The organism is Streptomyces sp. NPDC002734 (genome assembly GCF_040295685.1).
Classification (GTDB): domain Bacteria; phylum Actinomycetota; class Actinomycetes; order Streptomycetales; family Streptomycetaceae; genus Streptomyces.
The window spans coordinates 56,143-113,813 of the sequence record NZ_JBEOVU010000014.1; the positions used below are offsets into that span (position 1 = coordinate 56,143).

General features: G+C 73.3%; 46 protein-coding genes (2 of these 46 only partly in view). 34 read left to right on the forward strand and 12 right to left on the reverse strand.

Features of this window, described 5'->3' with window-relative positions:
- Nucleotides 1-1,215, reverse strand: the 5' portion of a protein-coding gene (locus ABT026_RS14860) for an aminotransferase-like domain-containing protein (protein ID WP_351114743.1). 261 nt of this gene lie to the left of the window's left edge; 1,215 of the gene's 1,476 nt are visible here — the first part of the coding sequence; its start codon is at nucleotides 1,213-1,215; its stop codon lies beyond the left edge, outside the window.
- Between the two features lie 73 nt (nucleotides 1,216-1,288).
- On the opposite strand from ABT026_RS14860, the gene ABT026_RS14865 reads away from it, so the two are divergent.
- Nucleotides 1,289-2,110, forward strand: coding sequence for a DMT family transporter (locus ABT026_RS14865; protein ID WP_502967985.1), 822 nt, complete (start codon nucleotides 1,289-1,291; stop codon nucleotides 2,108-2,110).
- 119 nt (nucleotides 2,111-2,229) lie between these two features.
- Nucleotides 2,230-3,522, forward strand: a complete 1,293-nt coding sequence (locus ABT026_RS14870; RefSeq protein WP_351114745.1) for a M48 family metallopeptidase — start codon at nucleotides 2,230-2,232, stop codon at nucleotides 3,520-3,522.
- A gap of 33 nt (nucleotides 3,523-3,555) precedes the next feature.
- Here the strand turns inward: ABT026_RS14870 and ABT026_RS14875 are convergent, their stop codons facing one another.
- Entirely contained in the window at nucleotides 3,556-4,341 is a 786-nt protein-coding gene (locus ABT026_RS14875) for a restriction endonuclease (protein ID WP_351114747.1), read from the reverse strand.
- 183 nt (nucleotides 4,342-4,524) lie between these two features.
- Between ABT026_RS14875 and ABT026_RS14880 the strand changes: the two genes are divergently transcribed.
- The 3 genes from ABT026_RS14880 (at nucleotide 4,525) to ABT026_RS14890 (ending at nucleotide 8,029) form a co-directional block, all read left to right on the forward strand.
- A complete protein-coding gene (locus ABT026_RS14880; RefSeq protein WP_351114749.1) occupies nucleotides 4,525-4,920 on the forward strand; it encodes a DUF6281 family protein in 396 nt (131 codons plus the stop codon).
- A gap of 170 nt (nucleotides 4,921-5,090) precedes the next feature.
- Nucleotides 5,091-7,175: an MMPL family transporter gene (locus ABT026_RS14885; protein ID WP_351114750.1), complete on the forward strand. Its 2,085-nt coding sequence runs from the start codon at nucleotides 5,091-5,093 to the stop codon at nucleotides 7,173-7,175.
- 44 nt (nucleotides 7,176-7,219) lie between these two features.
- Entirely contained in the window at nucleotides 7,220-8,029 is an 810-nt protein-coding gene (locus tag ABT026_RS14890; RefSeq protein ID WP_351114752.1) for a GNAT family N-acetyltransferase, read from the forward strand.
- A gap of 15 nt (nucleotides 8,030-8,044) precedes the next feature.
- On the opposite strand, the gene ABT026_RS14895 is transcribed toward ABT026_RS14890, so the two are convergent.
- Together ABT026_RS14895 and ABT026_RS14900 are read right to left on the reverse strand one after the other, a co-directional pair.
- Complete coding sequence (locus ABT026_RS14895; protein ID WP_351114753.1) at nucleotides 8,045-9,586, reverse strand: vWA domain-containing protein; 1,542 nt, start codon at nucleotides 9,584-9,586, stop codon at nucleotides 8,045-8,047.
- A gap of 269 nt (nucleotides 9,587-9,855) precedes the next feature.
- Nucleotides 9,856-11,202 (reverse strand): glycoside hydrolase family 18 protein, encoded by a 1,347-nt coding sequence (locus ABT026_RS14900; RefSeq protein WP_351114754.1) that lies wholly within the window; start codon nucleotides 11,200-11,202, stop codon nucleotides 9,856-9,858.
- 543 nt (nucleotides 11,203-11,745) lie between these two features.
- On the opposite strand from ABT026_RS14900, the gene ABT026_RS14905 reads away from it, so the two are divergent.
- From ABT026_RS14905 to ABT026_RS14935, 7 genes are all read left to right on the forward strand, one after another.
- The gene (locus ABT026_RS14905; RefSeq protein ID WP_351114755.1) at nucleotides 11,746-13,311 is read left to right on the forward strand and encodes a S8 family peptidase; all 1,566 of its coding nucleotides are present in this window, start codon (nucleotides 11,746-11,748) and stop codon (nucleotides 13,309-13,311) included.
- A gap of 201 nt (nucleotides 13,312-13,512) precedes the next feature.
- Nucleotides 13,513-15,009: a DUF4190 domain-containing protein gene (locus ABT026_RS14910; RefSeq protein WP_351114756.1), complete on the forward strand. Its 1,497-nt coding sequence runs from the start codon at nucleotides 13,513-13,515 to the stop codon at nucleotides 15,007-15,009.
- A gap of 323 nt (nucleotides 15,010-15,332) precedes the next feature.
- Nucleotides 15,333-16,085, forward strand: coding sequence for a GntR family transcriptional regulator (locus ABT026_RS14915; protein ID WP_351114758.1), 753 nt, complete (start codon nucleotides 15,333-15,335; stop codon nucleotides 16,083-16,085).
- 251 nt (nucleotides 16,086-16,336) lie between these two features.
- A complete protein-coding gene (locus ABT026_RS14920) occupies nucleotides 16,337-16,549 on the forward strand; it encodes an SPOR domain-containing protein (RefSeq protein ID WP_351114760.1) in 213 nt (70 codons plus the stop codon).
- 24 nt (nucleotides 16,550-16,573) lie between these two features.
- Complete coding sequence (locus ABT026_RS14925) at nucleotides 16,574-16,981, forward strand: (deoxy)nucleoside triphosphate pyrophosphohydrolase (protein WP_351114761.1); 408 nt, start codon at nucleotides 16,574-16,576, stop codon at nucleotides 16,979-16,981.
- 62 nt (nucleotides 16,982-17,043) lie between these two features.
- Nucleotides 17,044-17,514 (forward strand): ATP-binding protein, encoded by a 471-nt coding sequence (locus ABT026_RS14930; protein ID WP_351114762.1) that lies wholly within the window; start codon nucleotides 17,044-17,046, stop codon nucleotides 17,512-17,514.
- Nucleotides 17,515-17,702: 188 nt separating this feature from the next.
- Nucleotides 17,703-20,288, forward strand: coding sequence for a SpoIIE family protein phosphatase (locus ABT026_RS14935; protein ID WP_351114763.1), 2,586 nt, complete (start codon nucleotides 17,703-17,705; stop codon nucleotides 20,286-20,288).
- A gap of 45 nt (nucleotides 20,289-20,333) precedes the next feature.
- On the opposite strand, the gene ABT026_RS14940 is transcribed toward ABT026_RS14935, so the two are convergent.
- On the reverse strand, nucleotides 20,334-22,115 hold the full coding sequence (locus ABT026_RS14940; RefSeq protein ID WP_351114765.1) for a hypothetical protein: 1,782 nt from the start codon (nucleotides 22,113-22,115) through the stop codon (nucleotides 20,334-20,336).
- Nucleotides 22,116-22,471: 356 nt separating this feature from the next.
- On the opposite strand from ABT026_RS14940, the gene ABT026_RS14945 reads away from it, so the two are divergent.
- From ABT026_RS14945 to ABT026_RS15000, 12 genes are all read left to right on the forward strand, one after another.
- Nucleotides 22,472-24,757, forward strand: a complete 2,286-nt coding sequence (locus tag ABT026_RS14945) for an ABC transporter family substrate-binding protein (protein ID WP_351114872.1) — start codon at nucleotides 22,472-22,474, stop codon at nucleotides 24,755-24,757.
- Between the two features lie 338 nt (nucleotides 24,758-25,095).
- The gene (gene typA / locus ABT026_RS14950; RefSeq protein ID WP_351114766.1) at nucleotides 25,096-27,003 is read left to right on the forward strand and encodes a translational GTPase TypA; all 1,908 of its coding nucleotides are present in this window, start codon (nucleotides 25,096-25,098) and stop codon (nucleotides 27,001-27,003) included.
- Nucleotides 27,004-27,704: 701 nt separating this feature from the next.
- On the forward strand, nucleotides 27,705-28,739 hold the full coding sequence (locus ABT026_RS14955; RefSeq protein WP_351114769.1) for an ABC transporter permease: 1,035 nt from the start codon (nucleotides 27,705-27,707) through the stop codon (nucleotides 28,737-28,739).
- Between the two features lie 98 nt (nucleotides 28,740-28,837).
- Nucleotides 28,838-30,628 (forward strand): ABC transporter substrate-binding protein, encoded by a 1,791-nt coding sequence (locus ABT026_RS14960; protein ID WP_351114770.1) that lies wholly within the window; start codon nucleotides 28,838-28,840, stop codon nucleotides 30,626-30,628.
- A gap of 102 nt (nucleotides 30,629-30,730) precedes the next feature.
- The gene (locus tag ABT026_RS14965; protein ID WP_351114772.1) at nucleotides 30,731-31,708 is read left to right on the forward strand and encodes an ABC transporter permease; all 978 of its coding nucleotides are present in this window, start codon (nucleotides 30,731-30,733) and stop codon (nucleotides 31,706-31,708) included.
- A 13-nt stretch (nucleotides 31,709-31,721) separates the two neighbouring features.
- Entirely contained in the window at nucleotides 31,722-32,786 is a 1,065-nt protein-coding gene (locus ABT026_RS14970) for an ABC transporter ATP-binding protein (RefSeq protein WP_351114773.1), read from the forward strand.
- Between the two features lie 13 nt (nucleotides 32,787-32,799).
- Nucleotides 32,800-33,966, forward strand: a complete 1,167-nt coding sequence (locus ABT026_RS14975; protein ID WP_351114774.1) for an ABC transporter ATP-binding protein — start codon at nucleotides 32,800-32,802, stop codon at nucleotides 33,964-33,966.
- Between the two features lie 286 nt (nucleotides 33,967-34,252).
- The gene (locus ABT026_RS14980) at nucleotides 34,253-35,959 is read left to right on the forward strand and encodes a peptide ABC transporter substrate-binding protein (RefSeq protein ID WP_351114775.1); all 1,707 of its coding nucleotides are present in this window, start codon (nucleotides 34,253-34,255) and stop codon (nucleotides 35,957-35,959) included.
- A gap of 49 nt (nucleotides 35,960-36,008) precedes the next feature.
- The gene (locus tag ABT026_RS14985) at nucleotides 36,009-36,932 is read left to right on the forward strand and encodes an ABC transporter permease (protein WP_351114776.1); all 924 of its coding nucleotides are present in this window, start codon (nucleotides 36,009-36,011) and stop codon (nucleotides 36,930-36,932) included.
- Nucleotides 36,925-37,953: an ABC transporter permease gene (locus ABT026_RS14990; protein ID WP_502967977.1), complete on the forward strand. Its 1,029-nt coding sequence runs from the start codon at nucleotides 36,925-36,927 to the stop codon at nucleotides 37,951-37,953. Before ABT026_RS14985 ends, ABT026_RS14990 begins: the two co-directional genes overlap by 8 nt.
- Before the next feature lie 8 nt (nucleotides 37,954-37,961).
- A complete protein-coding gene (locus tag ABT026_RS14995; protein WP_351114778.1) occupies nucleotides 37,962-38,978 on the forward strand; it encodes an ABC transporter ATP-binding protein in 1,017 nt (338 codons plus the stop codon).
- A 135-nt stretch (nucleotides 38,979-39,113) separates the two neighbouring features.
- The gene (locus ABT026_RS15000; RefSeq protein ID WP_351114779.1) at nucleotides 39,114-40,184 is read left to right on the forward strand and encodes an ABC transporter ATP-binding protein; all 1,071 of its coding nucleotides are present in this window, start codon (nucleotides 39,114-39,116) and stop codon (nucleotides 40,182-40,184) included.
- A 448-nt stretch (nucleotides 40,185-40,632) separates the two neighbouring features.
- Here the strand turns inward: ABT026_RS15000 and ABT026_RS15005 are convergent, their stop codons facing one another.
- Complete coding sequence (locus ABT026_RS15005) at nucleotides 40,633-42,783, reverse strand: prolyl oligopeptidase family serine peptidase (protein WP_351114780.1); 2,151 nt, start codon at nucleotides 42,781-42,783, stop codon at nucleotides 40,633-40,635.
- Between the two features lie 177 nt (nucleotides 42,784-42,960).
- On the opposite strand from ABT026_RS15005, the gene ABT026_RS15010 reads away from it, so the two are divergent.
- The 4 genes from ABT026_RS15010 to ABT026_RS15025 all read left to right on the forward strand — a co-directional run bounded on the left by ABT026_RS15010 (nucleotide 42,961) and on the right by ABT026_RS15025 (nucleotide 46,983).
- Complete coding sequence (locus ABT026_RS15010) at nucleotides 42,961-43,155, forward strand: hypothetical protein (protein WP_166021337.1); 195 nt, start codon at nucleotides 42,961-42,963, stop codon at nucleotides 43,153-43,155.
- 104 nt (nucleotides 43,156-43,259) lie between these two features.
- Complete coding sequence (gene mshB, locus ABT026_RS15015) at nucleotides 43,260-44,177, forward strand: N-acetyl-1-D-myo-inositol-2-amino-2-deoxy-alpha-D-glucopyranoside deacetylase (RefSeq protein ID WP_351114782.1); 918 nt, start codon at nucleotides 43,260-43,262, stop codon at nucleotides 44,175-44,177.
- Entirely contained in the window at nucleotides 44,174-44,584 is a 411-nt protein-coding gene (locus tag ABT026_RS15020) for a DUF6113 family protein (protein WP_351114783.1), read from the forward strand. The genes mshB and ABT026_RS15020 overlap by 4 nt, the downstream gene beginning before the upstream one ends.
- Nucleotides 44,585-44,763: 179 nt before the next feature.
- Entirely contained in the window at nucleotides 44,764-46,983 is a 2,220-nt protein-coding gene (locus ABT026_RS15025) for a hypothetical protein (RefSeq protein WP_351114784.1), read from the forward strand.
- Between the two features lie 90 nt (nucleotides 46,984-47,073).
- On the opposite strand, the gene ABT026_RS15030 is transcribed toward ABT026_RS15025, so the two are convergent.
- Both ABT026_RS15030 and ABT026_RS15035 read right to left on the reverse strand, forming a co-directional pair.
- Nucleotides 47,074-47,952: a transglutaminase-like domain-containing protein gene (locus ABT026_RS15030; protein WP_351114785.1), complete on the reverse strand. Its 879-nt coding sequence runs from the start codon at nucleotides 47,950-47,952 to the stop codon at nucleotides 47,074-47,076.
- Between the two features lie 17 nt (nucleotides 47,953-47,969).
- Nucleotides 47,970-48,989, reverse strand: coding sequence for a GNAT family N-acetyltransferase (locus ABT026_RS15035; RefSeq protein WP_351114787.1), 1,020 nt, complete (start codon nucleotides 48,987-48,989; stop codon nucleotides 47,970-47,972).
- A 140-nt stretch (nucleotides 48,990-49,129) separates the two neighbouring features.
- On the opposite strand from ABT026_RS15035, the gene fdxA reads away from it, so the two are divergent.
- Nucleotides 49,130-49,450 carry a ferredoxin gene (fdxA, locus tag ABT026_RS15040; RefSeq protein ID WP_077966227.1) on the forward strand — a complete coding sequence of 107 codons (321 nt, stop codon included), beginning with the start codon at nucleotides 49,130-49,132 and terminating at the stop codon, nucleotides 49,448-49,450.
- A gap of 136 nt (nucleotides 49,451-49,586) precedes the next feature.
- Nucleotides 49,587-50,684 (forward strand): succinyldiaminopimelate transaminase, encoded by a 1,098-nt coding sequence (gene dapC / locus ABT026_RS15045; RefSeq protein WP_351114788.1) that lies wholly within the window; start codon nucleotides 49,587-49,589, stop codon nucleotides 50,682-50,684.
- A 297-nt stretch (nucleotides 50,685-50,981) separates the two neighbouring features.
- On the opposite strand, the gene ABT026_RS15050 is transcribed toward dapC, so the two are convergent.
- Both ABT026_RS15050 and ABT026_RS15055 read right to left on the reverse strand, forming a co-directional pair.
- Nucleotides 50,982-51,383: an ATP-binding protein gene (locus tag ABT026_RS15050; RefSeq protein ID WP_351114790.1), complete on the reverse strand. Its 402-nt coding sequence runs from the start codon at nucleotides 51,381-51,383 to the stop codon at nucleotides 50,982-50,984.
- A gap of 338 nt (nucleotides 51,384-51,721) precedes the next feature.
- On the reverse strand, nucleotides 51,722-52,768 hold the full coding sequence (locus ABT026_RS15055) for a VldE C-terminal domain-containing protein (RefSeq protein WP_351114791.1): 1,047 nt from the start codon (nucleotides 52,766-52,768) through the stop codon (nucleotides 51,722-51,724).
- A gap of 86 nt (nucleotides 52,769-52,854) precedes the next feature.
- Between ABT026_RS15055 and dapE the strand changes: the two genes are divergently transcribed.
- On the forward strand, nucleotides 52,855-53,934 hold the full coding sequence (gene dapE / locus ABT026_RS15060) for a succinyl-diaminopimelate desuccinylase (RefSeq protein WP_351114793.1): 1,080 nt from the start codon (nucleotides 52,855-52,857) through the stop codon (nucleotides 53,932-53,934).
- A gap of 144 nt (nucleotides 53,935-54,078) precedes the next feature.
- Nucleotides 54,079-54,885 (forward strand): LOG family protein, encoded by an 807-nt coding sequence (locus tag ABT026_RS15065; RefSeq protein WP_351114794.1) that lies wholly within the window; start codon nucleotides 54,079-54,081, stop codon nucleotides 54,883-54,885.
- A gap of 62 nt (nucleotides 54,886-54,947) precedes the next feature.
- Here the strand turns inward: ABT026_RS15065 and folP are convergent, their stop codons facing one another.
- Complete coding sequence (gene folP / locus ABT026_RS15070) at nucleotides 54,948-55,808, reverse strand: dihydropteroate synthase (RefSeq protein ID WP_351114796.1); 861 nt, start codon at nucleotides 55,806-55,808, stop codon at nucleotides 54,948-54,950.
- Nucleotides 55,809-55,941: 133 nt separating this feature from the next.
- On the opposite strand from folP, the gene ABT026_RS32165 reads away from it, so the two are divergent.
- Both ABT026_RS32165 and ABT026_RS15080 read left to right on the forward strand, forming a co-directional pair.
- Nucleotides 55,942-56,496, forward strand: a complete 555-nt coding sequence (locus ABT026_RS32165) for a DivIVA domain-containing protein (RefSeq protein ID WP_502967978.1) — start codon at nucleotides 55,942-55,944, stop codon at nucleotides 56,494-56,496.
- Nucleotides 56,493-57,131, forward strand: a complete 639-nt coding sequence (locus ABT026_RS15080; RefSeq protein WP_351114797.1) for a DNA-3-methyladenine glycosylase I — start codon at nucleotides 56,493-56,495, stop codon at nucleotides 57,129-57,131. The genes ABT026_RS32165 and ABT026_RS15080 overlap by 4 nt, the downstream gene beginning before the upstream one ends.
- A 36-nt stretch (nucleotides 57,132-57,167) precedes the next feature.
- Here ABT026_RS15080 and chcB read toward each other — a convergent pair whose 3' ends face one another.
- Nucleotides 57,168-57,671, reverse strand: the 3' portion of a protein-coding gene (gene chcB, locus ABT026_RS15085) for a 2-cyclohexenylcarbonyl CoA isomerase (protein WP_351114798.1). It continues 312 nt past the right edge of the window; the window shows 504 of its 816 coding nt (coding positions 313-816); its start codon lies off the right edge, out of view; it ends in the stop codon at nucleotides 57,168-57,170.

A 57,671-nucleotide genomic window follows, 5' to 3' on the forward strand; every position in this document is an offset into this window, starting at 1 on the left:
GGGAAGCAGGCCGGGCAGCGCGGAGGCCAGGGCGGTCAGCAGGGTGGTGCGGCGGTCGCGCAGGGCCGCGGCGAGCGTCCGCAGGTGACGTGACCAGGCGGGGGAGCAGACCAGTTCGAGGGCGGTCTCCTGCAACGGGCGCGGTACGAAGAGGCTGTCGACCGCGTGCACCGCGCGCAGTCGCTCCAGCGCCGGGCCGCGCGCGGTGAGGGCGCCCACCCGCAGGCTCGGCGCCGACGCCTTGGTGAGCGAGCGGATGTGCACCACCACCCCGTCCGGGTCGTCGGCTGCCAGCGGCCGTGGCGGTGTCGGGGCGTCCGCGTGGACCAGGCGGCGGGCGAAGTCGTCCTCCACCACGAAGGCGCCCGCCCGGCGGGCGACGCCCAGCACCTCCTCCCGGCGCGCGGGGGAGAGCACCGCGCCGGTGGGGTTCTGGAAGAGGGGCTGACAGACCAGCAGGCGGGCCCGGGTGGCGGCGAAGGCCTCGGCCAGCAGGTCGGTCCGGACGCCGTCCGCGTCCACCGGCACCGGCACCGGGCGCAGTCCGGCGGCCCGGGCCACGGCGAGCGTGCCCGGGTAGGTGGGGGACTCCACCAGTACCGGCGAACCCGGGGCGGCCAGGGCGCGCAAGGCGGTGGTCAGCGCGCTCTGGCCGCCGGCGGTGATCAGCACGTCGCCGGCGGTCAGCGCTCCGCCGGGGCCGCCGATGTCGCGGGCGAACCACTCCCGCAGCTCCGGCAGCCCTTCCACCGGTGGGCGCGACCAGGTGCCCGGACGCCGCCCCGCCCGGGCGAGGGCGGCCGCGAGGGCGCGCTCCGGCTGCAGCGAGGCGTGCGGGTAGCCGCCGCTGAGGTCGACCACCTCGGGCGGCGGCACGGAGAGGGTGGTCAGGATGCCGGAGGCGTCCGCGGCGCGCGCCCCCACGTCCAGCGCGGCGTGCGGAGGGTCGGCGCTCAGTGCGACCTCCTGCCAGGACAGGTCGCCGGAGGTCGCGGCCCGGGTCGGGGCGGCGGCGCGGAAGACGCCGGCGCCCGGCCGGGTCACGACCAGCCCCTCGTCGGCCAGCACGGCGACCGCCCGGGAGACCGTCACCGGACTCACCTGGTGGCGGTCGGTCAGCTCCCGGCTGGACGGGAGTCTGTGCCCCGGAGGGCAGGGCTCCAGCTCCCTGCGGAGGATCGCGGCCAGCCGGTCCACACTGCTACCGTCATTCATGACAGCACACGATAGCGCTACCGTCGCGACCGCACCGGACTTCCGCAGCGGTACTCTCCCCGCCGCCCTCGGCGTGGTCTCCTTCTCGCTGAGCTTCCCGGCCACCGTGTGGGCGCTGGACGGCTTCGGTCCCTGGACCGCCACCGGCGTCCGCGGCCTGCTCGCCGGTCTGCTCGCCGCCCTCTGCCTGCGCCTGGCCCGGGTGCCGGTGCCCGCCCGCGAGCACTGGCCCGCCCTGCTCACCGTGGCCGGCGGCTGCGTCGTCGGCTTCCCCCTGCTGACCACGCTGGCGCTGCGGGTGTCCACCACCGCCCACTCCGCCGTGGTCGTCGGCCTGCTGCCGCTGGCCACCGCGGTGTTCTCCTCCGCCCTGACCGGCAGGCGTCCCTCCCGCGCGTTCTGGGCGGCGGCCGGGACCGGGGCGCTCGCCGTACTGGCCTTCACGCTCCACCACAGCGGCGGGCTGCCGACCCTGGGGGACCTCTACCTCTTCGCCGCCCTGCTGGTCTGCGCCGCCGGGTACGCGCAGGGCGGACGCCTGGCCGCGCACATGCCCGGCTGGCAGGTCATCGGCTGGGGCGTGGTCGCCGCGCTGCCCGTCTCGGCGCTGGTCACCGCGCTCGCCCTTCCGGTCGAACCGGTGCACCCGAGCGGCCGGGCCCTGGCCGGGATGGCGTACATCGCCGCCGTCTCGCAGTTCGGCGGCTTCGTGGTCTGGTACCGGGGGATGGCCGTCGTCGGGGTGCCGCGCGCCAGCCAGCTCCAGCTCGCCCAGCCGCTGCTGACGATCGGCTGGGCGGTCCTGCTCATGGGGGAGCGCCTCTCGCCCCTCGCCCCGCTGACCGCCCTGGTGGTCCTCGGCTGCATCGCGGTGACCCAGCGGGCCCGGACCTGAAATCCCGCTCCGGCGTGCGGCGTTCGAGGGGACGTCTCCGTCCGGCTCGTGTGATGATGTCGCGCCCCCCGAACTGGAGTACGGCTCGCCAGGAGCCGTCGGAGGAGGACATCCGTCCCATGAGTGCCCCAGCCGCCGAGCGGATCGACCAGCCCTGTCCCGAGTGCGGGGAGCGGATCGAGGCCGACGCCCGGTACACCGTGTGGTGTGCCGCCTGCGAGTGGAACGTCGACCCGGTCCGGGCCGCCGAACGCGAGGAGCGGCCGCGGCTGCTGGAGAGGCGGCGGCGCGAACTGGCCCGCCGCCACGGCGAGCGGCTGCTGCGCGAGGTGGCCGACGGGAAACCGCTGAGGGCGCACCGTGACGTGCCCGCGCTGCTCGCCCAGGCGATCTCGGTGCTGGTGCACGCGGTGACCGTGACCCTCGTGGTGGCCGGCCTGTGGTGCCTGGTGGCGGGCCGGGGCACCGGACTGGTCGTCCTGGGCGCGGCCGCGCTCCTGGTCGCGGTGGCGCTGCGACCCAGGTTCGGCGCACCCCCGGACGACGTCCCGCTGCTGGTGCGTGAGGACGCGCCCGAACTCTTCGCCCTGGTCGACGAGGTGGCCCGGACCGTCGGCACCCGCGGTGTCGACCTGATCGCCGTCGACGAGGAGTTCAACGCCTCGGTGTGGGCCTACGGGGTGCGCGGCCGCCGCTTGCTGACCATCGGTCTGCCCCTGTGGGAGGTCCTGACGCCCCGGGAGCGGATCGCCCTCCTCGGCCACGAGCTCGGCCACTTCGCCAACGGCGACACCCGTCACGGGCGGCTGGTGTGGACGGCGGAGCAGTCGCTGGACACCTGGTCGTACTTCACGGCCCCCACGCCGAACGCGGTCAGCTGGCAGGCGATGGCGATCAACGCGAGCACCTTCCTGCCGTGGCTGCTGCTCCAGGGCGTTCTCCTGCTGCTCGACCAGCTCACCCTGCGCGCCGCCCAGCGGGGCGAGTACCTCGCCGACCGGGCGTGCGCGCGGGCCGGCGGCACCAAGGCGGCGATCGGCCTGATGGACCGGCTCCTGCTCGGCGAGTCGGTCATGACCACGCTGGGCCGCGAGCGCAACCGCGGTCTGATGAGGACCTCGCGCGCCGCGGACACCGCACGACGGGCCGAGGGCCTGTGGGAGCGGCTTGCCGAGGAGATCGCCTCCGTCCCGGACCACGAGATCGAGCGGCTGCGCCGGGCCCGCACCCGCCAGGGCCACACCGTCGACTCCACCCACCCGCCCACCCACCTGCGCCGGCGGTGCCTGGCGCTGGGCCCCGCCGAATCCCCCCGGATCGACGTCGACGCGGCCCGCGCGGAACGGATCGCCGCCGAACTGGCCGAGCCGCGCCGGACGGTGGCCCGCGAGGTGCTGAAGCCGGTCGGCTAGGCGATCGCGCCGTGCTCCGCCCCGGCCCGCCGGTCAGGCGGGGGCGGGTGCGCCCCAGGGCGGGAGTGCGGCGCCCAGCGTCCAGGCGAGCAGCGCCTCACGGTCCAGGCAGAGGATGCCGCACTGCTCGGCGTACTCCAGTGCGGGGGCGGTGAAGTCGCTGGTGGTGACGAGGGCGGCGACGTGCGCGTCGTGGACGGTGAAGCAGGTGCCGCCGAAGCGCTGGAGGTCCTGGGAGCCGACCTTGTTGGTGGTGCTGTAGCGCTTGCACTGCACCACCACCCGGCGGCCGTCCGGCGCGACGGCGAGGACGTCCGCCCCCAGGTCGCCCGCGCCGCCCACCACCTCGACGCCGGTGCAGCCGTCCCGCTCGCACAACGCGGCCACCGCCTGCTCGAACTCGTCGGCGTCCATGGCGTCGTAGTCGGGCAGCGGAGGCAGCGCGACCGTCGGCTCGGGAGCGGAGGCGGGCAGGTCGGAGGCGGCCGGGTCGGTGGCGGGCGCCGGCTCGGTCTCCAGCTCGTCCATCGCCGTCTCGGTGGCGAGGTCGAGCGCGTCGGCGGTGGTGCGGGCCAGCTGGGCGACCGAGCGGCGGCGCCGCCGCCGTCGCCGCACGGCCAGGAGGACGAAGACCGCCAGCAGCGCCAGCACGGCGATCCACCCGGGTCGGCGGCCGATCGCCCCCGCGGCGACCCGGGCCACCAGCCCCAGCATCAGCACCAGCACCGCGAGCAGGCCGAACTGCATCGCCGTCGAGTGCAGGTCGAAGCGGCGACGGCGGCCCGTCGCCGGTATCCGCTCACCGGGTGTGGTGGTCATGCCGTCCTCCCCCTCGCCGTCGCCCGACGGGCAGCCGTCCGGCCGCCGTCGACGGCCGTCTACCCAGGTGACGGCGTTTCACCGAACGCGTGTTCACGGGGTCGTTCGGGGCGGTGAACGAGGAGGCGGTCCGCCGCGTCGAGGTTCCGTGGGGCCGGGCGGCCTCCGGAGAGGCGGAAGCTCATGAGGCGGAGAACGCGCACGGCCCGGGCCGCGGCGGTGACGGCGGCGGTCATGGCGGTCGTGGTGGTCGCGTGCGGCGCGCAGGAGGAGGCGGCGGAGGGCCTGGCGGCCGACTGCCCCCTGCGGGCCGAGTACGACGGGCGGACGTACCACGACGGTGTGACCCTGGAGGACTTCACCGTCGGGGAGAGGCTCGGCTTCGCCGTCGTCCCGCGCTGCGACGACACCGGTCGCGTCGGGGAGGAGCCGAGGGAGACCCCAGGGCAGGCGACCGGCGCGTACCGGATCGAGGGCATCGACCCGGCCGAGGCGCTCGCGGTGGGCCCGGACCGGGAGAGCGCCGTCCTGGTGGTCTCGGAGGGCACGGACCCGGCCGAACTGGCCCCCGGGCCCTGACGGCCAGCCCACCACACCGGCGGCCCTGACGGCGGACCTCCGCACCGGCGGGAGTGGAAGGCGCGACCCGCTCGCGGGGGATGGGGCGCGCCAGCCGGGGCACCGGGCACTCGGAACCGTAGGCTCCGCACAGGCGGCAAGACCTGACGGTGCAGCGGAGGAGACAGCCCATGCAAGCATCCCGCCGGTGGCAAAGGCTCGTTCCCGTCCTGCTCGTGGTGGCCGTCTGGCTGCTGGCCGGAGGCGTCCTCGGTCCGTACGCCGGGAAGCTCAGCGGCGTCGCCACCAACGACCAGGCCGCGTTCCTGCCCGAGAGCGCGGAGTCGACCAAGGTCGCCGAGCTCCAGCGGAAGTTCGAGCGCGACGAGACGGTGCCCGCCATCCTCGTCTGGGTGGCCGAGGAAGGACGCGTCACCGCGGCCCAGCGCCAGGCCGCCGGAGAGGCGCTCGCCGAGGCCGCCAGGACACCCGGCGTGAAGACCGACACCCCCGGCGCCGGGCAGCTGATCCCCTCCGAGGACGGACGGGCTTTGTCCGCCGTGCTGCCCCTGGAGTCCGCCGACGAGGACGAGTCCCAGGCCGCCGTCGACTCCATCCGCTCCGACGCGGCCCGGGTCGACGGCATGAACGCCTACGTCACCGGCCCGGCCGCCACCCGCGCCGACCTCTCCGAGGCCTTCGCGGGGATCGACGGCATCCTGCTCCTGGTGGCGCTGTGCGTGGTGCTGCTCATCCTGCTGGTCGTCTACCGGAGCGTCCTGCTGCCGCTGGTCGTCATCATCACGTCGGTGTTCGCGCTCTCCCTCGCCAGCGCCGTCGTCTACGCGCTGGCCCGGCGGGACGTGCTCTCCGTCGACGGTCAGGTGCAGGGCATCCTCTTCATCCTGGTGATCGGCGCGGCCACCGACTACGCCCTGCTGCTCACCGCCCGGTTCCGCGAGGAACTCACCCTGGGCCACGAGAAGTACGCCGCGATGCGCACCGCCCTGCGACAGACCGCCGGCGCGGTCACCGCGAGCGGTCTCACGGTCGCCCTCGGCCTGCTGGCCCTGATGGTCAGCGACCTGTCCAACAACCGCGCGCTCGGCCCGGTCGGCGCGATCGGCGTGGTCTGCGCGATGGCCGCCGCACTCACCTTCCTGCCCGCCGTCCTGGTGCTGCTGGGCAACGCCGCCTACTGGCCCACCCGTCCCGCCTCGGCCAAGGCGAAGGACCGCCGCGAACACGGCCTGTGGCACCGCGTCGCCGACCTGGTGGACCGCCGGCCGCGCCGGATCTGGATCACCGCACTGATCGGCCTCGCCGCCTGCGCCGCCTTCTCCCCCCTGCTCAACGCCAAGGGGACCCCGCTCGACGAGATCTTCGTCAACGACGCCCCCTCCGTGACCGGGCAGCAGGCGCTGGGGCGGCACTTCCCGGCCGGTTCCGGCAACCCCGCGGTGATCGTCGCGCGGGCCGACCGGGTCGAGGAGGTCACCCGGGCGGCCGCCGCGACCGAGGGCGTCAGCCGCGCCGTGCCGGTCTCCGCGGAGGGCCCCGGGCGCGGGAAGCCGCTGGTGGTCGACGGTGAGGTGCGGATCGACGCCACGCTGGAGGCGGCCGCGGACAGCGACGCCGCCAAGTCGACCGTTCCCCGCCTGCGCGACGCCGTGCACGCGGTGCCGGGCGCCGACGCGCTGGTCGGCGGGTACACCGCCCAGCAGTACGACACCCAGGCCACCGCCGCGCGGGACCGCGCGCTGATCGTGCCGGTGGTGCTGGCGATCATCCTGGTGATCCTCGTGGTGCTGCTGCGGGGCCTGCTCCTGCCCGTCCTGCTGGTGCTCACGGTGGGCCTCAACTACCTGGCCACCCTCGGCGTGACCGCGCTGCTCTTCCGCTTCGGCTTCGGCTTCACCGGCACCGACGCCTCGGTGCCGCTGTACGGGTTCGTGTTCCTGGTGGCGCTGGGCGTCGACTACAACATCTTCCTGATGACCCGGGTCCGCGAGGAGACCCTGCGGCACGGCACCCGGGAGGGCATCCGCACCGGGCTCGCCGCCACCGGCGGGGTGATCACCTCGGCGGGCGTGGTGCTGGCCGCCACCTTCGCGGCGCTCACCGTCATCCCGCTGGCCTTCATGGCGTTCATCGCCTTCATCGTCGCGTTCGGCGTGCTGCTGGACACGCTGGTGGTGCGCTCGCTGCTGGTGCCGTCGCTCGCGCGGGACCTCGGGGCACGGGTGTGGTGGCCCAACCGGTCGATGCGGCCCTGATATTCGGTTGCCCCCGGGAGGGCGGGGCCGCAGAGTTCGCCCCCATGGACCATGCCACCGCCCTCCTGCGGGCCTACGACACCCAGCTGCGCACCGACGCGGAGACCTCCAGCGCCCTCGCCGTGACCCGGCTGGGCCCGCTCCACCTCGCCCGCTACGAGGGCGGCCGCGGCTTCGTCACCTACCAGGACCTCGGCCGCCCCGACGCCGCCGAGGTGCGCCGGCTGGTCGCCGGGGCGGTGGACCACTTCCGGGCGGACCCCTCGGTGGTCCGCGCGGAGTGGAAGACCCGCGGCCACGACCACGCGCCCGGCCTCCACGAGACGCTGCTGGAGCACGGGTTCGTCCCCGAGGACCCCGAGTCGGTGATGGTCGGCGACGCCCACGCGCTCGCCGTCGAGGTCCCCCTGCCGCCGGGCGTGACGCTGCGGCAGATCACCCGGGAGGCGGACGTCCGCGCCATGTGCCGCATGCAGGCCGAGGTGTTCGGCCACGCCGACGACGGCGGCGCCCGCGACGCCGACGAGCAGCTGCGGCGGCTGGCCGCGGGCGAGGACCTGGAACTGTGGGTCGCCGAGACGGAGGACGGCCGGGTGGTGAGCGCCGGACGGCTCGAGCCGGTGGACGGCACCGAGTTCGCCGGGATCTGGGGCGGCTGCACCCGCAAGGAGTGGCGCGGCCGGGGCGTCTACCGGGCCCTCACGGCCGCGCGGGCCCGGTCCGCGATCACCCGCGGCAAGCGGCTGGTGCACAGCGACTCCACCGAGTACAGCCGCCCCATCCTCGAACGCTACGGCTTCCTCCGGGTCACCACGACGACGCCGTACGAGTGGTCCCGCGGCCCGGGGGAGTGACCGGGCCGCGGGGCGTCACTCCCCGCCGCGGAGGGCGACCGCCTGGTGGAGTGCCTCGGCGAGTTCCCGCACCTGCGGGTCCTCCGTGCGCTCCGCCAGCGCGTCCGCGTGGTCCGCGAGGCTCGACAGCTTCGGCGTCGCGGGGCCGAACCCGCTCTCCCGCAGCGCCGCCGCGAAGTGCGCGGCCACCGCCGTGACCTGGAACCGCGCCGACGCCTCACGCACCGAGGCGCGCAGCGCTTGGGTCCCCAGCGACCGCGAGGTCTCCCGGGCCTCCTTCGTCTCCGGGTCCAGCCACCGCACCGTCGCGGTGGCCAGGCGCCCCGACCCGCCCTCCTTCAGCCGCACCGCGTACAGCGCGGTGACCGTGTGCCCGGGGCCGACCTCGCCCCCGTCGACCCGGTCGTCGCGGAAGTCCTCGTCGGCCACCCGCCGGTTCTCGTAACCGATCAGCCGGTGCTCGGCCACCGTCCGGGGGTCGAAGGCCACCTGTGCCTTGGCGTCCCGCGCCACCAGGTCCACGTTGCGGGGCAGGTCCTCGGAGAAGACCCGCTCCGCCTCCTCGGTGGAGGAGACGTAGACGGTGTGGCCGTCGCCCCGGTTGGTGAGCCGCTCCATCAGGTCGTCCCCGTACTCGCTGCCCACGCCCACGCCGAAGAGGGTGATCCCGTGGTCGGCGCGGGCGTGCGCCACCTCCCGGAGAATCGCGTCGGCGTCCGTCTCCCCCGCGTTGGCCAGGGCGTCCGACATCAGCACCACCCGGTTGGTGGCGCCGTCGCGCAGCCCGTCCAGCGCCGCGGTGTACCCGGCGCGCACACCCACGGCCAGGTTGGTGGAGGACAGCGCCTCCAGCCGGTCGACGGCGTCGCGGACCTCGCCGCGGTGACCGCCGACACGGGTCATCGGCAGGACGGTCTCGGCCTCGTCGCTGAAGGCGACCAGCGCGACGGAGTCCTCGTCACGCAGCCGGCCGGCCATCGTGCGCAGACCCTCCTGGACCAGGTCGAGCCGGCCCTCGTCGGCCATCGAGCCGGAGACGTCCACGACGAAGGTGAGCGCGGCCGGCTTCCGGTCACCGTCACCGGCGCCCGGTTCGGGCCGGGTGGCCAGCCCTACCCGCATCAGCGCCCAGCCCGCCTCCCCGGCCCGCGCCCCGTCCAGGCTCACCGAGAAGCCGTCGCCCTTCGGCCTGCGGTAGTCCTGCCGGAAGCTGTTGACGAACTCCTCCGCCCGCACCGTCGACGGCTCGGGCAGCCGCCCGTCGGCCAGCGCACGGCGGGCGTAGCCGTAGGACGCGGTGTCCACGTCCAGCGCGAACGTGGACAGATGGTCGCCGCCCCGGTCGTCCTCGCCCCGCGAGGGCGCGGCCGAGGGGGCGGGCGCGCCCTCCTGGGCTGCGGACCTGTCCTGTGCCGTACCGCTCCCGTCGCTCGCCGAGCAGCCGGTGAGCAGCAGCCCCGCGGCCGCCGCCCCCGCGAGCAGGGCGCGCAGCCGGCGCGGTCCGGCCGTCGCGGTGACGGTTCCTGTTGCTGTTCCTGTCGCGTGCGGGATGCTCATCTCCCGTTCCCCCCTGGGATGTCGGCGTCCTCGGACGCCTGCGGAGTGCCCTTGCGCCACTGTGACGCGGGGGAGCGGCGGAACGTGCGGCACGGCCGGTTGCGCTTCGGTATCGGAGCGGACACGGTGTGCCGCGCCCGTGACCGGACCGTGAGCGGGGGGAGACGTTCCGCCCGGCCGACCGGCGCGAGCGGGGAGACACAGCCGCCCGCGCCCGCCCCGGCAGGCGGGTGCGGACGCGGGCGGCCCTCGGCGGTGCGCCGTGGGGGTCAGCCGTTCAGGCCCCTGTCCAAGGCCTTGATCAGCTCTCCGTCCGGGGTGTCCCCGTCGAGCGACCAGATCATCGCCCCGCCGAGTCCGCGGGCCTTCACGTACGCGGCCTTGCGGGCCAGCACCTGCGGATCGTCGTAGGTCCACAGCGTGGTGCCGTCGAAGATCCAGGCGTGGCCGCCCGCCCGGTCCCGGTGGACGGTGAAGCCGCCCGAGCCGGCCAGCGCCTTGAGCTCCTCGTAGTCGGCGTACCCGTTCGCCCACAGCGCGGGCGCCGGGCCCGCGGCCGGCTGCCCGAGGCCGTCGCCGCCGCCGCTCACGCCGGTCCAGCCCTGGCCGTAGAAGGGGACGCCCACCACGAGCTTGCGCAGCGGGGCGCCGCGCTCGCGCCAGGCCTCCACCGTGCCGTGGACGCTGTAGTCGCCGGCCGCGAACAGTGCGGACTGCTGGGCGGTGACCGGCTCTCCGCTGACGTGGAAGTCGTAGCCCTGCAGGGTCACGAAGTCCAGGTCCCGCATGATCCTCGGGACGTCGAAGCCGGCGTCGATCTTGGCCTCGGCGGTGGGCACGAACGCGGACAGCTCGTAGTGCTTGTCCTGCCGCCGGCCGAGCGCGTCGAGCTGCCGGCGGAACTCCGCGACCAGCTTGGTGAAGTTCCTGCGGTCCTCCGGACGGAAGACGGTGTCGGTGTCGCCGGAGGAGCCGGGCCACTCCCAGTCGAGGTCGATGCCGTCGAAGACGCCGGCCGCCGAGCCCGGGCCGCCGCGGCCGCTGTCCGCGGGCAGGTCGCCCTTCAGGTACAGGTCGACGCAGGAGGAGACGAAGCGCTTGCGGGAGGCCTCGGTGCGGGCCGCGTCGGAGAAGTGGGTCGACCAGGACCAGCCGCCCAGCGAGATCATCACCTTGAGGCCCGGGTGCTTCTCCTTGAGCTTCTTCAGCTGAAGGAAGTTGCCCGCCAGCGGCTGGTCCCAGGTGTCGGCCACGCCGTCCACCGAGTCCGCGGCGGCCAGCGGCCGCACGTAGTCCGCCCAGGCGTCGGCCTCGCCGGGGATGTTGCCCATCAGGCACTCGCCCTGCGGACTCACGTTGCCGAACGCGTAGTTGAGGTGGGTCAGCCGCTCGGCCGTACCGCTGAGATCGACGTCCTGGACCTGGTAGTCACGGCCGTAGACGCCCCACTGGGTGAAGTAACCCACCTGTCGCGGGGTGTGGTGCGAGCGGGACGAGGCGGTGGTGGAGGGCGCGTCGCCGGGAGCGGCGGACGAGGCCGGGGCGAGCCCGACGACCAGTGCGAGCGCGGGAGCGACAACTCCCGCTGCGGAGAAGAGTCTTCGAGGCAGACGCATGCGCGGAAGCTATTGGTCTGGACCATGTGGGTCAAGGGCGCGGGGGCGAATGGGAATGGCGGAAAGGGGAGTTGGGTGTTCCGGGGCGGGCGGACGAGCGGTGCGAGGGTGACTCTGTGTGCCGGGCGGCTGCCGGGCCGGGGTGCGGGCGCCGGTGTCCCGGGAGCGGCCTGCCGGGACGCCGGGGGAGGGGTCCGTTCCAGGTCAGGCCCATGGCGGGACATGCCGGACGCGAGACGGTGCGTTCCCCGCGGAGAGGGGTGTGACCCTCGTCTCGTTTACCGAGCGTGTGTGTGCCGTTTGGTGGTGTTGTGTCGTTCCGCTATGTGAAACCGTTGTTACAGCCGTGCGAAAGTGGGCGGGCGGCGCCCGCGGGGCCCTTGTGCAATCCGCGTAGACCCTTCAATCTTTCGGCTTGGCGACAGAGAAATCACCGAGGTCGATCCGACCGTGATTGGCATGTACCTGTCGGCCATGCGTGCCCCCGGGGCGGACCCGACCGGTCCTCCCGACACCGCTCCCCCAAGCAGGAGGAACCCTCGGATGGCAGTCATGCGGAGCTCCCGTAGCAGAATGCTCGCCGGCGCCGGCGCCCTGGTCGCGGCCGCCCTCACCGGCAGCCTGGTCACCGCGCTTCCCGCCCAGGCGGCCGGAGCCACCGGCACGATCGCCTACGCGAACGCGGACAACGCGGTCAAGGGCAGCTACATCGTCACGCTGAAGGCGGACACCAAGGCCGGCTCGGCCAAGGGCAAGGACGTCGCCAAGAAGCACGGCGCCCAGGTCGAGAAGACCTTCCGCAAGGCGGTCAACGGCTACACGATCGAGGCCACCGAGGCCGAGGCCGCCAAGCTGGCCGCCGACCCGGCCGTCGCGCTGGTCGAGCAGAACCGCACCTTCACCACCCAGACGACGCAGACCAACCCCACCTGGGGCCTGGACCGCATCGACCAGACGGCGCTGCCGCTGAACAGCTCGTACACCTACGACGACACGGCCGGCGCCGGCGTCACGGCGTACGTCATCGACACCGGCGTGCGCATCTCGCACACCGACTTCGGCGGCCGTGCCCGCAACGGTTACGACGCGGTCGACGGCGACAGCGTCGCCCAGGACGGCAACGGCCACGGCACCCACGTCGCCGGCACCATCGCGGGCTCCACCTACGGCGTGGCCAAGAAGGCGAACATCGTCGGCGTCCGCGTGCTGGACAACAGCGGCTCGGGCACCACGGCGGGCGTGATCGACGGCGTCGACTGGGTCGCCGCCAACGCGGTCAAGCCGGCCGTCGCCAACATGTCCCTGGGCGGCGGCGCGTCCACCACCCTGGACACCGCGGTGCGCAACGCCATCGCCTCCGGCGTGACCTTCGCGGTCGCCGCGGGCAACGAGTCCGTCACCGCGACCGGTTCGCCGGCCCGCGTGACCGAGGCCATCACCGTCGGCGCCACCACCAACACCGACGCGCGCGCCAGCTACTCCAACTACGGCTCGGCCCTGGACATCTTCGCCCCCGGCTCGTCCATCACGTCGACCTGGAACACCGGCGACTCGGCGACCAACACCATCTCCGGCACCTCGATGGCCACCCCGCACGTCGCGGGCGCCGCGGCGCTGTACCTGGCCGACAACACCTCGGCCTCGCCGGCGACCGTCGCCTCGGCCCTGGTGGCGGGCTCGGTCTCCGGCAAGGTCACGAGCCCGGGCACCGGTTCGCCCAACCGCCTGCTGTACGTGGGCGCGGGCGGCACCACGCCGCCGGCCGGCAAGTCGTTCAGCAACGCCACGGACTACACGATCGGCGACAACAAGACCGTCGAGTCCTCGATCACCGTCAGCGGTGTCACCGGCAACGCGCCGGCCACCCTGCAGGTGCCGGTCAACATCGTCCACACCTACATCGGTGACCTCCAGGTCCAGCTGATCGCCCCCGACGGCTCGGCCTACACGCTGAAGGCGTACGGCACCGGCACCTCCACGGACAACATCAACACCACCTACACGGTGAACGCCTCCTCCGAGGTGGCCAACGGCACGTGGAAGCTGCGCGTCAGCGACAACGCCGCGGGCGACACCGGCTACATCAACAGCTGGGGCCTGACCTTCTGAGGCCGACCCCTCCTGTCGCGTCCCACCGCCCCGCCCCCGTCACGCCCGTCGTGACGGGGGCGGGGCCTTCGGGGTGTCAGGAGCTGGTGGTCTCCCGGTCGGTGGGGAAAGACCGTTCGATTAGCATGCGCTCCTCACCCCCGCGGACCCCGGCACCCACGCCGACGCGACACCGCACCCCCGCACGAGGAGCACCGCCCAGTGGCCACCGAACCGCCCACCCCGCCGCAGCCCGGCAGTCCCGACCCCGACGGTTCGGACGCCCCTCGCCCGACGCCCCCGGTGTCCTTCACCAAGCCCTCGTCCGACCCGTCCGACCGGCCCGCGCCGTCCGACGTCGCGCCGACGGACGCGATACCGGCGGACGCCCCGCCAGCCGCGCCCTCCCTGACCGGGCGGCCCGAGCCGTCCGTGCCCGCCGCGCCCGCGGATGCCGTGCCGCCCGCGCCGCCCGTGCCGCCCGCGCCGGCGGGAACTCCCGCGGCGCGGGACGTGTGGGCGCCGCCGGAGCCCGGGAGCGTGCCGGCGGCCCCCGGCGCCTACCCCCCGCCGCCCGGCAGCGGATTCGGACCCCCCGTTCCGCCCGGCCCGCAGGGCGCGGGGCCGTACCCGTACGGCATGCCGCCCGCGCCGTTCGGCCAGTTCGCCCCGGAGAAGCCGTCCTTCAACGGACTGGCCGTCACCGCCCTGGTGCTCGGCCTCCTGTGCTGCGTGCCGCTGGTCGGCGCGATCCTCGGCGTGATCGCCCTCCTCCAGATCAAGAAGAACGGACAGCGCGGCAAGGGGCTGGCGGTCGCCGGCATCGCGCTCTCCACGGTCGGTGCGCTCCTGACCGTCCTCTTCTTCACGGCCGGCCCCTGGGACGAGTTCAAGGAGGGGTTCAAGGAGGGCGCCCGCGACGCCAACGCCACCGCGTCCCTCCAGCCTTCCGACTGTTTCGACGAGCCGGGCGCGCCGGACGCCGTCACCGGCGAGGAGACCTACGTCGTCGAGGAGATCGTCGAGGTGCCCTGCGACGTGCCCCACCAGGCTGAGGTCTATGCGCGCCTCGACCTTCCCGGCGGCTCCTACCCCGGCGAGACCGGCGTCATCGACCAGGCCGACCGGCGCTGCGTCGAGCACCTCTACCGGTTCCCCATGGACGCCTGGGAGCTCGCCCAGGAAGCCACCTACTCGTACTACTACCCGACGAAGGTCAACTGGTCCTTCGGCGACCGCACCGTCATCTGCTTCCTCGCCTCGGAGGCGGGCGAGCTGACCGGGTCGCTGCGCAAGGACGTGACCGTCCTCGATGCCGATCAGCTCGCCTACCTGAAGCCGGTCGCGGGCCTCGACGGCGCACTGGCGGGCGCCCCGTTCGCCGGCGTGGACGAGGACCTGGCGGCCCACCAGGAGTGGGCGGGCGAGGTCGCCGGCGAACTCTCGACCGTCTCCGAGGCGTTGCGGTCCTACGACTGGGAGCCCGAGGCTGCCCCGCTCGCCGCGCGGCTCGCCGACGAACTCGACGAGGCCGGCGCCCTGTGGGAGAAGCTGCCCGACACGAAGGACGGCGACGAGTTCCGCACCGGGTGGGGCGAGGCCCTCTTCGCGCTCACCGACGGCACCGGCGGCGCCGAGGACCTGCGGGAGGCGCTGGACCTGAGCACCGACCGCCCGGACTCCGGCTCGAACCCCGTCGCCCCGGGCGGCGCCCTCTAGAACCGCACCCCCCGTCCGCCCCCGCCGGGTCCCCCCGCGGCGGGGGCGACGTCATGTGGCCGGTTTCGCTCCGTGAGGTGAGCGGCCCCGGCGCACGGGCGTCCGCCCCCGGCACGCGGGCGCGCCGGGGGTGCCGGAGCGCGCCGGGTCACGCCGTGGGGGGCGGACTGAACGGGGCCCGCGCTGGGCAGGAATTGCCCGTCCAGAGCCTGGTCAACCGTGGTTCATCACATCGAGTGAAACGCTGGCCCTTGCTTGCGTGCAGATACCCACGGTTGCCACGCTGTGGCTGCCTGTACAGCCCGAGCGAAGCGGAGCGGCCAGTGACATTCGGTGAGCAGCCGGCGTATCTGCGCGTCGCGGGTGATCTCCGGAAGAAGATCGTCGACGGCTCGCTCGCGCCGCACACCCGGCTCCCCTCGCAGGCCCGGATCCGCGAGGAGTACGGGGTCTCCGACACGGTCGCCCTGGAGGCCCGCAAGGTGCTGATGGCCGAAGGGCTGGTCGAGGGCCGTTCCGGCTCCGGCACCTACGTGCGTGAGCGCCCGGTACCGCGCCCGGTCGCCCGCTCCGGTTACCGCCCGGCGGGCGGCGCCAACCCGTTCCGTCAGGAGCAGGCCGACGAGAAGTCCCGCGGCACCTGGGAGTCCCGCAGCGAGCAGGCCGAGGCCGAGCCGGAGATCGCCGAGCGGCTGCGTATCGAGCCCGGGGACCGCGTGATGCGCACCCGCTACGTGTTCCGCGAGAACGGGGAGCCGATGATGCTCTCCACCTCCTTCGAGCCCCTCGAGGTCACCGGGCGGACCCCCGTGATGCTGCCGGAGGAGGGGCCGCTCGGCGGGATGGGCGTGGTCGAGCGGATGGCCGGGATCGACGTGGTGGTCGACAACGTCACCGAGGAGGTGTCGGCCCGCCCCGGGCTGGCCGAGGAACTGCTGGAACTGGGCGGCGTGCCCGGCCACGTGGTGCTGGTGATCCGCAGGACGTTCTTCGCCTCCGGGCGGCCGGTCGAGACCGCGGACGTGGTGGTTCCGGCCGACCGGTACCGGGTCTCCTACCACCTTCCGGTGCGGTAACTCCCTTACCGGCCGCGGTGGGCGGCCTGTCGCGGGCGTCGGATTTCGGACGACCTGATGGCCTGTGGGCTGTTCCGCGGCACGGGAGCGTGAAGGTCAGGCGTACGCCGGAGGGGGGCGTGCGCCCCCTCGTTATGGCCGGTTGCCTGCCTCTTTGGCCGAAGTCGTGTTCGCTGCGTGAAGGTTGGGCGTACGCTCGGGCATATGCGTACAGCGGTTTCATCGGCGAGGCCGGCAATCGGAGAGGCGCGATGAGCGACGGCACGATCACCCTTCCCTGGCAGGTCATCCGCCAGGACGACAACGGCAACCGCTACCGGGTGGGCCAGTACGCCACGCGCGCCGAGGCCCAGAAGATCGCCGACAACCTCGACTCGCGCGGGCACAAGCAGCTGTACTGGGTCGAGCGGATCGGCGGGACCGCGGGTCCGGCCGGCTTCCCCGGCCCGTCCGGCGCCGCCTGAGCCGCGCCCCTTATGCTCCGACGCATGACGGTCGATGTCACCGTGGTCGGAGCGGCCCTCTTCGACGAGGGCAGGCTGCTGGCCGCGCGCCGCAGTGCGCCGCCCGAGCTGGCGGGCCGTTGGGAGCTGCCCGGCGGCAAGGTGGAGAAGGGCGAGACGCCCGAGCAGGCGCTGGTGCGCGAGCTGCGCGAGGAGCTGGGTGTCGAGGCGCGGACCGTCGGGCGGGTGCCCGGCGAGTGGCCGCTGCGCGAGCCCTACGTCCTGCGGGTCTGGACGGCCCTCCTGGAACCGGGATCCCCGGCCCCCGAACCGCTGCAGGACCACGACGCGCTGCGCTGGCTGTCCCCCGGGGAGATCTGGGACGTCGACTGGCTGGACCAGGACGTGCCGGCCGTGCGTGAGGCGCTGGAGCACCGTCCCCCCACCTGCTGAGCATTCCCGAACATCCCCGTGGATCTCACGGTAATCACCCTCCTGTCCGGGTATGGGCCTTTATGTCATCGATCGTCCGGCGGGCGGTCGGGCTCCTGCGGGGAGAGGTGGTCGAGGTGCTCGACGCACGGGAGACGCACCGCGCCGACTGGACCTTTCCGTCGTCACCCCGCGCGGTGCCCGCCGCCCGGTCGGCGGTCGTGGAGCGGCTGGAGGAGTGGGGCCTGGAGGGCGTGCGGGACACCGCGGCCCTGCTCGTCACCGAACTGATCACCAATTCCGTCCGGCACGGACGGGGCGGACCTGTCGACCTGGCGATCCTCGGCCCGGGTCCCGGCGGGGGCGGCCAGGGGACCGTGCGGATCGAGGTCCGCGACGAGGATCCCCTTCCGCCACGGCCGCGGGAGGAGGTGCGGCCCGAGGACGAGAGCGGACGCGGACTGCTGCTGCTCACCTCCTTCGCCAGGGCGTGGGGTGTGCATCCAGGACCCCGGGGGAAGACGGTGTGGTTCGAGCTGGCGGTGCCCGGGTGAGGGTCCCGCGCCGGTCGCGGCTCGAGATCTCTCAGGCCACTCGACGTGCTGGCGGTTCGGGCGGGATATGGGTGGTTAGGAGACCGGGGGAGTGAAGGACGGTGTCGCACGGCGGCGCGGTGCTGGATACTGCGGGCAGCCGCCCGAGGTGACCGGCCCGGGTGGGTGTGCTGGAGGGGACGGTTCGCGTGGGCGGGATACCACCGAGGGGCCCGGGAGAAGAGGCCCCGGAGGTCGACGGGGTGTGGCAGAGCGGGCCGCCCGGATCTCTGAGCGACGCGCTGGGCATCGCCACGTTCTCACTCGGCCCGGACGGGCTGGTCGACCAGTGGAGCGCCCGCGCCGAGAGCCTGCTCGGCGTGCCGGCCCGGCTCGCCGTCGGACGCGATCCGGTGGAGACCTTCGTACGGCCCGAGCTGCGCGGCGGCGTCCGCCGCAAGATGGCCGAGATACTCGACGGCCGTGAATGGACCGGCGTCGTCCCCTACCTCCGGCCCGCCGAGGGCGGCGACGGCACGGCGGACCGCCCGGGCCACGCAGCCGCAGGCCGGACCGAGGCCCTGGCCGAGATCCACGTGATGCCGACCCGCAACGCCGAGGGGGAACGCGCCGCGCTCTGTCTCGTGATCGACGTCCGCACGCTCCAGGGACTCGAGGCCGACCTGGCCGCCTCCCAGGCGATATTCGGACAGTCCCCGTTCGGCTTCCTGCTGATCGACACCGACCTGCGGATCCAGCGCGCCAACCAGCGCTTCGCCTCGGTCTTCGGAGGCCGCCCCGAGGACCACCTCGGCCACGGCGTCCACGACTACCTGGCGCCCCCGGAGGCCGAACGCGTCGCCACCGCGCTGCGCCAGGTCCTGGAGACCGGTCACTCGGTCACCGACATGCACGTCACCGGCAGCGTCGGCGACGGCGCGGAGCCCCGCGACTGGTCGATCAACCTCTACCGCGTGCACGCCGGCAGCGGCCGCCCGATCGGCGTGGCCTGGCTCGGCATCGACGTCACCGCCCGCAAGGAGGCCGCCCGCGAGGCCGCCGCGGCCCGCCGCAACCTGCAACTGCTCAACGAGGCAGGCGCCCGCATCGGCAACAGCCTCGACCTGCAGACCACCGCGCGCGAGCTGCTGGACGTCGTCGTCCCGCACTTCTGCGACCTGGCCACCGTCGACCTCTACGAGGCGCTCCTCGTGGGCGACGAGGCCGCCCCCGGCCTCGCCGACGGCAGCGCCGCGCTGCGCCGCGTCGGCTTCTCCAGCGCCGTCGCCGACCTGGCCTTCCCCGCCGACGACGCGCCCCACGAGGTCGGCACGGTGCACCACTACCCGTTCAACTCGCCCTGCGCGGACGCGCTGCGCACCGCCGAGCCGCGGCTGGTGCCGCCCACCGGGGGCCACCGCAGGACCCTCTCCACGCTGGCCGTGCCGATGGTCGCCCACGACACCGTGGTCGGCCTGGTGAAGTTCGCCCGGGTCACCGGCAGCGAGCCCTTCGGCGAGCGGGACCGGGCGCTGGCCGCCCAGCTGGCCTCGCGGGCCGCCGTCTGCATCGACAACGCGCGCCTGTACCGGCGCGAGCACCAGCGGGCCCTGATCATGCAGCGCTCCCTGCTGCCGCCCGGCGACCCGGAGGCGGCGGGCCTGGACATCGCCTGCCGCTACCTCCCCGGCAGCTCCACCGCCGAGGTGGGCGGCGACTGGTTCGACGTGATCGAGCTGCCCGGTCACCGCACCGCCCTGGTGGTGGGCGACGTGATGGGCCGCGGTCTGCGGGCCGCCGTCGCCATGGGCGAGCTGCGCACCGCCGTCCGCACCCTGGCCCTGCTCGACCTCAGCCCCGCCGAGGTGCTGGGCGCGCTCGACGAGATCGCCCGCGGCCTCGGCTCGCCGGGGCTGCCCGCGCAGAAGAGCGGCCGCACGGCGCGCCGGCCGGACGGCGCCGACCCGGCCGAGGTGTACCTCGCGACCTGCGTCTACGCCGTCTACGACTCGGTCACCCGGCGCTGCGTCTTCGCCAACGCCGGGCACCTGCCGCCGGTGGTCGTGGAACCGGGCGGCAACCCCGGGCGCATGCTGGAGGTGCCGCCCGGGATGCCGCTGGGCGTCGGGGGCGAACCGTTCGAGGAGGTCGAGGTCGAACTCCCCGACGGGGCGCTGCTGGCCCTCTACACCGACGGCCTGGTCGAGTCCCGCCACCAGCCGCTGGACGACGGGCTCGACGCGTTCGTCGCCGCGATCACCGACCCGACACGTCCGCTGGAGGAGGTCTGCGACCAGGTCCTGGGCGCGCTGGACACCCACCACGGCGAGGACGACATCGCGCTGCTGCTGGCCCGGATCCGCGGACTGCCGCGCGAGGCGGTGGGGGACTGGACCTTCCCCGCCGAGGCGCGCAGTGTCGGCCGGGCGCGCGACCACACGCGCGAGCAGCTGGCCTCGTGGGGCCTGGACGCGCTGGACGACACGGCCGAGCTGCTGGTCAGCGAGCTGGTCACCAACGCGCTGCGGTACGGCGAGGGCGACATACGGCTGCGGCTGCTGCTGGACCGGACGATGGTGTGCGAGGTGTGGGACGCGGGACTGGTGCAGCCGCGGCGGCGGCGGGCGCGGGACACGGACGAGGGCGGCCGGGGGCTCCAGCTGGTGCAGCTGCTGTCTGCGGCCTGGGGGTCACGCCGCACCCACCGGGGCAAGACCGTCTGGTTCGAGCTCGCCCTGCCCAAGGCCGGCGCCCCCGTCCCCGACCCCACCGCGGCCTTCCTCGACCTCTTCTGACCGCCGGGCCCCCGCCGGCCGCCCGGGCACGTCGCCCCCGCGCGTTCAGGGGGTGATGCCGCCCGGGTCGGCCTCCCGGGGGGCGGTGGCGGAGCCCCGGCGGCCACGGGTGACGGGGCCGCCGAAGGAGCCGGGCGGCCCCCCGTCCGCGCCGCCGCCCAGCAGCACACCCCCGAGCACCGCACCGCCGACGCCCCCGCCCTGCGGTCCGTACGCGTCCCGGTACGCCCGCACGTCCTCCTCCGCCAGCCTCCGCGCCTGCCGCGCCAGCCCGTCCGCGTCCCGCGCGTCCTCCGGCGCCCGCTCCTGCACCGCGCGGCCCAGCAGCCGGTGCGCCTCGGCCAGCCGCACCCGGGCCCGCACCCCCACCGCACCGCGGTGCGCCCCCACGTAGTCCTCGGCGGCCGCAGCGGAGCAGCGCGCCACCAGCACCGCCGCCGGGAACAGCGCGTCGTCCTCCCCGGGCGGCACCGCCTCCGGCAGCGGCACCGCCGTGGTCGCCGTCCGCACCACGCGCCGCAGCACGTCCAGCGGGTCGCACGCCCCCTGGTCGACCTCCGCGCGCAGCGCCGCCAGCGCTTCCTTGCCCACCCGGGCGAACGCCGCCTCGAAGGTCTGCGGAATCGCCTCGTCGGCCTCGGCCAGCTCCGCCGCCAGCCGGTCCACACCGTTCACCAGCGCGCCGACCTGCGAGATCGCCCCCTCCGCGGCACGCAGGTGCATCGCGGCGGCGACCGGGTCGCCCAGGTCGCCGGTCTGCCGTGACCGGTTGAGCCGGCTGGTCGCGAAGACCAGCCGCTCCTTGGCCAGCTCCATCTGGCCCGACACCGTCATCACCGCGGACGGCGCGTACCGTGCCCCGATCGCCGCCAGGTTGGTCTCGCTCGCGCCGACCCGTCCGGTCAGCGCGCGGAACCGCTGCTCCGCCACGGTCAGCGCCTCGGGGATGCCGGTCCCGTCCTCCAGGGCGCGCAGCCGGTCGAACTCCTCGGACTCCTCGTCCAGCCGCCGCCCCACCGCACGGCACCGCTCCAGCACGTCGTGGAGCACGGCGATCCGCCCGGGGCCGGGCGGCGTGCCCTCGGCGGGCGGCTCGCCCGCGTCGTGGAGCAGGGCGAACACCGCGGCGACCTCGGTCTCGGCGCCGCGGACCGCGCGGGCGAAGCCCTGGACGGCGGCCGCCCCGAATCTCGCCTCGGCGAACCCCAGCTCCTCACGGCTGGTGTGCACGCAGTCGTCGGCCGCGACCAGCGCCGCCCCGGCCCGCGCCTCGAGCTCCGGGACCGGCACGTCGCCGCGACCGGTCCGGGCCCGCAGCCGGGTCAGCGCGCCGCCGCCCTGCACGGCGGGCTCGGGCGGCGCCCCGGCGACCGGCGCGGCGGGGGAGTCCGCCCCGGTGCGCACGGTCCGGGTCCGGGAGCGCCGGGTGCGGCGGACGTAGCCGTACCCGGCCAGTACGCCGACCGCGCCCCCGACCGCGACGGGCAGGGCCACGTCGGCCACCGACGCGGCGGCCCGCGCCGCGGCGGGGCTCCCGGCCGCTCGCGCGGTGGCACCGGCGCCCCGGTCCGCGGCGGGGCGGTGCGTCCGGTCGGCGACGGAACCTCGTGCCGACCCGGCCGGAGCTCCGGCGGATCCGCGGGCGCGGTCGGCGGCGGGATCCTCGACCCGCCCGTCGGCCGCCGCCGCGGCCACCGCGGCGGTCGCCGCGGCGGCGGGCGGGCTCCACGCCGGGGTGGTCAGGAGGAGAAGGAGGGCGGCGGCCCTGGCCGGCAGAGGGGTGCGCCGGTGGGGCCGGGTGCGGGGCGATGGTGACGGGGTGGGCATCACAGAGGGGAGCGTATGGCCGGGTGCGTCCGCTCGCGACCGGTATGCGTCTGAATCAGGCCATGTGCAGGTCGCGGAGTGATCGACAGCGGTCCGGTCCGCATCACCGCACCCCCCGCCCGCAACGGCCTCGGACCCTCCCCGTTCGGCCGCATGTTGCTCCCAACGGGTGGGATCCGCGGCGAACTGTCGCCGTGTCGGGGGACATGAGTGCGTGATGTCGCCTCTAGTGAGCCATAAATCTCATCGGTAAATCGGGAAAATCGACCGCAGGCCGCGTTGCCCGGACGTACGAGGAGCGGCTCGCCCCGGAGGCAGCAGTGACGTACCACCACCGTGTCGGACCGCGCGCCGTCATGCGCTCGGTCGTCTTTCTCACCGCGGGCCTGCTCGCGGTGACCACACTGTCCGGCTGCGGCTCCGGGGAGCGGTCGAGCGAGCCGCTGGCCGGCCCGGACATCGCGCCCGCCACCCGTGACCGGATCAAGGACGGCGGCACCCTCCGCTGGGCCGTCGACTCCGTCCCGCAGACCCTGAACACCTTCCAGTCCGACGCCGACGCCACCACCACCCGCGTCGCCCAAGCGGTGCTCCCCGCCATGTTCCGGCTGGACGCCCGGGGCCGCCCGCAGCGCGCCGCCGAGTTCCTGGAGTCGGCGGAGGTGGTGCGGACCGAGCCCAAGCAGGTGGTGCTCTACAAGCTCGACCGGGCGGCGGTCTGGAGCGACGGCAGGAAGCTCGGCGCGGCCGACTTCGCCGCCCAGTGGCAGGCGCTCTCCGGACGCAACAGCGCCTTCTGGACCGCCCACAACGCGGGCTACGACCGGATCGAACGGGTCCGGCGCGGCAAGACCGACCAGGAGGTCGAGGTCACCTTCGCCCGCCGCTACGCCGACTGGCGCTCGCTGTTCACCCCGCTGTACCCCAAGGACGTCATGGGCACCGCCGAGGCCTTCAACAACGGGGCCCGCAACGAGCTGCGGGTGACCGCCGGTCCCTTCGCCGTGAAGGAGGTCGACCGAAAGGGAGGCGACGTCACCCTGGAGCGGAACAGGCGGTGGTGGGGCGACGCCGCCAAGCTGGACCGGATCGAGCTGCGCGCGGTGCCGCGCGAGAAGCGGACGGCCGAGCTGGTCGCGGGCAGGCTGGACGTCGCCGAGGTGGACGCCGCCCAGGCCCGCCGGATCACCTCCGCGGCCCCCGGCCCCAAGGGCAGCCCCGCGCCCGGCGGGTCCGGCCGGCCGCTGATGGGCCCCGGCGCCGCGAAGGCGGCCGCGCCCCTGCTGCTGACCGGCGCGCCCGGGGCGGGCGCCGCCGGCACGGTGCGGGCCGCCGCGGCCACCCTGTCCTGGGCCGCCCTGCACGGCTCCGACGCCAAGGCCGCCGCGGCCGAGCGGACGGCGCGCGCGAAGCGGGCCCAGGCGGAGAAGAAATTCGCCGCCGAGCAGCAGGGACTGGCGCGGTACACGGTGCGCAAGTCCCTGGAGCCCGCCTACACCCAGCTCGCCCTCAACGGCTCCCAGGGCCCGCTCGCCGACGAGCGGGTGCGCCGCGCGGTGGCCAGGGCGCTGGACCGCGAGGAACTGGCGAAGACCGTGCTGGGACCGCTGGGGCTGCCCACCGATCCGGTCGGCAGCCACGTCGCGCTCGCCGGGCAGCCGTACTACGCCGACGGCAGCGGGGCCCTCGGCGGCCACGACACCGAGAAGGCGCTGTCGCTGCTGGCCGAGGCCGGCTGGAAGGCGGGCGGCCCGGTCAAGGAGCCGGCCGCCGGCGTGGCGGGTGCGGCGGGCAACGGGCCCGGCGGGAAGCCCGTGACCTCGCCGTCCCCCGGCGCCTCCCGCCCGGCGGGTACCGGCGACTCCACCGGCGCCCCCTCCGCCGCGGCCTCCGCCCCGGCGTCGTCCTCGTCGTCGTCGTCCGAGCCTTCCTCGGCGGCGGCCTCACCGTCCCCCTCGGTCGCCGAGGAGGACGACGGCGACGCGACCTACGTGGTCGGGGAGGACAACAAGCCCGCCCGGGACGCGCACGAGCAGCAGGGCGGCGGCATGCCCGGCGCCTACGCCCCCCGGGGCACCGCGGCGCCCGCCGGCGCGGAGACGGCGCAGCTCGCCAAGGACGGCCGCCCTCTCTCGCTGCGGTTCGTGCTGCCGTCGGGCCCGGGCTCGGAGTCGCTGCGGGCGGTCGGCGACCGCGTCCAGCAGATGCTGCGGCGGGTCGGCATCCGCACCGAGATCACCCGGGTGCCGGACGACGGCTACTTCAAGGACCACGTCGCGAACGGCCAGTACGACCTGGCGCTGTACTCCTGGCCGGTCTCGGCCTACCCGGCCACCGACGCCCGGCCGATCTTCGCCAAGCCGGTCCCGGCGGCCGACGGGTCGCTGGTCGTCGAGCAGAACTACACCCGGGTCGGCACGGACGAGGTGGACCAGCTCTTCGACCGGGCCGTCGCCGAGCTGGACGAGGAGGAGGGGCGCGAGCTGATGCGGCGGGCCGACGAGCGGATCTGGACGGCGGCCGGGTCGGTCCCGCTGTACCAGCGGCCGCAGCTGGTGGCCGTCGGTCGCACCGTCGCCAACGCCGGGGCGTTCGGGTTCGGCACCCCCGTCCACGAAGACATGGGTTTCCTGAAGAAGTGATCCCCGCCCGCACGCGGCCCCGCCCCCTCCCCGGGAGCGGGGCCGCTCCGGCACGGGCTGCCCACCGCCCCGGGCGTCGCAGGGACCGCCGACGGACGCCGCAGGGACCGCCGACGGGCGCCGCACGGGCCGCCGACGGGCGCCGCACGGGCCGGCGGGCGGCTCGGCGGGGCGGACAAATGGGCGATGAGCTGGGCAGACTCTCCCTGGGGCGGGAAAAGCCGCCGTACCCCCGTACGATGGGGTAAGGCCGTGGCGTGCAACAGCCCGGCAGAAGGCCCCGCGCCACCCACCGAGGCGTGCGTCGGCCACCTCACACTCCGGGAGATAGTCGCAATATGGCCACGCGCCACGACATCCGTAACGTCGCCATCGTCGCCCACGTCGACCACGGCAAGACGACCATCGTCGATGCCATGCTCAAGCAGGCCGGCGCCTTCGCCGCGCACCAGCTGGAGTCCGTCGACGACCGCGTCATGGACTCGAACGACCTGGAGCGTGAGAAGGGCATCACGATCCTCGCCAAGAACACGGCGGTGAAGTACCACCCCAAGGACGGCGGGGAGCCCATCACCATCAACATCATCGACACCCCCGGCCACGCCGACTTTGGCGGCGAGGTCGAGCGTGGTCTGTCGATGGTGGACGGCGTCGTCCTGCTGGTGGACGCCTCCGAGGGTCCGCTGCCGCAGACCCGCTTCGTGCTGCGCAAGGCGCTGATGGCGCGCAAGCCCGTCATCCTGTGCATCAACAAGACGGACCGCCCCGACGCCCGGATCGACGAGGTCGTCAACGAGACCTACGACCTGTTCCTCGACCTGGACGCCGACGAGGACCAGATCGAGTTCCCGATCGTCTACGCCTGCGGCCGTGACGGCGTCGCCTCGCTGACCAAGCCCGCCGACGGCACGGTCCCCGAGGACAGCACCAACCTGGAGCCGTTCTTCTCCACCATCCTGGAGCACATCCCGGCGCCGACGTACGACGAGGAGGCCCCGCTCCAGGCGCACGTCACCAACCTGGACGCCGACAACTTCCTCGGCCGCATCGCGCTGCTGCGCGTGATGAACGGCGAGCTGCGCAAGGGCCAGACCGTCGCCTGGATGAAGCGCGACGGCTCGGTGGCGAACGTCCGCATCAGCGAGCTGATGATGACCGAGGCGCTCACCCGCAAGCCGGCCGAGGTGGCCGGCCCCGGTGACATCTGCGCCGTCGCGGGCATCCCCGAGATCACCATCGGCGAGACGCTGGCCGACCCGGAGAACCCGGTCGCCCTGCCGCTGATCCAGGTGGACGAGCCGGCCATCTCCATGGTCATCGGCACCAACACCTCCCCGCTGGTCGGCCGCGGCGCCACCGGCAAGGGCGCCGACAACAAGGCGGCCGTCAAGGACCGCAAGGTCACCGCCCGCCAGGTCAAGGACCGCCTGGACCGCGAGCTCATCGGCAACGTCTCGCTCCGCGTCCTGGACACCGAGCGCCCCGACGCCTGGGAGGTGCAGGGCCGCGGCGAGCTGGCGCTGGCCATCCTGGTCGAGCAGATGCGCCGTGAGGGCTACGAGCTGACCGTCGGCAAGCCGCAGGTGGTCACCAAGGAGGTCGACGGCAAGGTCCACGAGCCCGTCGAGCGCCTGACCGTCGACGTGCCCGAGGAGCACATGGGCGCCGTCACCCAGCTCATGGGCGTCCGCAAGGGCCGCATGGACAACATGTCGAACCACGGCTCCGGCTGGGTGCGCCTGGAGTTCGTCGTGCCCTCCCGCGGTCTGATCGGCTTCCGCACGGAGTTCCTGACGCAGACCCGCGGCACCGGCATCGCCCACTCCATCCACGAGGGCCACGAGCCCTGGTTCGGCACGCTGACCACGCGCAACAACGGCTCGCTGGTCGCCGACCGCTCCGGCGCCGTCACCGCCTTCGCGATGACCAACCTCCAGGAGCGCGGCGTGCTCTTCGTGGAGCCGGGCACCGAGGTGTACGAGGGCATGATCGTCGGCGAGAACTCGCGCTCCGACGACATGGACGTCAACATCACCAAGGAGAAGAAGCTCACCAACATGCGGTCGGCCTCGGCCGACTCGTTCGAGGCGATCGTGCCGCCGCGCAAGCTGTCGCTGGAGCAGTCCCTGGAGTTCTGCCGCGACGACGAGTGCGTCGAGGTGACCCCGGAGGCCGTCCGCATCCGCAAGGCCGTCCTCGACCAGCGTGACCGCGCCCGCTCGGCCTCCCGCGCCAAGCACTCCTGACCCACCGCGCCGGCCGCCACGCGGCCGCGCACGGCCTGTTCCCGGAAGCCCGGGCGCCCCGTCGGGGCGCCCGGGCTTCCGGGCTTTCCGGGGCAGCTCGGACGCAACCTCTTTGACTTGCGCGTTGTCCGGTATTCGGCACGCTTCGACCGGTAGCCATGTAACACGTCCGTTTCGTGGGCTTCTCGTGGTCGTCGGAATGTCTGGAGTCTGGGAATTTGGGCGCGAGATGTGATTGAACCGAGACCAATAGACAGTGGTCCCGGTCCGGGGTCATGGCAGATAGTTAGCGGCATGGCGCTTCGGTGAACAGTCCGCTGCCTCTGCGGAACGCGGTACGAACCATCGACGCCATGGGGGGTGTTCGCTCATCTGCCGCCGTCTCCGGTGGAGGCATGGCAGTGGCGTGCTCCCTCCCCTGTTGGTGAACACGTGGAGTCATGAGGAGGAGTCCCATGGGTGGTGTGACAAGCAGCCTGTGGGCCCGGTCGTCCGCCGGCCGCGTCCAGGCCTGCGGGCTCGACGACTGGCTCTGAACCCACTCCCGGTGGTCCCCGCGAACAGCGCTACGCGCGTAGGTACGTGGCGGCCCGCCACCACCCGGGTTCTCTGACACTTCATGATCCGGCCGACGGCCCGATATCCGGCACACACGCTTCGGATACCGAACGCGGCACACCCAGACGCGAGATGGGCGAACAGTGACAAGTCCGATCGAGATCGAGGACAGCGCGACGAAGGTCGCCGCCGAGGGCGAGGCGAAGCCCAAGGAGGCGGAAGCGTCGCTGGAGGGCCGGTCCCCCGGTCAGTTGATGTGGATGCGCTTCAAGCGCGACCGCACCGGCGTGATCTGCGCGTGGATCGTCCTCGCGTATTTCGTCATCGGCCTCGCGGCCCCGCTGCTCACCATGCTGAGCGGCACCGACCCGTACACCCTGTACGGCCAGGACCCCGACTACGCCGCCACCCCGGTGCTCGACGAGTTCGGTCTCCCGCTGGGCTCCTTCGGCGGCGTCTCCGCCGAGCACTGGTTCGGTGTCGAGCCGCAGCTCGGGCGTGACCTGTTCGCGATGATGGTCTACGGCATCCGGACCTCGCTGTTCATGGCCGTGGGCGTCACCATCCTGACCATCGGCACCGGTGTCGTCATCGGCCTGGTCGGAGGCTTCGTCGGCGGCAAGACCGACTACTACATCGGCCGAGTCACGGACTTCCTGCTCGCCTTCCCCAGTCAGCTGTTCTTCATCGCCTTCATGCCCGTGGTGACCGCGTTCTTCGTGGACCCGCGGGAGGAGACCCCGACCTACTTCCGGGCCCTGGCGATCCTGATCGTGCTGTGGGTGCTCGGCTGGATGGGCATGTCGCGCCTGGTCCGCTCCACCGTCCTGGCCCTTCGCGAGCGGGAGTTCGTGGAGGCGGCCAAGGTCTCGGGCGCCTCGAACTGGCGGATCCTCTTCAAGGAGATCCTGCCGAACGTGGTGTCCCCGATCCTCGTGCAGTTCACCTACACGCTGCCGAGCGTCATCCTCACCATCGCCTTCCTCTCCTTCGCGGGCGTCGGTTTCGTCGAGCCGACCCCGGACTGGGGCCGTCTCTTCGCGAACGGCGCCGACTACACGGAGCAGGCACCGGCCTTCATCTTCTTCCCCGGTATCGCTCTGGTGATCTTCGTCCTGTGCTTCAACCTCCTCGGAGACTCGGTGCGGGACGCGTTCGACCCCAAGTCTGGACGGTGACGTCGTCCTAGGTGGGGGGTGACTGCCGCCCCCAACGTCGGCTGCCAGCCGCGTCAGGCAGTACTCAGGAAAACAACCGACAGGTAGGTAATCACCCAATGAGACTCATGAACTCGCGCACCAGCCGCGCGATCGTGGTCGCCTTCGCGGCCGGCTCGCTCGCCCTGACCGGCTGCTCCAGCAACGACGGCGGCAAGACCAAGACGGACGCCAAGAACCAGGACAACGCCAAGGACCAGGCCAAGCCCATGGTCTACGCGGACGCCGCCGCCTCCCAGGGCCCGGCTCCCGAGGTCGACGGTGCCAAGAAGGGCGGCACCATCAAGGCGTACATGGAGACCGACCTGACCCACCTGGACCCGGGTCAGATCTACGTCTCGGACGCCGGTCTCTTCTCGAACCTGATCCACCGCGGTCTCACCAACTTCAAGGAAGACGACAACGGCAACCTGTCGGTCGTCGGTGACCTCGCCACCGATGCCGGCAAGATGTCCGACGACGGCAAGACCTGGACCTTCACCCTGAAGGACGGTCTGAAGGACGCCAACGGCAACCCGATCGACTCGGCCGACGTCCGCCACACCGTCGAGCGCACCTACGCGAAGTTCATCTTCGACGGCCCGTCCTACCTGCAGACCTGGCTGAGCGGCACGGACTACCGCAAGGCGCTGCCGGACGGCGGCTTCGGCAAGAAGCACCTGCCGGACTCGGTCCTGGAGACGCCGGACGACAAGACCATCGTCTTCCACTTCGACACCCCGCGCCTGGACCTGCCGCAGACGCTGGCCATGCCCGGCTACTCCCTGGTTCCCGAGGAGACGGACACCAAGGAGAAGTACGACAAGGCCCCGGTCGCCACCGGTCCTTACAAGATCGAAGAGTTCAAGAGCGGCAAGTCCCTCAAGCTCGTCCGCAACGAGAACTGGGACCCGGCCACCGACGCGGTGCGCAACGCGTACCCGGATGCCTGGAACTTCGAGATCGGCGTCACCGGCTCCACCCAGACCCAGCGTCTGATCGCCGACAACGGCGACGACAAGAGCGCGATCCAGTTCACGGGCAACATCGACAGCCCGAAGATCCCGCAGGTCCTCAAGGACAAGGCGATCAAGGCGCGGACCGTCCAGGGCTACCAGCCCTACGTGATGCAGCTGACCTTCAACCTGGACAAGGTCAAGAACAAGACGGTCCGTGAGGCCATCGCCGTCGGCATCAACTCCAAGTCGCTCATCGCGACCGAGGGTGGCGTCTACGGTGGCGACGCGGCGCCGAACCTGTTCGCCCCGACCCTGCCGGGCTACGAGGCCGACTACGACCCCTACGGCCGTCTGAAGACGCCGCAGGGTGACGTCAAGAAGGCCAAGGAGCTCCTGAAGGACGTTCCGGCCGCCGACAAGAAGATCGTCTACGCGTACCCGGGCAGCGAGGCCGGCCAGCTCCGCAAGGTCGCCGTCGAGGACGCCCTGACCTCGCTCGGCTTCGACGTGGTGGCCAAGGAGATCGACGCCGCCAGCTTCTACGAGCAGATCGGCAAGCTGGACAACCCGTACGACGCCTACATCACGGGCTGGGGCCAGGACTGGCCGTCCGCCGCGACGGTCGTCACCCCGATCTACGACGGTGACCTGGTCACCGACGGTGGTTCGAACTACTCGCACATCAAGGACCCGAAGGTCCAGGAGCTGATCAAGAAGGCTCTGAACCAGAAGCCGGAGGAGGCCCAGGCCACCTGGCAGGAGGCGCACCACTACATCCTCGAGGAGGTCATCCCGGCCGCCCCGCTGTGGTACGCCAAGCAGTTCCAGCTCTTCGGCTCGAACATCGGCGGTGCTCGCTACAGCTCCGAGGCGAGCTACATCGACGTGAACAGCCTCTTCCTCAAGAAGTAAGGCTCTTCGACTGACCGCGGGGATGCGCACCAGGCGGAGCGCATCCCCGCGGTTCCGCGAATTCCCGCCTTCCCCGTCTCCGCAGAGAGCAGCCTTCCCGCCATGTTCAAGTTCCTCATCCGGCGCTCGGTCGGTGCTGTCGTCACCCTGTTCCTGATCAGCGCGGCGACCTTCTTCCTCTTCGTCGCCGGACCGTCCGACTATGCCTCGCTGGCGTGTGGCAAGGACTGCTCGCCTGCGAGACTCGAAGACATCCGTGCGGCCCTCGGCCTTGACCAGCCCGTCTTCCTGCAGTTCTGGGACTTCGTGTCAGGCATCGTGATGGGCCGGGACTTCCCGACCGGTCACTGCCCCGCTCCTTGCCTCGGCGTCTCGTTCAGGACCGGGGACCAGGTCTGGGCCCGCATCATCGACGACTTCCCGACGACGCTGTCGCTGACGGTCGGCGGCCTGATCGTCTTCCTGATCGTCGGCCTGGGCACCGGCATGCTCGCGGCCTACAAGAAGGGCAGCATGATCGACAAGGTGTCCTCGGGCGCCTCGATGGTGCTGAGCTCCTTCCAGATCTACTTCCTCGGCCCGCTGGTCCTGCTCGCCCTCGTCTACACCACCAGCTGGTTCGAGAACCCCAAGTACGTCCCGTTCACCGAGGACCCCTTCGGCTGGCTTGCCGGTCTGTGGATCCCGATCCTGGTGATGGCCACCATCTTCACCGCGCAGTACACGCGTATGGCCCGCTCCGAGCTCATCCAGCAGCTCCAGGAGGAACACGTCCGCACCGCCCGTGCCAAGGGCATGAGCCGCAAGTACGTGTTCTTCCGCTACGCCTGGCGCGGTTCGCTCATCCCGATCATCACGGTGCTGGGCATCGACATCTCGGCGCTGCTCTCCGGCGGCGTGGTCACCGAGCTGACCTTCTCGCTCCACGGCATCGGTCGCCTGGCGGTCGACGGCGCGCAGTTCAAGGACCTCCCGCTGACCATGGGCGTCATGCTGTTCAGCGCCTTCTTCATCCTGCTGTTCAACATGCTCTGCGACATCGCCTACGCCTACGTCGACCCGCGCATCCGGCTCTCCTAAGGAACGATCCACAGTGACCACTCTGACCACGACTGAGGACGCGGCGGCCCCGGCCGGCTCCGACAGCTTCCTCTCGGTCCGCGACCTGCGGGTGCGTTTCTCCACCGAGGACGGCATCGTCAAGGCGGTCGACGGCCTCTCCTTCGACGTCAAGCGAGGCCAGACCCTCGGCATCGTGGGTGAGTCCGGCTCCGGCAAGTCCGTCACCAACCTGACGGTCCTCGGCCTGCACAACCCGGACACCACCACCATCGAGGGTTCGATCAACCTTGACGGCCAGGAGCTGCTCACCGCCTCCGAGCGTGCGCTGCAGAAGCTCCGCGGCAACAAGATGGCGATGATCTTCCAGGACCCGCTGACCGCCATGTCGCCGTACTACACGGTCGGCCGGCAGCTGTCCGAGCCCTACATGAAGCACAAGGGCGCCTCCAAGAAGGAGGCGAAGGAACGCGCCATCCAGATGCTGGAGAAGGTCGGCATCCCGCAGCCCCGGCTGCGCTTCGACGACTACCCGCACCAGTTCTCCGGCGGTATGCGCCAGCGCGCCATGATCGCCATGGCCCTGATGTGCGACCCGGAGCTGCTGATCGCGGACGAGCCGACCACCGCGCTCGACGTGACGGTGCAGGCGCAGATCCTCGACCTGCTCAAGGACCTCCAGCAGGAGTTCGGCTCCGCGATCATCTTCATCACCCACGACCTGGGCGTCATCGCCAACATGGCGGACGACCTCCTGGTGATGTACGGCGGCCGGGCCATGGAGCGCGGCACCGTCCGCGAGGTGCTCCGCGAGCCCCGCCACCCCTACACCTGGGGCCTGCTGAGCTCGATGCCGCGGCTGGACAGCGACGTCGACGTGGCGCTGGAGCCGATCCCCGGTTCCCCGCCCTCGCTGCTCAACCTGCCCACCGGCTGCCGGTTCAGCCCGCGTTGCGTCTTCAAGGACCACGTCGCCGGCGACCTCTGCACGACCGTCTCGCCCACGCTGGGCGAGAGGCACGAGGACACCTCCTGCCACCTGACGGCGGAGCAGAAGCAGTCCATATTCATCGACAAGATCCAGCCCCGGCTGCGCTAGGGAGCACCGAGACATGAGCGACAACCTCACCGCCCCAGAGCAGAAGCAGCCCGAGGCCACCCCCGTGTCCGGGGCCGAGAGCAAGGCACTGCTCGAGGTCAAGGGCCTGACCATGCACTTCCCGGTGTACGGCGGGTTCCCGTTCAAGCGGAAGGTCGGCGCGGTCCAGGCCGTCGACAACGTGGACCTGGTGGTCCACGAGGGCGAGGCCCTCGGCGTCGTCGGCGAGTCCGGCTGCGGCAAGTCGACCACCGGCCGGCTGATCACCCGCCTGATGGAGCCCACCGCGGGCACCATCACCTACCGCGGCAACGACATCACCCGTGCGTCGCGCAAGGAACTGGCGCCGATCCGGTCCGAGATCCAGATGATCTTCCAGGACCCGTACTCGTCGCTGAACCCGCGGCAGACCGTCGGCACGATCATCAAGTCGCCGATGGAGATCAACGGGATCAACCCCCCCGGCGGCCGGGACAAGCGGGTCAAGGAGCTCCTGGAGCTCGTCGGCCTGAACCCGGAGCACTACAACCGCTTCCCGCACGAGTTCTCCGGCGGTCAGCGCCAGCGCATCGGCGTCGCCCGCGCCCTGGCGGTCAACCCGAAGCTGATCGTCGCCGACGAGCCGGTCTCCGCGCTCGACGTGTCGATCCAGGCGCAGGTCGTCAACCTGCTGAAGAAGGTGCAGGACGAGCTCGGCATCGCGTTCGTCTTCATCGCGCACGACCTGGCGATCGTGCGGCACTTCTCGCAGCGCGTCGCGGTGATGTACCTGGGCAAGGTCGTCGAGGTCGGCGACCGGGACGACATCTACAACCGTCCCCGTCACCCGTACACGCACGCCCTGCTCTCGGCCGTTCCCGAGGTCGAGGTCGAGGACGGCGAGCCGCGCGAGCGCATCCGCCTGTACGGCGACGTGCCCTCCCCGGTCAACCCGCCGTCCGGCTGCCGCTTCCGCACCCGCTGCTGGAAGGCGCAGGACAAGTGCGCGACGGAGGAGCCGCCGCTGGTCCAGATCTCCGGCAACCGCGACGGCCACCTCACGGCCTGCCACTTCCCGGAGGACCCGACCACGGAGGCGCGCGGCGAGGACGTCGTCCTCGACCCGGCGCTGAAGGCGCTGGAGGCCGAGCACGCCGCGCACTCCGAGAGCACCGACAGCACCGTGAGCGACAAGGACTGACCTTCCGGTCCGTCCGCACCGAAGGGCCGGCAGGGGCATCACGCCCCTGCCGGCCCTTCGGCCTTTCCTCGCCCGGCTTCCCTCGCCCGGCTTCCCTCGCCCGGCCGGGCGACCTCCTCACCCGTACGGGTGGACATCGGGTGAACCGGAACGTCAACGGCGATATGCATCGTTCACCGGATGAATCGGTCGGCGACCGGCCGGCGATCCGCCGGCGACCGGTCATCGACGGCCGGACACCGACACGGGACCGGTCGGGCCCGGACAAGGGAGAGGGAGGCACGCCATGCGCCGAGGACGAGACGGGGGCACGGCGGACGCGAGGCGCCCGCGCGTCGTGGCGGGTGCGCGCACCGCCACCCGGACCGCGCGCACCGCGACCCGCACGGCCGCCACGGCGGGCGCCACCGCGGTGGTGCTCCTCGCCGCGGCCTGCGGCGGCGGAGGCGGTGGCGGCGGGGGCGAGGGCGGGGTCCTCAGCTCCTCCTGGGGCGACCCGCAGAACCCGCTGGAGCCGGCCAACACCAACGAGGTGCAGGGCGGCAAGGTCCTCGACATGATCTTCAGAAACCTGAAGAAGTACGACCCGAAGACCGGCGCGGCCCAGGACATGCTCGCCGAGAAGATCGAGACCTCCGACTCCCAGAACTTCCGCATCACGGTCAAGGACGGCTGGAAGTTCAGCAACGGCGAGGCGGTCACCGCCCGTTCGTTCGTGGACGCGTGGAACTACGGCGCGAGCCTGAAGAACAACCAGAAGAACGCCTACTTCTTCCAGTACATCGACGGCTACGACAAGACCCACCCAGAGAGCGGCTCGCAGAGCGCCGACACCCTCTCCGGCCTGAAGCTCGTCGACGACCGGACGTTCACCGTCAAGCTGTCCCAGAAGTTCTCCACCTTCCCGGACACCCTGGGCTACAACGCCTACGCCCCGCTGCCGCGCGCCTTCTTCGACGACCACGACGCCTGGATCGCCAAGCCGGTCGGCAACGGCCCGTACCAGGTCGACTCCTACGCCAAGGGCTCGCAGATGTCGCTGCGCGCCTGGGACGGCTACAAGGGCCCGGACAAGGCACAGAACGGCGGCGTCGACCTCAAGGTCTACACGGACAACGCCACCGCCTACAACGACCTGATGTCCGGCAACCTCGACCTGGTCGACGACATCCCGGCCAGCCAGCTGAAGAACGCGCCCAACGACCTCGGCGACCGGTACATCAACACCCCCGCGGGCATCCTGCAGACCCTGGCCTTCCCCTTCTACGACAAGGCGTGGAACAGGCCGGGCATGGAGAAGGTCCGCAAGGGCCTGTCCATGGCGATCGACCGCAAGCAGATCACCGAGACCATCTTCCAGAAGACCCGGACCCCCGCGACCGACTGGACCTCCCCGGTCCTCGGCGAGGACGGCGGCTTCCGCGAGGGTCTGTGCGGCGAGGGCTGCGAGTACAAGCCGCAGGACGCCAAGCAGCTCATCGAGGACGGCGGCGGCCTGCCCGGCGGCCAGGTCAAGATCACCTTCAACGCGGACACCGGCTCCCACCGGGACTGGGTCGAGGCGGTCTGCAACAGCATCAACCGCGCCCTGGGCCAGGGGAAGGCGTGCGTCCCCAACCCGGTCGGCACCTTCGCCGACTACCGCAACCAGATCGGCGAGGAGAAGATGCCCGGCCCCTTCCGGGCCGGCTGGCAGATGGACTACCCGCTGATCCAGAACTTCCTCCAGCCGCTCTACTACACCAACGCCTCGTCCAACGACGGCAAGTGGTCCAACCAGCAGTTCGACGACCTGGTCGACGAGGCGAACGCCGAGTCGGACACCACCAAGGCGGTGGACACCTTCGTCAAGGCCGAGGAGGTGGTCCGCGACGAGATGGCCGCCATCCCGCTCTGGTACCAGAACGGCTCCGCCGGCTACTCGGAGCGGCTCTCCGACGTCACCCTGAACCCCTTCAGCGTCCCGGTGTACGACCGCATCAAGGTCAGCTGACCCGGAAGGCCGCCGTGAGGCCGGCACCGCACCAACGCCGGGAGGCACCATGGGACGCTATGTGATCCGGCGTCTGCTCCAGATGATCCCCGTGTTCGTGGGGGCGACGCTGCTGATCTTCCTGATGGTCAACGTCATGGGCGACCCGATCGCCGGGCTCTGCGGCGACCGCGCCTGCGACCCGGCCACGGCGGCCCGCCTCAAGGCGGAGTTCGGCCTCGACCAGCCCGTCTGGAAGCAGTACCTCACCTACATGGGCAACGTGCTCACCGGCGACTTCGGCACCGCCTTCAACGGCCAGAAGGTCACCGAACTGATGGCCACCGCCTTTCCGGTGACGATCCGGCTGACCCTGGTGGCGATCCTCTTCGAGATCGTCATCGGCATCGCCCTCGGCGTGGTCACCGGGATGCGCCGCGGCCGGCCGGTCGACACCGGAGTGCTGGTCGCCACCCTGGTCGTGATCTCCGTGCCCACCTTCGTCACGGGCCTGCTGCTCCAGCTGCTGCTGGGCGTGAAATGGGGCTGGATCAACCCGTCGGTCTCCTCCGACGCCACCTTCGGCGAGCTGATCGTCCCCGGCCTGGTGCTGGCCTCGGTGTCGCTGGCCTACGTCACCCGGCTGACCCGGACCTCCATCGCCGAGAACCGCCGCTCCGACTACGTCCGCACCGCCGTCGCCAAGGGGCTCCCGCGCCGCCGGGTGGTCTCCCGCCACCTGCTGCGCAACTCCCTGATCCCCGTGGTCACCTTCATCGGCACCGATGTCGGCGCGCTCATGGGCGGCGCCATCGTCACCGAACGGATCTTCAACATCCACGGGGTCGGCTACCAGCTCTACCAGGGCATCCTCCGGCAGAACACCCAGACGGTGGTCGGCTTCGTGACGGTGCTGGTGCTGGTCTTCCTGGCGGCGAACCTGATCGTCGACCTCCTGTACGCCGTTCTCGACCCGAGGATCCGCTATGCCTGAGCCCCGGCCGAACTCCGACCCCGGCGAACTGGACGGCGGACGCTCCGAGGACCGCGCCGGCCCCGAGGACGGGGCCATCGCCGGGACGGGCTTCGGCGGCTCCATGGACCTGGCCGCCGACGAGGGCCGGGCGCTGGAGCGGGACCCCGAGCACGACGGCGCCGGGCCCGCCGACCGGCCCCGGTCCCTGTGGTCGGACGCCTGGCGGGACCTGCGCCGCAACCCGGTCTTCGTGATCTCCGCGCTGCTGATCCTCTTCCTGGTCGTCATCGCGATCTGGCCGAGCCTGCTGACCTCGGGCGACCCGCTCGACTGCGACCTCGCCAAGGCCCAGCAGGGCTCCCAACCAGGCCACCCCTTCGGCTTCAACGCCCAGGGCTGCGACGTCTACACCCGCACCGTGTACGGCGCCCGCACCTCGGTCACCGTCGGCGTCTGCGCCACCCTCGGCGTCGCCCTCCTCGGCAGCGTCCTGGGCGGTCTCGCCGGGTTCTTCAGCGGGGTCTGGGACGCCCTGCTCTCCCGGCTCACCGACGTCTTCTTCGCCATCCCGGTGGTGCTGGGCGGCCTGGTGCTCCTGTCGGTGGTCACCAGCAACACCGTCTGGCCGGTCATCGGCTTCATGGTGCTGCTGGGCTGGCCGCAGATCTCCCGCATCGCCCGCGGCTCGGTCATCACCGCCCGGCAGCACGACTACGTGCAGGCGGCCCGGGCGCTCGGCGCGTCCAGCCCCAGGATGCTGCTGCGGCACATCGCGCCCAACGCCGTCGCCCCGGTGATCGTGGTCGCCACCATCGCGCTCGGCACCTACATCGCCCTGGAGGCCACGCTGTCCTTCCTCGGCGTCGGCCTCAGGCCGCCCACGGTCAGCTGGGGCATCGACATCTCCTCCGCCTCCCCGTACATCCGCAACGCCCCGCACATGCTGCTCTGGCCGGCCGGCGCGCTGGCGATCACGGTGCTCGCGTTCATCATGCTCGGCGACGCGGTCCGCGACGCCCTCGACCCGAAGCTGAGGTGAGCCGCGCCATGCTGCTCGAGGTCCGCGACCTGCGCGTGGAGTTCGCCACCCGCGAAGGAGTCGCCAAGGCGGTCAACGGGGTCAGCTACGAGGTCGCGGAGGGGGAGACGCTCGCCGTGCTCGGCGAGTCCGGCTCCGGCAAGTCCGTCACCGCCCAGGCGATCATGGGCATCCTCGACATGCCGCCCGGCCGGATCACCGGCGGCGAGATCCTCTTCCAGGGACGCGACCTGCTGCGCCTCAAGGAGGAGGAACGGCGGGGCATCCGCGGCGCGGAGATGGCGATGATCTTCCAGGACGCGCTCTCCTCCCTCAACCCCGTGCTCACCGTGGGGGACCAGCTGGGCGAGATGTTCGTCGTCCACCGCGGCATGTCGAAGAAGGACGCCCGCGCCAGGGCGGTCGAGCTGATGGACCGGGTCCGCATCCCGGCCGCCGCCCAGCGGGTGCGGGACTACCCGCACCAGTTCTCCGGCGGAATGCGCCAGCGCATCATGATCGCCATGGCGCTGGCCCTGGAACCGGCGCTGATCATCGCCGACGAGCCCACCACCGCGCTGGACGTGACGGTCCAGGCGCAGGTCATGGACCTGCTCGCCGAGCTGCAGCGCGAGTACCGGATGGGCCTGATCCTCATCACCCACGACCTCGGCGTGGTCGCCGACGTCGCCGACAAGATCGCCGTCATGTACGCCGGCCGGATCGTCGAGACGGCTCCGGTGCACGACCTGTACAAGGCGCCCGCCCACCCGTACACCCGGGGTCTGCTGGACTCCATCCCGCGCCTGGACCACAAGGGCCGCGAGCTGTACGCGATCAAGGGCCTGCCGCCCAGCCTCACCGCCATTCCGTCCGGCTGCCCCTTCCACCCACGCTGCCCGATGGTCCAGGACGTCTGCCGCACCGACGTGCCCCCGCTGTACGCGGTGGAACCGGCCGGCGCGGGCGGTCCGGCCACGGGGGAGGGGCGGGGCAGCGCCTGCCACTTCTGGCGCGACTGCCTGGAGGACACCGGACCCCGCTGACGCCCTCGTTCCACCCGTCCTTCGGGTCCCGCCGCCTCACCGGCGGGGGACCGCCGCCCGACCCGCCCCCGCCTCGCCGGCGGGGGACCGCCGCCCGACCGCCCCAGCCGGCCGAACCGCCCGCCAGGAGAACCTATGGCCACCATGGCGCCCGTGCCCGGCACGGACACGACGACCGAGCCGATCCTCGAGGTCGAGGGCCTCGTCAAGCACTACCCGCTCACCCGGGGCATCCTCTTCCGCAAGCAGACCGGCGCGGTCAAGGCCGTCGACGGCGTCGACTTCGCCCTCGGCCGCGGCGAGACCCTCGGCATCGTCGGGGAGTCCGGCTGCGGCAAGTCCACGGTGGCGCGGATGCTGGTCAACCTCGAACGCCCCACCGCCGGGGCGATCCGCTACAAGGGCGAGGACGTCACCCGGCTGTCCGGGCGCGCGCTGAAGGCCGTCCGCCGCAACATCCAGATGGTGTTCCAGGACCCCTACACCTCGCTCAACCCCCGGATGACGGTCGGCGACATCATCGGCGAGCCCTACGACATCCACCCCGAGGTCGCGCCCAAGGGCGACCGGCGGCGCCGCGTCCAGGGGCTGCTGGAGGTGGTGGGCCTCAGCCCCGAGCACATCAACCGCTACCCGCACCAGTTCTCCGGCGGCCAGCGCCAGCGCATCGGCATCGCGCGGGGCCTCGCGCTGCGCCCCGAGATCATCGTCGCCGACGAACCGGTCTCCGCGCTGGACGTCTCGGTCCAGGCGCAGGTGGTCAACCTGCTGGAGCGGCTCCAGGACGAGTTCGGCCTCGCCTACGTCTTCATCGCGCACGACCTGTCCGTCGTCCGGCACATCTCGGACCGGGTGGGGGTGATGTACCTGGGCCGCATCGTGGAGATCGGCACCGACGGGCAGATCTACGACCACCCCACGCACCCCTACACCCAGGCCCTGCTCTCCGCCGTCCCCGTTCCCGACCCGCGGGCCCGCGACCGCCGCGAGCGGATCATCCTCACCGGGGACGTGCCCTCCCCGACGAACATCCCCTCCGGTTGCCGCTTCCGCACCCGCTGCTGGAAGGCGCAGCAGCGATGCGTGGACGAGGTCCCGCTGCTCGCCGTCCCGGAGGCGTTCCGCGGTGAGGGGGGTCCGGCCGCCCATCCGTCGGCCTGTCACTTCGCCGAGGAGAAGCGGGTCGTGCCGCCGGACCAGCCTTAACAGCCCGGCAACCGGGTGGACTCCCGCGCGCCACACGGCCGCGGAAGACTATGTCCCGTACGGCCGTGCGGGTGCCGTGAACCGGGCCGGGGCCCTCCAGTAGCCCCGGCCCGTCCCCGCCTTCACCGTCCGCGGGCAGTGACCGACCCGCCCCGCTGCGAGCGGCTGGCCCAACCCTCCTGCGGGCGGCGGCGCCTTACCCCCTTGCGGCGTCTGCGCTTCAGCCCCTGCGGGCGGCCGGCCCAACCCTCCTGCGGGCGGCTGGGCCGCCCAGAGGGCGATGGGGGTCCCCCCTGCTCGAGCGAAGTCGAGAGCTTGGGGGAGGGCGGGCGCAGGCCCCAGCCTCCGCGGCGAGCGGCTCGCTCCACCGGGCCCAGGTGAGGGCTCCCTCCGCGGAGGACGGCCCGCCCCCCGGGGCGCAGGCCCGCGCCAGGGCGGGGCCCCCGGTTCACCCCACCGCGGAGCCCCGCACCGCCGCAACCCCCAACGCCCGCCGCAGGAAGTCCACCTGGAACAGGAGCAGGTTCTCCGCCACCCGCTCCTGCGGCGTCATGTGCGTCACCCCCGACAACGGCAGCACCTCGTGCGGACGCCCCGCCGCCAGCAGCGCCGACGACAGCCGCAGCGCGTGCGCGACCACCACGTTGTCGTCCGCCAGGCCGTGGATCACCATCAACGGCCGCACCGTCTCCGCCGCCCCGGAGAGCCCCTCGTCCGTCACCAGCGAACTCGCCGCGTAGGCGTCGCCGTCCACCGCCGGGTCGCCGAGGTACCGCTCGGTGTAGTGGGTGTCGTAGAGCCGCAGGTCGCTGACCGGCGCCCCCGCGATCCCCGCGGCGAAGACGTCCGGCCGCCGCAGCACGGCCATCGCGGCGAGGTACCCGCCGAACGACCAGCCCCGGATCGCGACCCGCGAGAGGTCCAGCGGGTACCGCTCGGCGAGGTCGTGGAGGGCGTCGATCTGGTCCTCCAGGGCGAGTGTCAGGTCGCCGGCGACGGACTTCTCCCAGGCGGGCGAGCGCCCCGGCGTGCCCCGCCCGTCCGCGACGATCACCGCGAACCCCTGGTCGGCGAGCCACTGGGAGGTCAGATGGGCGTTGTGGGCGGCGTACACACGCTGCCCGTGCGGGCCACCGTAGGGGTCCATCAGGACGGGCAGAAGATCGCCCGCACGGTGGTGCGCGGGCAACAGCACGGCGCACGGAATGCGCCGTGCGCCCGCTTCGGTGAGGGAGACCCGGGGGGTCAGGCCGGGGTCCGCGGCGTGCGAGGCGATCCGCGCGACCTCCACGCCGTCCCGCAGCACCCGCACCACCGCCCCGGGCCGGTCGAGCACCGAGGACACCAGCACCGTCACCCCGCCCGCACGCACCGCCGTGTGGACGCCGGGCTCCTGCGACACCCGCTCCACCCCGTCCGCGGTGACCCGGTGGACGTGCACCTCGCCGAGTTCCGCTTCCGGCGCCCCCTCGCCTGCGGAGGCGGACACCAGGACGTCGTCCTCACCGACGTCCAGCACCGCCCGCAGGTGCAGCCCCGCGTCGGTGAGGGTGCGCCCGCCCACTGCCAGGGCCCGCGCCCCGCTCTCGTCGGTGATCCGCACCAGCTCCCCGCCCGGGCTCCAGCAGGGCGTGGCAGCGAACAATTCAAGCCATGTTGGATCTTTCTCCCGCAGCACCGTGCGGGTGGCCCCGGTGTCCGGGTCGACGGCGAGGGTGAGCTGCGTGCGCTGGTCCCGGCTCTGCACCAGGACCAGCGGCGAACCGGCCGCTGACCAGTGCACTCGTGCCAGGTACGGGAACGCCTCGCGGTCCCAGAGGACCTCCGTGCGGCCGCCGTCGAGGTCCAGGGCGAACAACTGTACGTCCGCGTTGGGGGTTCCGGCCGCGGGGTACGCGTGCGCCCGCGGTTCGCTGCCGGGGTTCGCGGGATCGGCGATCCACCACCGCCGGACCGGCGCGTCGTCGTACCGGGCGACCAGCAGCCGGTCCGACCCGGGGGCCCACCAGAAGCCCCGGTCGCGCCCCATCTCCTCCGCCGCGACGAACTCGGCGAGCCCGTACGCGACCGTCCCGGACTCCGGTTCCGCCAGCACCCTGTCCCCCTCGCCATCCGCTCCCACGACCCGGAGCGCGCCGCCCGCGGCGTAGGCGACGAGGCGTCCGTCGGGGGAGGGGCGGGGGTCGGTCACCGGCCCGGGGACGCTCAGCTCACGCACCGCCCCGTCCGTCGTCGAAGCGCAGAAAAGCCGCCCTGACAAGGCAAAACATGCCAAACCAGCGGCGGCGTCGGTGGCGTGGGAGACGATGCCGGCGCCGCCCTCGCGGCTCCGCTCGCGCCGGGCCCGCTCCTGCGGGGACAGGTCCTCCTCGCCGCCGCCGAGCAGCGCGACCGGGTCCGCCACGAGCCGCTCCGAGGGGTCCTGGCCGGGCCGCAGATCCAGCACCCACAGGGCGCCCGCCCGGTCCGTGCCGGAACGCGAGCGGAGGAAGACGACCCGTGAGCCGTCGGGTGCGACGGTGAACGCGCGGGGCGCTCCGAGGGTGAATCGCTGGGTGCGGGCATACCGCCGGGGGAAGGATTCGGTGTCCGTCTGCATGACCCGACCATATTGGCCATGCGCCCCCCTTGTGCGGCTGTGCGCCGACTCATGCGTTGCCCCGGATAGTTATGATCACTGCCGTCCGGTGGGTATCAACCTGCTGGCTGCGCGAAGGATTTGTCGCCCCTTCGGTCCGACTGCCAGTGTCCTAGGGAGCTTTGGAGGTGAACCGCCGTGGCACTCTCGATCTCGGTGGTGGTGCTGCTGGCGATCGTCGTCTTCCTGCTGATCAAGAAGTCGGGGCTGAAGGCGGGGCATGCGATCGTCTGCATGCTGCTCGGGTTCTACCTCGCCGCCTCGTCGGTGGCCCCCACGATCAGCGAGCTGACGAACAACATCGCCGGCATGATCGGCAGCTTCAAGTTCTGACCCGGCGTCCTCCACCGTCCCGCATACCCCCGGGACGGCGGCGTACACCAGGCAGTGCGCCGGGGCGTTCCGCCGGGCCTTGGGCTCCCGCCTAAGCTGGCCCCATGACGGAAACGCCCGCTCGCCGCCTGCTGCTGGTGCACGCGCACCCGGACGACGAGTCGATCAACAACGGCGCCACCATGGCCCGCTACGCGGCCGAGGGCGCCGGGGTCACCCTGGTCACCTGCACACTGGGCGAGCTCGGCGAGGTGATCCCTCCCGAGCTGGCGCATCTGTCCGGCGCGGCCCTGGGCGCGCACCGCCGTCAGGAGCTGGCCGCCGCCATGCGGGAACTGGGCGTCCACGACGTCCGGCTGCTCGGCGGGGCGGGCCGCTACGGCGACTCCGGGATGATGGGCCTGCCCGACAACGACGCACCGGGAGCCTTCTGGGGAGCCCCCGTCGACGAGGCCGCCGAGCACCTGGTCGCCGTGATCCGTGAGATCCGCCCCCAGGTCCTGGTCACCTACGACCCGAACGGCGGCTACGGCCACCCCGATCACGTCCAGGCCCACCGCGTCGCCATGCGCGCGGCCGAACTGGCCGCCGACCCGGGGCTGCGCCCCGACCTCGGCGAGGCCTGGGACATCCCGAAGGTCTACTGGACCCGGATGCCCCGCGCGGTCGCCGAGGAGGCGTTCGCCCGCCTGCGCGAGGCGCTCCCCGGCCTCCCGTTCCCGGCGGCCGCCGCCGTGGACGACCTGCCCGGCATCGTCGACGACCCGTCGCTGGTCACCGCCCGGCTCGACGCCGAGGGCACGGCGCACGCCGCCGCCAAGGCCGCCGCGATGACCGCCCACGCCACCCAGATCGCCGTCCACGGCCCCTGGTTCGCGCTCTCCAACGACCTGGCCCAGCCGCTGTTCGCGGTGGAGCACTACCAGTTGGTGAAGGGGCGGCCGGGCGGGCCGGGCGTCGAGACCGACCTGTTCGCCGGGGCCGCCCCGGTGTCCGACGCGCACCAGGAAGGCGCCGCATGAGTGCGAACCCCCAGGGCCCGGGGCAGCGGCCCGCCGGAAGCCTGCTGGCCCAGCCGCTGCGGATGCCGTCGGCCGGCCGGACCGCCGCGTACGCCGGGCTGCTCCTGCTGGGCGCCCTGGTCGGGGTGGCCGGCGCCCTGGTGCAGGGCGCCTTCTTCCCCGCCGGGCTGCTGCTGGCGCTCGCCGGGGCCGCCGGAACCTTCCTCGGCGGCGCCCGTCTGACGGGTACCCGGGCCGGCGCGGCGGTGCCGGTCGTCGGGTGGCTGGCCGCGGTCGTGCTGCTCACCACCAGCCGGCCCGAGGGCGACTTCGTGTTCGCCGCGAGCCTGCGGCCCTACCTGTTCCTCCTCGGCGGAATGGTGGTCGCTATGATCTGCGCCACCCTCGGGGGCGGCCGCAACCGCTGAACGCGCCGCCCGACTTGGGAGAGACGTCCCGCTTCGTCCCGCCGTCCTGGCGCCCCCCGGGACGGGAAAGCCCTCGGCCGTGGGTTACCCGCGGGAAGCGGCCAGTATCGTGGAGCGCGCCGCCGAGAAGCCCGCTATGAGGTCGTGACGGGCGGCGGAGCCAACCGGGAGAACCTGCCTTGAGTCGTGAAACTGACAGTCCGTCCCCCACGCCCAACGGGCCCGGCGGATCCTCGCACCCCTCCGAGCCGTCGCGCCCCGAGGAGCGGAAGACCGAGACCACACTGACGACCCGGGTGAAGATCAACATCCCCGGGTCCCGGCCGATCCCGCCCGTGGTGGTACGCCAGCCGGTCGGCGACGGATCCTCCGCCCCGGGTGATCAGCCCGAGGCGGGCGGTCCCGCCGCGCCCTCCGGGCGGGCCGACGCCCCGTCCGCCGCGCCCGGCGGCACGCCGTCCTCCCCGTCCTCTCCTCCCGCCCCGGCGAAGGAGAAGACCAGCGACTGGTTCGCGCCGCGCAAGGCCCCCGCGGCCCCGCCGCAGGGCGCGCCCGAGACGGCTCCGGGCCGGCCCGCGTTGCCGGGCCCGTCCACGCCCTCCCAGGGCGGCGCACCGGGCCAGGGCGGAGCCCCCGGTCAGGGCGGCGCACCGGCGGCCGGCGGCCGGAGCCGCACGCCCGCCGCGGAAGCCCCGGCCCTGCCGCAGCGCCCCACCGCGCCCCGCCCCGGCGGCGGCGCGCCCACCGGACAGCGCCCGCCGGGCGCCCCGCGTCCCTCCGGCGCGTCCAACGCCCCCGGCGCCCCGCGCCCGGGCGGCCAGGGCGGCACCAACGGCGCCGGGCTCCCCGGCGCGACCGGCGGACCGGTGGCTCCCGGCCACGGCGGCGGCACCGGCTCGGTCGACGTCACCGAGGCGCTCAACGCCGGGCCGCTCGGCCCGCGCGGCGGTCAGGCCCCGCGTGCCGGTCAGACCCCGGGTGGCGGGCAGACGCCGCGTGCCGGTCAGACCCCGGGCGGCGGGCAGACGCCGGGCGGCGGTCAGGCCCCGGGCGCCGGCCAGGCTCCGCGCGGGGGGCAGGCCGGCCCGGGAGCGGGGCCGAAGGCCCCCACCGGTCCCACCGGTCCCACCGGCGGTCCCGTCACCGGCAGTGGCCCGCTCACCCCCAACCTCGGCGGCGGCCTGAGCGACGACACCACGGTCCTCACCCCGCAGCGCCCCTTCCCCGGCGGCGGCACCGGAGCTCCGAGCGCCCCCCGCCGGGACACCATCTCCGGCGACACCCTCACCAGCGGCCTTCCCCGGGTGCCCGCGGGCTCCGGTCCGGCCGGCCCGGGCGGTCCGGCCGGCGGCGTCCACGGCGGTCCCGCCACGCCGCCGCCCGGCAGGCCCGGCGGTCCCGTGGCCCCCCACCCGGCGCCCGTGCCCGCCTCGGCGGCGGCGCAGCCCGCGCGGAAGAAGGGCCGCAACAAGCTGGTCCTGCTCGGCGGCGGCCTGGTGGCCCTGTGCGCCGTGGCGTACGGCGCCGGACTGCTGCTGAACCACTCCGACGTGCCCAAGGGCACCACCGTGCTCGGCGTGGAAATAGGCGGCGGCACCCGCGACGAGGCCGCGCACAAGCTGGACCAGGCACTGGGCGACCGCGCGGACAAGCCCCTGCAGCTCACCGTCGAGGGCGACACCGTCAGCCTCGAGCCCGACCAGGCCGGCCTGGACCTCGACACCCGGGCCACCGTGGGCGCCGCAGCGAAGAGCGACTACAACCCGGTCTCGGTGATCGGCTCGCTCTTCGGCCAGCAGCGCGAGATCGAGCCCAACATGCCGGTCGACTCCGAGAAGCTGCGCGCCGCGCTCCAGGAGGCCGCCGGCGGCGCCGGCTCGGTCACCGAGGGCGGCATCGAGTTCAAGGCGGGCAAGGCCGTCGCGGTCCACGGCAAGCCCGGCAAGGGGCTCGACGTCGAGCAGGCCGTCCCCGCCGTCAAGGAGGCCTACCGCCGACAGGTCGCCACCGGCGACGCCGGGGCCGTGGAGCTGCCGGTCGCCACCCGCGAGCCCAGCGTCCCGGACGCCGAGGTGGACCGGATGATGAAGGAGTTCGCCAAGCCCGCCATGTCCGGTCTGGTGACCGTGCAGACCGACGCCGCGCACACCATCTCCTTCAGCCCGCAGAACTCGCTCTGGCGCTTCCTGCGCGTGCAGGCCGTCGACGGCCGCCTGGTCGAGAGCTACGACAAGGCCGAGCTGGAGAAGCTGTACGGCGAGACCTTCGACGGCGTGCTCATCACCCGCGGCACCGGCAAGAAGACGCCGGTGACCGTCGAGGACGTCATCGGCGCGCTGCGCCCGGCCCTGAAGAGCACCACCCAGCGGGTCGCCGTCATCGACACCGACCCCAGCTGACCGCGGTTCGGCCGCACCGACGGGTCCGCCCGCACCGCCCCCGAGGGCGGTGCGGGCGGACCCGTTCGGGTACCCGGGCGGGCCGGCGGGTCAGTTGAGGCGGGCGCGGGCCGCGCGCGCCTGGCCGCGCACCCGCTCGGCCAGTTCCTCGTCCACCGCCTCCACCACGTCGGCGTACACCTCGAGCTCCTCCGCCCCGGCCGTGAACTCGCCCCGGGCGATCAGCAGCTGGGCGTACTCGTGGCGCAGGTTCGCCGGCCGGGCGGGCAGCAGCAGCGACAGCTCCAGCGCCCACAGCGCGGTCGCGGACTGCTCGGGGCGGGCCGCCGCCCAGGCCCGGATGTTGTTGAGGATCCGCATCACCACCTCCAGCGGCCGGGCCGGCGTCCACACCGAGGGGTCCGCCGGGTCCGGGGAGTCGCCCGTGGCGTCCAGCACCAGCAGTTCGGCATCGGCGCCGGTCAGCAGCCGCCCGCCCGCGAACGGGTCGGCCAGCACCTGCCGCGCCGGATCGTCCGCGGGCCCGAAGCCGACGACGAAGTGGCCCGGCAGCGCCACCCCGTGGACCGGGGCGCCGGCCCTGCGGGCGACCTCGGTCCACACCACCGACAGCAGGATCGGCAGCCCCCGCCTGCGCCGCAGCACCTCGTGCAGCAGCGAGGACCGCAGGTCGCGGTAGTCGGCGTGGCCGCCGCCGAAGCCCTCGGCCTCGCCGAGCAGCCGGCGCGCCGCCTCGGCCCACTCGCGCGGGCCGCCCGGCCGGTAGGGCAGCAGCCCGGCCAGCCGGTCCAGTTCCATCTGCGCCTCGTCCATGCCGGTCTCGTCGAGCGAGTCGTCCGCGACCGCGCCGATCAGCAGACAGAGCATCACCAGGTCGGGACGCTCGGCGCGGGCCTCGGCGGCGAACCGCGCGGTCCAGCGGGCGCGTTGCCCCAGCGCGGCCGGGGTGGGAGGTTCGGGGGTCAGCATGCCGTGCGGTCGCCTCCTCAGGCCTCGGGGGAGCGGTAGTGGTGGTAGGTGTGGTGGGCGGCGAAGCCCAGGGTGTCGTAGAGCCGCCGTGCCCCGGCGTTGTCGGTCTCCACCTGGAGCCAGCCCGCCGAGGCGCCCTCCTCCATCGCCTTCCCGGCGAGCGCCGCCATCACCCGCGTCGCCAGTCCCTCACGGCGTCGCTCCGGGGCGACCTCGACGGCGGCGAACCCGGCCCACCGGCCGTCCACCACACAGCGCCCGATGGCCGCGGGCGGCTCGCCGTCCGCACCGGGGACGGTGGCGAACCAGACCGAGGGGCCGCCCTCCAGCACCCGGCGGGCCGCCTCGCCGACGCCCTTGCGCTGGTAACGGGCCAGCCAGGCGTCGCTCGTGTGCCGGGAGAACTCCACCGAGGCCGCACCCGGCCCGGTCCCCGCCGGCTCCACGGCGTCGGCCACCGGGGCCAGACCGCCGATCCACACCTCCGCGGAGACCTCGCGTATCCAGCCACGGTCCTCCAGCGCGGCGCAGAGCAGTTCGTCGGCTCCTTCCGCGCCGGTCGCCGCCTGGACGTAGGCGGGCAGCCCCCGTTCGGCGTACCAGGCGCGGACGGCCGTCAGCGCCTCGTCGAGGTCCCCACCCGGGTCGCCCACCGGGAGCACCGAGTTGGCGCGCCGGGTGAACCCGGAGGAGGCGCGCAGCACCCACCCGCCGAGCGGCTCGCTCTCCACCGGCGGCCAGGCCCGCGCGATGACCCGGGAGAGCTCCGGGTAGGCGGCGGCGGGACCGCGGCGTCGGGCCGGGGCGTCGGGCACCACCTTGCCCGCCACGAGGGCGGACTCCTCGATCCGCACCCGCTCGCCGTTCCGACGGGTGATCAGGAGCACGCCGTCGTCCCATGATGTGAGAACGCCGACGGTGTCGGTGAACTTCGCGCCCGCGACGCCCTCTTCGGCGAGCCGCCGCACGGAGACGCGTTTGCCCACGTCAGAGCCGGTAAGGTGCAGCGCGGCTCGAGCTGCGGTGGAGAATTCCACGGGTCGGTTCACCCCTCGTGTTCGGTTCGGGTCCCGAAGTGGAGATACTAGGGGCGGGCATCGACGACGCCGCGCTCCCGCGCGCCAGGCGGCGGAGCCTGCGGAGGCCCGCCAGCGCCCTATCGAGGAGGAACGACAGCGTGACCTACGTCATCGCGCAGCCTTGTGTCGACGTGAAGGACAAGGCGTGCATCGAGGAGTGCCCGGTCGACTGCATCTACGAGGGGCAGCGCTCCCTCTACATCCACCCGGATGAGTGCGTCGACTGTGGGGCCTGCGAGCCGGTCTGCCCGGTCGAGGCCATCTTCTACGAGGACGACACGCCGGACGAGTGGAAGGACTACTACAAGGCCAATGTGGAGTTCTTCGACGAGCTCGGCTCTCCCGGCGGGGCCAGCAAGCTGGGCCTGATCGAGCGCGACCACCCGTTCGTCGCCGCGCTGCCCCCGCAGAACCAGTAGCGGAACCCGTCGGAGCGGTCCCCCGGGACCGCTCCCCCTCGGTCCCGTACGGCGATCCGCAGCGATCGCCTGCGGGACCGTGGCGTTCCGCCCCCACGCCGCGGGCGCCGCGGCACGAGGAAAGTGAGCGATACCCGTGTCCGAGCTCCTGAGCCGCCTGCCGGACTTCCCCTGGGACAAGCTGGAGCCCTACAAGGCGACGGCGGCGGGGCATCCGGACGGCGTCGTGGACCTCTCCGTCGGCACGCCGGTCGACCCGGTGCCGGACCTCATCCAGAAGGCGCTGGCCGCCGCGGCCGACTCGCCGGGCTACCCGACGGTCTGGGGCACCCCCGAGCTGCGTGACGCGATCACCGGCTGGGCCGGGCGCCGGCTCGGCGCGCACGACCTGACGCACCGGCAGGTGCTGCCGGTGGTGGGCTCCAAGGAACTGGTGGCCTGGCTGCCGATCCAGCTGGGGCTCGGCCCCGGTGACACCGTGGCCTTCCCGCGGCTGGCGTACCCGACCTACGAGGTCGGCGCCCGGCTGGCAGGCGCCCACCACGTCGCCTACGACGACCCGACGACCGACCTCGACCCGGCCGGCCTCAAGCTGCTCTGGCTGAACTCGCCGTCCAACCCGACCGGCCGCGTGCTGCCCAAGGAGGAGCTGCGGCGGATCGTGGCCTGGGCGCGCGAGCACGGCGTGCTGGTCGTCTCCGACGAGTGCTACCTGGAACTGGGCTGGGAGGCCGACCCGGTGTCGGTGCTCCACCCGGACGTCTGCGGCGGCTCGTACGAGGGCCTGGTGGCCGTCCACTCGCTCTCCAAGCGGTCCAACCTGGCCGGCTACCGGGCGGCGTTCCTGCTGGGCGACTCCGCGGTGCTGATGCCGCTGCTCCAGCTGCGCAAGCACGGCGGCATGATGACCTCCATGCCCACCCAGGCCGCCGTGGTGGCCGCGCTGGGCGACGACGCCCACGTGGCCGAGCAGCGGGAGCGGTACGCGGCCCGGCGCGGGACGCTGCGCGGGGCGCTGGAGCGGCACGGCTTCCGCATCGAGCACAGCGAGGCCAGCCTGTACCTGTGGGCCACCCGCGACGAGTCCTGCTGGGACACCGTGGCGTACCTGGCCTCGCTGGGCATCCTGGTCGCCCCCGGCGACTTCTACGGCCCGGCCGGCGAGCGCCACGTCCGGGTGGCGTTCACCGCCACCGACGAGCGGGTGGCGGCCGCGGCGGCCCGCCTGGGCTGACGCCCCCGGGAGACAGCTAGGGCCTGTCCGGCGGATCATGCCGTTCTTGCTGCCGGTTTCGCTTGTCAGCGGGCCTGAGCGGGGGCTGGGGCGTGCGGCTGCAAGGCGGAGGAGGGAGGCGACGCGGAGCGTCGTCGACCGACGACAACGCCGCGTGGGGGTCCCTCCCGCGCGAGCGAAGCCGAGCGTGGGGGAGTGCGTGCCAGGCCCCGCGACCCACGTGCATGATCCGCCGGATAGGCCCGAGGCCCCCCGGCGCCGTGCGCGCCGGGGGCCCTGCCGTTCCGCGGGGCGGCGTCAGACCGGCAGCGGGAGGGTGCTGACCGGAAGGTCGCCCACCGGGAGTTCGCCGGTGGCGTCGCCGACCATCGTGCCCGCCTGCCCGGCCACGCCGCCCACCACCTGCTGGACGTCCGGCGCGCCCTCGGCGGCCTTGGTGGCCATGCCGACGCCGCCCTCGGCGACCTCGGTGCCGCCCTCGAAGGCGTCACCGGCCTGGCCCGCCAGACCGGTCGCGTGGGAGGTCACGCCGCTCAGGGCGGAGCCCAGGTCGCCGGCGCCGTCCAGCGCCGACAGCGGAGCCAGGTCCGGGACCGCCGGGGCGGCCTGCGCGGCGCCGGCCGCACCGACGACGGGGGCGGCGCTCGCGGCGACGAGGAGGGCGGCGCGGGCGATCCGGCGGGTCAGGGGAAGGGACATGGTGCTCCTTGTGTTCGGTCCGCGGCCGCCTCGCGGGGCGACCGCCAGGTCAGGGTCCGGTGAGGCGGACGCAGTGATTACGGACCGGGCGGGGCGAAGGTTGCGGACCGCCGCCGTAAAGAGTTGGCAATGCGTCGCATAATCGGCTGCGGACGGAACGGGGCGTTCCGGACAGGGTCCGGCTCGCTGCGGAAACCTTCCGCCGCCGCTGTCCCAACGGATCCGGCGTCCGGTGGGCCACCAGTGCGAAAACCGCCGCCCGGTGCCGGGCGGCGGTCGTGGAGTTGGCCCTACGGAGTGACCCGTCGTACGTCTGCGCGACGACGGGGGGTGGCCGTCTAGCGTGAGGTCACGATGCTGACCCGGGCGTCGGAGCCCGGGGAGCCGTGCGCGCCCGGGGAACGGTCGCCCTCGGCCTTCTGCCAGTCGCCCCGGTCCGCCGTCCACACCCGGCCGCCGTAGGTCACGCGCGCGATGCCGAGGTCGGAGGCGTTGGCCACCGCCCAGTGGGCGAACTGCCAGCCCCGCTGCCGGGCGCCCGGCTCCGCCACCGGGACCGTCACCGTCCGGTCGGACGCGGGGGAGGGCGACTTCGACGCCGCCGACTCCCGCGAGCCTGCCGTCGAGACGCGGCCCGGCGCATCCCCGGTCCTGCGGGCGTCCGCCTGCCGGGCGTCCGCGCCCCGGCCGGCGGAGACCTCCGCCGCGGCCTTGCCCAGCACCTCGGTGCCGAAGTCCCGGGTCAGCGCCGCGCGTACCGCGTCCGGACGGGCCGGCGCGTCCGCGGCGGACGGCCCCGAGCAGGTCAGGGTGGCCGCGCTGCGGCCGGTCAGCGCCGCCGCGAGCAGCTCCGCGTCCGGCTCGTGCTTGGCGTAGGCGTCGGGATAGGCGCTGCGCTGCACCTCCTGCGCGGCCACCGTCAGCGGCAGGTCCGCGTAGTCCTGGACCTTCACGAGGTGGTCGTAGAACTGGCCGGCCGCGTACGCCGGGTCCATGATCTCCGCCGGCCTGCCCCAGCCCTGCGAGGGCCGCTGCTGGAACAGGCCGAGGGAGTCCCGGTCGCCGTAGCGGATGTTGCGCAGCGCGGACTCCTGCAGCGCCGTCGCCAGGGCGATGGTGACCGCCCGCTCGGGCAGCTCGCGCGCGGTGCCGACGGCCGTGATCGTGGCGGCGTTCACCGCCTGCTCGGGCGTGAACTCGTACCGGGCGGGTTCACCCCGCCCGCCCGAGGCCACCACCTCGCAGCCCGGCCCGGAGGGACCGGCTCCGCCACCGGGCATGTGCCGGGCGGCGAAGTAACCCGCGAGGGAGAACAGCACGATCAGGGCCGCCCCGAAACGGACGAGGCGACCACGGCGCTTGGGGGCGGTTGACGTCTCTGTCACGGGTAACACGGTAACGGAGGTATGCCAGGGAGCCCGAGCCCCTGTGGACAACCTCTCTCAGGTGTGCGCGGGTTAGGGTCGGGGCCATGGCCGAAACCGAGCTTGACCTTTCGTCGGACGCCGCCCGCCTGACCGCGCGGCTCGTGGACCTCCCCTCCGAGAGCGGCGACGAGAAGTCGCTCGCCGACGCGATCGAGGCGGCGCTGCGGAAGCTGCCCCACCTGACCGTCGACCGGCACGGCAACAACGTGGTGGCCCGCACCCACCTCGGCCGCCCGGAGCGGGTGGTGCTCGCCGGGCACATCGACACCGTGCCCATCGCCGGCAACGTGCCCTCGCGGCTGGACGAGGAGGGCGTGCTCTGGGGCTGCGGCACCTGTGACATGAAGTCGGGCGTCGCCGTCCAGCTGCGGATCGCCGCCACCGTCCCCGAGCCCAACCGCGACCTCACCTTCGTCTTCTACGACAACGAGGAGGTCGACGCCAGTCTGAACGGACTGGGCCACGTGGCCGACGCCCACCCCGACTGGCTCGAGGCCGACTTCGCGGTCCTGCTGGAGCCCAGCGACGGCGAGGTCGAGGGCGGCTGCCAGGGCACCCTCCGGGTGAAGCTGCGGACCAAGGGCGAGCGGGCCCACTCGGCGCGCTCCTGGATGGGCGCCAACGCCATCCACGCCGCCGCGCCGATCCTCGAGCGCCTGGCCGCCTACGAGCCGCGCCGCCCGGTGATCGACGGGCTGGAGTACCACGAGGGCCTCAACGCGGTGGCCGTCGAGGGCGGCGTGGCCGGCAACGTCATCCCCGACGTCTGCACGGTCACCGTGAACTTCCGCTACGCCCCCGACCGCAGCGAGGAGGAGGCGGTCGCGCACGTCCGCGAGGTGTTCGCGGGCTGCCCGATCGACGAGTTCGTGATCGACGACCACAGCCCCGGCGCCCTGCCCGGCCTCTCCCACCCGGCCGCCCGCGCCTTCATGGAGGCCGTCGGCGGGGTGGCGCGGCCCAAGTTCGGCTGGACGGACGTCTCGCGCTTCAGCGCCCTGGGCGTTCCGGCCGTCAACTACGGTCCCGGCAACCCGCTGCTCGCCCACAAGAGGGACGAGCGGGTCCTGGCGTCGATGATTCCCGAGGCCGAGCGGCGTCTGCGGGAGTGGCTGACCGGCTGAGGCGCGGCGCCGGAGTCGGCGGATTCGTACCGAAACGGGTACCGGACGGCACACGGCGGACATGTTCGCGTCCCCAGCGGGTAACCCGCGTAGACCTACTCTCTGCGGAGGAACGCGGAGAACCCGTCACGGAGGGGAGAGCCCATGACCACAGGCAACTCCGAGGGAACGAAGGTGTCGGTGCGCCAGGAGAGGCGGGGCTACCTTCTGCACGGCCTCGACCCGGTCGAGGCCGAGGAGACCGAGCAGGCGGGTCCGGCGGCCCGTAACGCCGGTGACGATGGGGACAGCGACCGCAGACTCCTCGACCCGGACGGAGCGTCCGGGTGGACCGAACGGGACGCCTGGCAGGTGGCCAGGATCCAGGCGGAGTTCGGCGAGGGGTTCCGGGCGCTGTCCGGGCTGCCGCACGCGGTCAGCGTCTTCGGCTCCGCCCGCACCAGCCCCGACTCGGCCGAGTACGAGGCGGGCGTCCGGCTGGGCCGTGGCCTGGCCGAGGCGGGCTGGGCGGTGATCACCGGCGGTGGCCCGGGCGCCATGGAGGCCGCGAACAAGGGCGCCCAGGAGGCCGGGGGAGTCTCCGTGGGCCTGGGAATCGAGCTGCCGTTCGAGAGCGGGCTCAACCCGTACTGCGACATCGGGCTGAACTTCCGGTACTTCTTCGTCCGCAAGACCTGCTTCGTGAAGTACTCGCGCGGCTTCGTCGTCCTGCCCGGCGGCCTGGGCACCCTGGACGAGCTCTTCGAGGCGCTCACGCTGGTCCAGACGGGCAAGGTGACCCGCTTCCCCATCGTCCTGTTCGGCACCGAGCACTGGGGCGGCCTGGCCGACTGGATCAAGTCCACCCTGGTCGCCGGGGGCAAGTGCTCCGAGAAGGACCTGGACCTGTTCCACCTCACGGACGACGTGGACGAGGCCGTCGCCCTCCTCTCCCGCGAAACGGAGCGCTAGACCGGTCCCGCCCCCACCGGATTCCGCCCGCCCGGCCGACGCGGCGCCCGCCCGACGCGCCGTCAGGCCAGGCCGCGGCGGGCCACCGCCGGCGGGCGGTGGCCCGCGATGGAGGCCACCATGTCCAGGACCTGCCGGGTCTCCGCGACCTCGTGCACCCGGTAGACCTGGGCGCCCAGCCAGGCCGACACCGCCGTGGTGGCCAGCGTGCCCAGCAGCCGCTCCTTGACCGGACGGTCCAGCGTCTCGCCGACGAAGTCCTTGTTGGACAGCGAGACCAGCACCGACCAGCCGGTCTCCGTCATCTCGCCCAGCCGGCGGGTCGCCTCCAGGCTGTGCCGGGTGTTCTTGCCGAAGTCGTGCCCGGGGTCGATCAGCACCGACTCACGGGGCACGCCCAGCGACACCGCCCGCTCGGCCAGCGAGACGGTCACCGCCAGGATGTCCGCCATCACGTCCTCGTAGGTCACCCGGTGCGGCCGGGTGCGCGGCTCGGCGCCGCCGGCGTGCGTGCAGACCAGGCCGACCCGGTACCGCGCGGCGACCTCGGCCAGCTTCGGGTCGACGCCGCCCCAGGCGTCGTTCAGCAGGTCCGCGCCGGCCTCGCAGACCGCCTCGCCGACCTCGTGCCGCCAGGTGTCCACGCTGATCACCACGTCGGGGAAGCGGCGGCGCACCTCGGCCACGAAACCGACCGTGCGGCGGACCTCCTCCTCGGCGCTGACCTCCTCGCCGGGACCGGCCTTCACACCGCCGATGTCGATGATCGCCGCACCCTCGGCCACCGCCTGCTCCACCCGGGCCAGAGCGGGCTCGTCACGGAAGGTGGCGCCCCGGTCGTAGAAGGAGTCCGGCGTCCGGTTCACGATGGCCATGATCACCGGTTCGTGCGCCTCGAACTCACGCCTGCCCAGCCTGAGCATCCCGTACGGCCTCTTTCCTCTACGTACGTCCGGTGTCCGGTCTTCCGGTCTTCGGCTGTCTGCGACCCTAACCGCAGCCGCGGCATGGCACGATCGGACCCCTGGCAACTACGACACGCGGGGGGCCGCAGCCTTGGCAACGTTTCTCATCCTGGTCGTCGCGCTCGCCGTGGTGGTGACCGCGACCACTCTGGCCGTCGTCGGCGGCGGTGACCGCGACGTGCTTCCCGACGCGCCGCCGGACGCGCTCCACGTCGCCCTGCCCCACGAGCGGGCGGTCACCGCGCGGGACGTGCACGAGCTCCGCTTCGCCCCCGCGCTGCGGGGCTACCGGATGGGCGACGTGGACGACGTCCTCGCCCGGCTCGCCCACGAACTCCACTTCCGGGACGAGCGCATCGCCTCGCTGGAGTCCGCCCTGGGCGCCGCCCGCGGCTCCACCGGAGCGACGCGCCTCGCCGTGCGGGACGGCGAGGCGGCGGAGCGGCCCGGGGACCTCCTGGTCAAGGGTGAGGAGCAGCCCGCGACCTCCGCCTCCTCCGCGGCCGCCCCCGCGGAGGAGGAGAAGCCGGACGAGACCGTGGCCGACACGGGGACCGACACCCCCGACGCCGGCGTCCAGGAGAGCGACGAGCACGACGGCCCGCGCGACGAGCAGGGGCCGGACGCCCCCGGGGAGGCCCGATGAGCCCTGCCGAACCACCCGTCGTCCCCGAGGCTGCGCCGGAAACCACCCGGGCGGCCTCCGGCGCCGTGCCCGGCCCCGACGGACTGCCGCGCTGCCCCTGGGGGCTGTCCGCCCCCGACTACCTCGCCTACCACGACGAGGAGTGGGGCCGCCCGGTCCACGGGGACGACGCCCTGTTCGAGCGGCTCTGCCTGGAGGCCTTCCAGTCGGGCCTGTCCTGGCTGACCATCCTGCGCAGGCGGGAGGGCTTCCGGGCCGCCTTCGCCGGGTTCCGGATCGCCGAGGTGGCGGCCTTCACCGAGGAGGACCGGACCCGGCTGCTCGCCGACCCGGGGATCATCCGCAACCGGGCCAAGATCGACGCCACCCTCGCCAACGCCGCCGTGCTGGCCGACTGGAAGCCGGGCGAGCTCGACGAGCTGATCTGGTCCCACGCGCCCGCGCCGCGCCCGGCCCCCCGCACCCTCGCCGACGTCCCGGCGGTGACACCGGAGTCGACGGCCCTGTCCAAGGAGCTCAAGCGCCGCGGGCTGCGCTTCGTCGGCCCCACCACCGCCTACGCGCTGCTCCAGGCCTGCGGTCTGACCAACGACCACCTGGCCGACTGCGCGATGCGCGAGGCCGGGCAGGGCTGACGAGGCGGGCGGCGCCGGACGGGCCGGCGCACCCGGTCAGCGCCCGAGGTAGCGGGGGCGCTCCTTGTCGAGGAACGCCTTCACGGCGATCCGGTGGTCCTCCGAGGAGCCGGCCCGGCCCTGCAGCTCGTCCTCCTTCTCCAGCGTCTCCTCCAGCGAGTGGGTCATGCCGTAGGCGACCGACTCCTTGAGCGCCGCGTAGGCCACCGTGGGTCCCTCGGCGAGCCGGCGGGCGACCTTCTCCGCCTCCGCGCGCAGCTCCGCGGCCGGCACCACGCGGTCGGCGACGCCGAGCCGCAGCGCCTCCTCGGCGTCGATGGAGCGGGGGAAGAGCAGCAGGTCCATGGCACGGCCCGGGCCGACCACCCGCGGCAGCGTCCAGGAAACGCCGGAGTCGGCGGTCAACGCCACGCCCGCGAAGGAGGTCGTGAACTTGGCGGTGTCGGCGACCACCCGGTGGTCGGCGGCCAGCGCGAAGCCGAAGCCCGCCCCCGCGGCCACCCCGTTGACGCCGGCCACCACCGGCTTCGCCATCCCGGC

What these genes read in the sequence shown, in the direction of transcription:
- ABT026_RS14980 (WP_351114775.1), top strand. Translation starts at nt 34,253, where the DNA reads ATGCGCCGAGGACGAGACGGGGGCACGGCGGACGCGAGGCGCCCGCGC.
- ABT026_RS14930 (WP_351114762.1), top strand. Translation starts at nt 17,044, where the DNA reads ATGTCATCGATCGTCCGGCGGGCGGTCGGGCTCCTGCGGGGAGAGGTG.
- ABT026_RS14945 (WP_351114872.1), top strand. Translation starts at nt 22,472, where the DNA reads ATGCGCTCGGTCGTCTTTCTCACCGCGGGCCTGCTCGCGGTGACCACA.
- ABT026_RS14990 (WP_502967977.1), top strand. Translation starts at nt 36,925, where the DNA reads ATGCCTGAGCCCCGGCCGAACTCCGACCCCGGCGAACTGGACGGCGGA.
- ABT026_RS14995 (WP_351114778.1), top strand. Translation starts at nt 37,962, where the DNA reads ATGCTGCTCGAGGTCCGCGACCTGCGCGTGGAGTTCGCCACCCGCGAA.
- ABT026_RS14925 (WP_351114761.1), top strand. Translation starts at nt 16,574, where the DNA reads ATGACGGTCGATGTCACCGTGGTCGGAGCGGCCCTCTTCGACGAGGGC.
- ABT026_RS15005 (WP_351114780.1), bottom strand. Translation starts at nt 42,783, where the DNA reads ATGCAGACGGACACCGAATCCTTCCCCCGGCGGTATGCCCGCACCCAG.
- mshB (WP_351114782.1), top strand. Translation starts at nt 43,260, where the DNA reads ATGACGGAAACGCCCGCTCGCCGCCTGCTGCTGGTGCACGCGCACCCG.
- ABT026_RS15000 (WP_351114779.1), top strand. Translation starts at nt 39,114, where the DNA reads ATGGCCACCATGGCGCCCGTGCCCGGCACGGACACGACGACCGAGCCG.
- dapE (WP_351114793.1), top strand. Translation starts at nt 52,855, where the DNA reads ATGGCCGAAACCGAGCTTGACCTTTCGTCGGACGCCGCCCGCCTGACC.
- ABT026_RS14895 (WP_351114753.1), bottom strand. Translation starts at nt 9,586, where the DNA reads ATGAGCATCCCGCACGCGACAGGAACAGCAACAGGAACCGTCACCGCG.
- ABT026_RS15030 (WP_351114785.1), bottom strand. Translation starts at nt 47,952, where the DNA reads ATGCTGACCCCCGAACCTCCCACCCCGGCCGCGCTGGGGCAACGCGCC.
- ABT026_RS14870 (WP_351114745.1), top strand. Translation starts at nt 2,230, where the DNA reads ATGAGTGCCCCAGCCGCCGAGCGGATCGACCAGCCCTGTCCCGAGTGC.
- ABT026_RS14875 (WP_351114747.1), bottom strand. Translation starts at nt 4,341, where the DNA reads ATGACCACCACACCCGGTGAGCGGATACCGGCGACGGGCCGCCGTCGC.
- ABT026_RS14890 (WP_351114752.1), top strand. Translation starts at nt 7,220, where the DNA reads ATGGACCATGCCACCGCCCTCCTGCGGGCCTACGACACCCAGCTGCGC.
- ABT026_RS14880 (WP_351114749.1), top strand. Translation starts at nt 4,525, where the DNA reads ATGAGGCGGAGAACGCGCACGGCCCGGGCCGCGGCGGTGACGGCGGCG.
- ABT026_RS15050 (WP_351114790.1), bottom strand. Translation starts at nt 51,383, where the DNA reads ATGTCCCTTCCCCTGACCCGCCGGATCGCCCGCGCCGCCCTCCTCGTC.
- ABT026_RS15020 (WP_351114783.1), top strand. Translation starts at nt 44,174, where the DNA reads ATGAGTGCGAACCCCCAGGGCCCGGGGCAGCGGCCCGCCGGAAGCCTG.
- ABT026_RS14960 (WP_351114770.1), top strand. Translation starts at nt 28,838, where the DNA reads ATGAGACTCATGAACTCGCGCACCAGCCGCGCGATCGTGGTCGCCTTC.
- ABT026_RS15080 (WP_351114797.1), top strand. Translation starts at nt 56,493, where the DNA reads ATGAGCCCTGCCGAACCACCCGTCGTCCCCGAGGCTGCGCCGGAAACC.
- ABT026_RS15065 (WP_351114794.1), top strand. Translation starts at nt 54,079, where the DNA reads ATGACCACAGGCAACTCCGAGGGAACGAAGGTGTCGGTGCGCCAGGAG.
- typA (WP_351114766.1), top strand. Translation starts at nt 25,096, where the DNA reads ATGGCCACGCGCCACGACATCCGTAACGTCGCCATCGTCGCCCACGTC.
- folP (WP_351114796.1), bottom strand. Translation starts at nt 55,808, where the DNA reads ATGCTCAGGCTGGGCAGGCGTGAGTTCGAGGCGCACGAACCGGTGATC.
- ABT026_RS14920 (WP_351114760.1), top strand. Translation starts at nt 16,337, where the DNA reads ATGAGCGACGGCACGATCACCCTTCCCTGGCAGGTCATCCGCCAGGAC.
- ABT026_RS14965 (WP_351114772.1), top strand. Translation starts at nt 30,731, where the DNA reads ATGTTCAAGTTCCTCATCCGGCGCTCGGTCGGTGCTGTCGTCACCCTG.
- ABT026_RS14940 (WP_351114765.1), bottom strand. Translation starts at nt 22,115, where the DNA reads ATGCCCACCCCGTCACCATCGCCCCGCACCCGGCCCCACCGGCGCACC.
- ABT026_RS14900 (WP_351114754.1), bottom strand. Translation starts at nt 11,202, where the DNA reads ATGCGTCTGCCTCGAAGACTCTTCTCCGCAGCGGGAGTTGTCGCTCCC.
- ABT026_RS14985 (WP_351114776.1), top strand. Translation starts at nt 36,009, where the DNA reads ATGGGACGCTATGTGATCCGGCGTCTGCTCCAGATGATCCCCGTGTTC.
- ABT026_RS14885 (WP_351114750.1), top strand. Translation starts at nt 5,091, where the DNA reads ATGCAAGCATCCCGCCGGTGGCAAAGGCTCGTTCCCGTCCTGCTCGTG.
- ABT026_RS14905 (WP_351114755.1), top strand. Translation starts at nt 11,746, where the DNA reads ATGGCAGTCATGCGGAGCTCCCGTAGCAGAATGCTCGCCGGCGCCGGC.
- ABT026_RS14975 (WP_351114774.1), top strand. Translation starts at nt 32,800, where the DNA reads ATGAGCGACAACCTCACCGCCCCAGAGCAGAAGCAGCCCGAGGCCACC.